48 protein-coding genes and 1 pseudogene (2 of these 49 cut by a window edge) are annotated in these 57,671 nt (G+C 54.0%); 20 read left to right on the forward strand and 29 right to left on the reverse strand.

The annotated features are described in order from the left end of the window. On the reverse strand, positions 1 to 1,352 hold the 5' portion of the coding sequence (locus ABLV17_RS24120; protein WP_015366329.1) for an aldehyde dehydrogenase family protein. 148 nt of this gene lie to the left of the window's left edge; the window shows 1,352 of its 1,500 coding nt (coding positions 1-1,352); the start codon lies at positions 1,350 to 1,352; the stop codon falls past the left edge of the window. A 235-nt stretch (positions 1,353 to 1,587) separates the two neighbouring features. Between ABLV17_RS24120 and feaR the strand changes: the two genes are divergently transcribed. Further along, the gene (feaR, locus tag ABLV17_RS24125; RefSeq protein ID WP_087859454.1) at positions 1,588 to 2,496 is read left to right on the forward strand and encodes a transcriptional regulator FeaR; all 909 of its coding nucleotides are present in this window, start codon (positions 1,588 to 1,590) and stop codon (positions 2,494 to 2,496) included. On the opposite strand, the gene ABLV17_RS24130 is transcribed toward feaR, so the two are convergent. From ABLV17_RS24130 to ABLV17_RS24140, 3 genes are read right to left on the reverse strand one after another with little or no spacing between them, the layout of a single operon-like run. Next, positions 2,497 to 2,820 carry a YdbL family protein gene (locus ABLV17_RS24130; protein WP_015366327.1) on the reverse strand — a complete coding sequence of 108 codons (324 nt, stop codon included), beginning with the start codon at positions 2,818 to 2,820 and terminating at the stop codon, positions 2,497 to 2,499. Positions 2,821 to 2,827: 7 nt separating this feature from the next. Further along, complete coding sequence (locus ABLV17_RS24135; RefSeq protein WP_015366326.1) at positions 2,828 to 3,013, reverse strand: YnbE family lipoprotein; 186 nt, start codon at positions 3,011 to 3,013, stop codon at positions 2,828 to 2,830. Further along, positions 3,010 to 5,643, reverse strand: coding sequence for a YdbH family protein (locus ABLV17_RS24140; RefSeq protein ID WP_271032665.1), 2,634 nt, complete (start codon positions 5,641 to 5,643; stop codon positions 3,010 to 3,012). The genes ABLV17_RS24135 and ABLV17_RS24140 overlap by 4 nt, the downstream gene beginning before the upstream one ends. A 186-nt stretch (positions 5,644 to 5,829) precedes the next feature. Between ABLV17_RS24140 and ABLV17_RS24145 the strand changes: the two genes are divergently transcribed. The 3 genes from ABLV17_RS24145 to hslJ all read left to right on the forward strand — a co-directional run bounded on the left by ABLV17_RS24145 (position 5,830) and on the right by hslJ (position 8,014). Further along, complete coding sequence (locus ABLV17_RS24145; RefSeq protein ID WP_087859452.1) at positions 5,830 to 6,330, forward strand: DedA family protein; 501 nt, start codon at positions 5,830 to 5,832, stop codon at positions 6,328 to 6,330. 146 nt (positions 6,331 to 6,476) lie between these two features. Then, positions 6,477 to 7,466, forward strand: coding sequence for a 2-hydroxyacid dehydrogenase (locus ABLV17_RS24150; RefSeq protein ID WP_015366323.1), 990 nt, complete (start codon positions 6,477 to 6,479; stop codon positions 7,464 to 7,466). 125 nt (positions 7,467 to 7,591) lie between these two features. Then, positions 7,592 to 8,014 carry a heat shock protein HslJ gene (gene hslJ, locus ABLV17_RS24155; RefSeq protein WP_087859451.1) on the forward strand — a complete coding sequence of 141 codons (423 nt, stop codon included), beginning with the start codon at positions 7,592 to 7,594 and terminating at the stop codon, positions 8,012 to 8,014. Between the two features lie 16 nt (positions 8,015 to 8,030). On the opposite strand, the gene ABLV17_RS24160 is transcribed toward hslJ, so the two are convergent. Beyond that, positions 8,031 to 8,297 carry a DUF333 domain-containing protein gene (locus ABLV17_RS24160; protein ID WP_032711780.1) on the reverse strand — a complete coding sequence of 89 codons (267 nt, stop codon included), beginning with the start codon at positions 8,295 to 8,297 and terminating at the stop codon, positions 8,031 to 8,033. Between the two features lie 655 nt (positions 8,298 to 8,952). Between ABLV17_RS24160 and nifJ the strand changes: the two genes are divergently transcribed. From nifJ to ttcA, 7 genes and pseudogenes are all read left to right on the forward strand, one after another. Next, the gene (gene nifJ, locus ABLV17_RS24165) at positions 8,953 to 12,480 is read left to right on the forward strand and encodes a pyruvate:ferredoxin (flavodoxin) oxidoreductase (protein WP_308958656.1); all 3,528 of its coding nucleotides are present in this window, start codon (positions 8,953 to 8,955) and stop codon (positions 12,478 to 12,480) included. Positions 12,481 to 12,840: 360 nt separating this feature from the next. Continuing rightward, the gene (gene ompC / locus ABLV17_RS24170; protein WP_087859449.1) at positions 12,841 to 13,983 is read left to right on the forward strand and encodes a porin OmpC; all 1,143 of its coding nucleotides are present in this window, start codon (positions 12,841 to 12,843) and stop codon (positions 13,981 to 13,983) included. 144 nt (positions 13,984 to 14,127) lie between these two features. After that, positions 14,128 to 14,562, forward strand: a complete 435-nt coding sequence (uspF, locus tag ABLV17_RS24175) for a universal stress protein UspF (RefSeq protein ID WP_015366316.1) — start codon at positions 14,128 to 14,130, stop codon at positions 14,560 to 14,562. Between the two features lie 235 nt (positions 14,563 to 14,797). Next, positions 14,798 to 15,094 carry a type II toxin-antitoxin system RelE/ParE family toxin gene (locus ABLV17_RS24180; protein WP_113373210.1) on the forward strand — a complete coding sequence of 99 codons (297 nt, stop codon included), beginning with the start codon at positions 14,798 to 14,800 and terminating at the stop codon, positions 15,092 to 15,094. Between the two features lie 58 nt (positions 15,095 to 15,152). Beyond that, the gene (locus ABLV17_RS24185) at positions 15,153 to 15,488 is read left to right on the forward strand and encodes a HigA family addiction module antitoxin (protein WP_113373209.1); all 336 of its coding nucleotides are present in this window, start codon (positions 15,153 to 15,155) and stop codon (positions 15,486 to 15,488) included. A gap of 35 nt (positions 15,489 to 15,523) precedes the next feature. Beyond that, a pseudogene (locus ABLV17_RS24190) lies at positions 15,524 to 15,793 on the forward strand (tyrosine-type recombinase/integrase); the annotation flags it as partial. Positions 15,794 to 15,841: 48 nt separating this feature from the next. After that, positions 15,842 to 16,777: a tRNA 2-thiocytidine(32) synthetase TtcA gene (gene ttcA, locus ABLV17_RS24195; RefSeq protein WP_032711785.1), complete on the forward strand. Its 936-nt coding sequence runs from the start codon at positions 15,842 to 15,844 to the stop codon at positions 16,775 to 16,777. Between the two features lie 47 nt (positions 16,778 to 16,824). On the opposite strand, the gene dbpA is transcribed toward ttcA, so the two are convergent. The 3 genes from dbpA to zntB all read right to left on the reverse strand — a co-directional run bounded on the left by dbpA (position 16,825) and on the right by zntB (position 19,666). Beyond that, positions 16,825 to 18,198: an ATP-dependent RNA helicase DbpA gene (dbpA, locus tag ABLV17_RS24200; RefSeq protein ID WP_087859635.1), complete on the reverse strand. Its 1,374-nt coding sequence runs from the start codon at positions 18,196 to 18,198 to the stop codon at positions 16,825 to 16,827. A gap of 14 nt (positions 18,199 to 18,212) precedes the next feature. Continuing rightward, positions 18,213 to 18,404 carry a hypothetical protein gene (locus ABLV17_RS24205; RefSeq protein WP_087859447.1) on the reverse strand — a complete coding sequence of 64 codons (192 nt, stop codon included), beginning with the start codon at positions 18,402 to 18,404 and terminating at the stop codon, positions 18,213 to 18,215. 278 nt (positions 18,405 to 18,682) lie between these two features. Further along, positions 18,683 to 19,666 carry a zinc transporter ZntB gene (zntB, locus tag ABLV17_RS24210; RefSeq protein ID WP_045397470.1) on the reverse strand — a complete coding sequence of 328 codons (984 nt, stop codon included), beginning with the start codon at positions 19,664 to 19,666 and terminating at the stop codon, positions 18,683 to 18,685. Between the two features lie 180 nt (positions 19,667 to 19,846). Between zntB and ABLV17_RS24215 the strand changes: the two genes are divergently transcribed. Continuing rightward, positions 19,847 to 20,290 carry a GNAT family N-acetyltransferase gene (locus ABLV17_RS24215; RefSeq protein WP_045397472.1) on the forward strand — a complete coding sequence of 148 codons (444 nt, stop codon included), beginning with the start codon at positions 19,847 to 19,849 and terminating at the stop codon, positions 20,288 to 20,290. Between the two features lie 403 nt (positions 20,291 to 20,693). Here ABLV17_RS24215 and ABLV17_RS24220 read toward each other — a convergent pair whose 3' ends face one another. Genes ABLV17_RS24220 through ABLV17_RS24235 form a run of 4 tightly spaced genes read right to left on the reverse strand, consistent with a single transcriptional unit; the run spans position 20,694 to position 24,947 of the window. Beyond that, complete coding sequence (locus ABLV17_RS24220) at positions 20,694 to 21,611, reverse strand: ROK family protein (RefSeq protein ID WP_308958655.1); 918 nt, start codon at positions 21,609 to 21,611, stop codon at positions 20,694 to 20,696. Next, positions 21,608 to 22,468 (reverse strand): ABC transporter permease, encoded by an 861-nt coding sequence (locus tag ABLV17_RS24225; protein WP_087859443.1) that lies wholly within the window; start codon positions 22,466 to 22,468, stop codon positions 21,608 to 21,610. The genes ABLV17_RS24220 and ABLV17_RS24225 overlap by 4 nt, the downstream gene beginning before the upstream one ends. Before the next feature lies 1 nt (position 22,469). Beyond that, entirely contained in the window at positions 22,470 to 23,390 is a 921-nt protein-coding gene (locus tag ABLV17_RS24230) for an ABC transporter permease (RefSeq protein ID WP_308958654.1), read from the reverse strand. A gap of 24 nt (positions 23,391 to 23,414) precedes the next feature. Continuing rightward, entirely contained in the window at positions 23,415 to 24,947 is a 1,533-nt protein-coding gene (locus ABLV17_RS24235; RefSeq protein ID WP_308958653.1) for an ABC transporter substrate-binding protein, read from the reverse strand. Positions 24,948 to 25,179: 232 nt separating this feature from the next. On the opposite strand from ABLV17_RS24235, the gene ABLV17_RS24240 reads away from it, so the two are divergent. The 5 genes from ABLV17_RS24240 to ABLV17_RS24260 all read left to right on the forward strand — a co-directional run bounded on the left by ABLV17_RS24240 (position 25,180) and on the right by ABLV17_RS24260 (position 31,629). Next, positions 25,180 to 26,313 carry an ROK family transcriptional regulator gene (locus ABLV17_RS24240; RefSeq protein WP_348854735.1) on the forward strand — a complete coding sequence of 378 codons (1,134 nt, stop codon included), beginning with the start codon at positions 25,180 to 25,182 and terminating at the stop codon, positions 26,311 to 26,313. Between the two features lie 13 nt (positions 26,314 to 26,326). Continuing rightward, entirely contained in the window at positions 26,327 to 27,778 is a 1,452-nt protein-coding gene (locus tag ABLV17_RS24245; RefSeq protein WP_308959199.1) for a M81 family metallopeptidase, read from the forward strand. A 3-nt stretch (positions 27,779 to 27,781) separates the two neighbouring features. After that, positions 27,782 to 29,599 (forward strand): ABC transporter ATP-binding protein, encoded by a 1,818-nt coding sequence (locus tag ABLV17_RS24250; RefSeq protein ID WP_348854736.1) that lies wholly within the window; start codon positions 27,782 to 27,784, stop codon positions 29,597 to 29,599. Between the two features lie 187 nt (positions 29,600 to 29,786). Continuing rightward, complete coding sequence (locus ABLV17_RS24255) at positions 29,787 to 30,533, forward strand: DeoR/GlpR family DNA-binding transcription regulator (protein ID WP_271032671.1); 747 nt, start codon at positions 29,787 to 29,789, stop codon at positions 30,531 to 30,533. Positions 30,534 to 30,546: 13 nt separating this feature from the next. Continuing rightward, complete coding sequence (locus tag ABLV17_RS24260; protein WP_308958922.1) at positions 30,547 to 31,629, forward strand: oxidoreductase; 1,083 nt, start codon at positions 30,547 to 30,549, stop codon at positions 31,627 to 31,629. Between the two features lie 39 nt (positions 31,630 to 31,668). Here ABLV17_RS24260 and ABLV17_RS24265 read toward each other — a convergent pair whose 3' ends face one another. Together ABLV17_RS24265 and ABLV17_RS24270 are read right to left on the reverse strand one after the other, a co-directional pair. Beyond that, positions 31,669 to 32,301: a helix-turn-helix transcriptional regulator gene (locus tag ABLV17_RS24265; protein ID WP_213316225.1), complete on the reverse strand. Its 633-nt coding sequence runs from the start codon at positions 32,299 to 32,301 to the stop codon at positions 31,669 to 31,671. Next, positions 32,298 to 33,275 carry a threo-3-hydroxy-L-aspartate ammonia-lyase gene (locus ABLV17_RS24270; protein WP_213316226.1) on the reverse strand — a complete coding sequence of 326 codons (978 nt, stop codon included), beginning with the start codon at positions 33,273 to 33,275 and terminating at the stop codon, positions 32,298 to 32,300. Before ABLV17_RS24270 ends, ABLV17_RS24265 begins: the two co-directional genes overlap by 4 nt. 248 nt (positions 33,276 to 33,523) lie before the next feature. On the opposite strand from ABLV17_RS24270, the gene ABLV17_RS24275 reads away from it, so the two are divergent. Beyond that, the gene (locus tag ABLV17_RS24275; protein ID WP_015366303.1) at positions 33,524 to 33,718 is read left to right on the forward strand and encodes a hypothetical protein; all 195 of its coding nucleotides are present in this window, start codon (positions 33,524 to 33,526) and stop codon (positions 33,716 to 33,718) included. An 80-nt stretch (positions 33,719 to 33,798) separates the two neighbouring features. Here the strand turns inward: ABLV17_RS24275 and ABLV17_RS24280 are convergent, their stop codons facing one another. Then, positions 33,799 to 34,557 (reverse strand): hypothetical protein, encoded by a 759-nt coding sequence (locus ABLV17_RS24280; RefSeq protein ID WP_308958923.1) that lies wholly within the window; start codon positions 34,555 to 34,557, stop codon positions 33,799 to 33,801. A 462-nt stretch (positions 34,558 to 35,019) separates the two neighbouring features. Between ABLV17_RS24280 and ABLV17_RS24285 the strand changes: the two genes are divergently transcribed. Continuing rightward, entirely contained in the window at positions 35,020 to 35,586 is a 567-nt protein-coding gene (locus ABLV17_RS24285) for a DJ-1/PfpI family protein (RefSeq protein WP_113373199.1), read from the forward strand. A gap of 162 nt (positions 35,587 to 35,748) precedes the next feature. Next, a complete protein-coding gene (gene bdcA, locus ABLV17_RS24290; RefSeq protein ID WP_213316229.1) occupies positions 35,749 to 36,462 on the forward strand; it encodes an SDR family oxidoreductase in 714 nt (237 codons plus the stop codon). A gap of 50 nt (positions 36,463 to 36,512) precedes the next feature. On the opposite strand, the gene ABLV17_RS24295 is transcribed toward bdcA, so the two are convergent. From ABLV17_RS24295 to hcp, 14 genes are all read right to left on the reverse strand, one after another. Next, entirely contained in the window at positions 36,513 to 37,859 is a 1,347-nt protein-coding gene (locus tag ABLV17_RS24295; RefSeq protein WP_308958924.1) for a VasL domain-containing protein, read from the reverse strand. A 21-nt stretch (positions 37,860 to 37,880) separates the two neighbouring features. Then, on the reverse strand, positions 37,881 to 38,324 hold the full coding sequence (gene tssE / locus ABLV17_RS24300) for a type VI secretion system baseplate subunit TssE (RefSeq protein WP_308958925.1): 444 nt from the start codon (positions 38,322 to 38,324) through the stop codon (positions 37,881 to 37,883). Between the two features lies 1 nt (position 38,325). Beyond that, the gene (gene tssJ / locus ABLV17_RS24305; protein ID WP_183269068.1) at positions 38,326 to 38,862 is read right to left on the reverse strand and encodes a type VI secretion system lipoprotein TssJ; all 537 of its coding nucleotides are present in this window, start codon (positions 38,860 to 38,862) and stop codon (positions 38,326 to 38,328) included. Next, positions 38,843 to 39,898 carry a type VI secretion system baseplate subunit TssG gene (gene tssG, locus ABLV17_RS24310; RefSeq protein ID WP_348854788.1) on the reverse strand — a complete coding sequence of 352 codons (1,056 nt, stop codon included), beginning with the start codon at positions 39,896 to 39,898 and terminating at the stop codon, positions 38,843 to 38,845. Before tssG ends, tssJ begins: the two co-directional genes overlap by 20 nt. Beyond that, positions 39,898 to 41,661: a type VI secretion system baseplate subunit TssF gene (gene tssF, locus ABLV17_RS24315; RefSeq protein ID WP_271032678.1), complete on the reverse strand. Its 1,764-nt coding sequence runs from the start codon at positions 41,659 to 41,661 to the stop codon at positions 39,898 to 39,900. The genes tssG and tssF overlap by 1 nt, the downstream gene beginning before the upstream one ends. Before the next feature lie 38 nt (positions 41,662 to 41,699). Continuing rightward, the gene (tssA, locus tag ABLV17_RS24320; RefSeq protein ID WP_348854737.1) at positions 41,700 to 43,271 is read right to left on the reverse strand and encodes a type VI secretion system protein TssA; all 1,572 of its coding nucleotides are present in this window, start codon (positions 43,269 to 43,271) and stop codon (positions 41,700 to 41,702) included. After that, positions 43,271 to 46,717, reverse strand: a complete 3,447-nt coding sequence (locus ABLV17_RS24325; RefSeq protein ID WP_271032679.1) for an ImcF-related family protein — start codon at positions 46,715 to 46,717, stop codon at positions 43,271 to 43,273. Before ABLV17_RS24325 ends, tssA begins: the two co-directional genes overlap by 1 nt. Continuing rightward, the gene (locus ABLV17_RS24330) at positions 46,704 to 47,873 is read right to left on the reverse strand and encodes a hypothetical protein (RefSeq protein ID WP_271032680.1); all 1,170 of its coding nucleotides are present in this window, start codon (positions 47,871 to 47,873) and stop codon (positions 46,704 to 46,706) included. Before ABLV17_RS24330 ends, ABLV17_RS24325 begins: the two co-directional genes overlap by 14 nt. Positions 47,874 to 47,877: 4 nt before the next feature. Then, a complete protein-coding gene (locus ABLV17_RS24335) occupies positions 47,878 to 48,144 on the reverse strand; it encodes a PAAR domain-containing protein (RefSeq protein ID WP_087859424.1) in 267 nt (88 codons plus the stop codon). 167 nt (positions 48,145 to 48,311) lie between these two features. After that, the gene (locus ABLV17_RS24340; protein WP_308958875.1) at positions 48,312 to 51,200 is read right to left on the reverse strand and encodes a T6SS effector BTH_I2691 family protein; all 2,889 of its coding nucleotides are present in this window, start codon (positions 51,198 to 51,200) and stop codon (positions 48,312 to 48,314) included. Between the two features lie 13 nt (positions 51,201 to 51,213). Continuing rightward, a complete protein-coding gene (locus tag ABLV17_RS24345; protein WP_308958874.1) occupies positions 51,214 to 52,209 on the reverse strand; it encodes a DUF4123 domain-containing protein in 996 nt (331 codons plus the stop codon). 10 nt (positions 52,210 to 52,219) lie between these two features. Continuing rightward, positions 52,220 to 54,598, reverse strand: coding sequence for a type VI secretion system tip protein VgrG (vgrG, locus tag ABLV17_RS24350; RefSeq protein WP_308958873.1), 2,379 nt, complete (start codon positions 54,596 to 54,598; stop codon positions 52,220 to 52,222). A 104-nt stretch (positions 54,599 to 54,702) separates the two neighbouring features. After that, positions 54,703 to 57,333: a type VI secretion system ATPase TssH gene (gene tssH / locus ABLV17_RS24355; protein ID WP_308958872.1), complete on the reverse strand. Its 2,631-nt coding sequence runs from the start codon at positions 57,331 to 57,333 to the stop codon at positions 54,703 to 54,705. 171 nt (positions 57,334 to 57,504) lie between these two features. Continuing rightward, positions 57,505 to 57,671, reverse strand: partial view of a type VI secretion system effector Hcp gene (hcp, locus tag ABLV17_RS24360; protein ID WP_047067878.1) — the 3' portion only. It continues 325 nt past the right edge of the window; only the last 167 of its 492 coding nucleotides appear in the window; its start codon lies beyond the right edge, outside the window; it ends in the stop codon at positions 57,505 to 57,507.

Genomic DNA, 57,671 nt, shown 5'->3' on the forward strand with positions numbered 1-57,671 from the left:
TGCAGGCGATCGGTATAGTTCAGCGCCTGAGTCAGGTCGCGGGTCCAGACGCTAGCGGTAAGACCGAAATCGCTGTCGTTGGCTAAACGTAGCGCCTCTTCGCCATCGGCGACGCGCACCAGGTTTACCACCGGGCCGAACACCTCTTCGCGATTCAGGCGCAGCCCGGCATCCGGATTAATCACCAGCGTCGGCGCAATATAAAAACCGTTGCCATTTGGCCCAACGTTACCGCTAATCAGCTCGGCGTTTTGTTGACGCGCTTCATCCAGATAAGCGGCCACTTTAGCGCAGTGCGCCTGCGACACCACCGGGTTAATCTGCGTCGTTTCAACCATTCCCGGCCCCACCTGCAGCGACTTAACCGCCTGCTCAAAGCCTGCCACCAGGTTATCAAACAGCGGCGCTTCGATATAAATCCGCGAACTGGCGGCGCATACCTGCCCCTGATTGAGGAAACTTCCGGTCATCAACCCTTCAATCACCCACTGCGGATCGGCATCTTTCAGTACGATGGCCGGGTTTTTGCCGCCGAGTTCAAGGGTTACGCGGGTCAGACGGTCAGCTGCCGCGCGGGCAATATGCTTGCCGGTGGCGGTCGAACCGGTGAAGCTCACTTTCGCCACCTGCGGATGGGTGGTTAAGGCGGCGCCGCACTCGCCGCCGCTGCCGGTGACAACGTTAAAGACGCCATCCGGGATCCCGGCTTCCGTTGCCAGCTCCGCTACCCGTAGCAACGTTAACGGCGTCGTCTCGGAGGGTTTAATCACAATGGAACAGCCGGAAGCCAGCGCCGGCATCACTTTCCACATGCCGATCATCAGCGGGAAGTTCCACGGAACAATCCCCGCCACTACCCCAACCGGCTCTTTACGGGTCCACGCCTGATAGCGCGCGCCTTCCGGGAACGGAATGGAAACGTCCAGCGTACGGCCGCTGATTTTGGTGGTCAGCCCGGCGGTGTAGCGCATCCAGTTGAGGGTGCAACCGACTTCAAACGCGCGCGAAATATTGATCGACTTCCCCTGTTCAAGGGTTTCGAGCTGCGCCAGCTCTTCACCATGCTGTTCCACCAGATCGGCGAAACGCAGCAGGATCCGCTCGCGGTCGGCCGGCGTGCGCCCGGCCCAGCTACGGGCGACAAAAGCGCGCCAGGCGGACATCACCGCGCGGTCAACGTCGGCGGCATTAGCATCTGCCGTAGTGGCAATCGCCTGGCCGGTGGCCGGGTCCCAGACGGTTAAGCGTTTTTCACTCTGCGCCGCCTGCTGGTTGCCATCAATATATAAGCCATGCTGTCTATCGAGAAACTGCTGTACGCTGGCGAGCAGCGCGACCTGTGATGTGGACATGCGACTTCCTTATTGTTCGCGGATAGTGAACACAGTCTAGGATGGGTCAGCCATTTGCGCTTTTTTCTCTGTGACAATCGTTGTTGCCGCTGTGACAGGTCCCGCAATTAAGCACCCAGAAAGGCGGTGAAATGTGCCGCAGGTAATAGTTCTTTCATATACTCCACGCTGCGCTCTTGCCACTCACGGCATAAATGCAACAATGCAGAAACATTATTTTTACAAGGTGCAGACGATGGCGACGGTAGAAAGCGGGCAGGACTATCAGCGTTGGTTAGCAAAGATTAATCAAGTGTGCGGCCATTTTGCCGCTCGTCCGCTGGGCGACGAATTCCATGGCGAGATTGATGCAAGCTATACCGGTAGTCTCAAAGTCAGTACCGTCACCGCCCGCGGCGTCAATCTTTACCGCACCCGTAACGAAATCAAACGCGACAACGACGCCTGGTTCTATACCGTTTTTCAGCTCGACGGCCAGGCGGCAATCGAGCAGGACGAGCGCCAGGTGGTGCTCGAGGCCGGCGATATCACGCTCATTGATGCTTCTCGTCCCTGCTCTATCTTCTGGCAACACACGTCAAAACAGGCTTCGCTGCTGCTGCCTCGCCAGCTCGTGGAAAGCCAGCTGCACGGCAGCGACATCAGCATCGCCACCCGGCTGAATAAAACGCTGCCGATGGTCCAACTTAGCCAGCGGCTGCTGCAAGAAAGCATGCGCAGCCCGGCGCTCTCAGAAAGCGAAGGCGAAGCGGCGCTGGAGGCCATCGTCTGTCTGCTGCGACCGATGCTACAGCAGCAAGAAGCGCCGCCGACGCGCCGCGACAAGCAATTTCAAAAAATTATGGCGTTGATTGATGAGTCGATACAGTCGGAACAGCTGCGTCCGGAGTGGTTGGCCGGGGAAACCGGCATGTCGGTACGCAGCCTGTACCGCCTGTTTGCCGATAAGGGTCTGGTGGTCGCGCAGTATATTAAAAACCGGCGTCTTGACCTGTGCGCCCGGGCGTTACAAAACGCGCACGATGAAGAGAAACTGGCGGGAATTGGCTACAGTTGGGGATTTAGCGACCATAGCCATTTTTCAACGGCGTTTAAGCAGCGCTTCGGCGTGTCGCCCGGCGAATACCGCAAGCGCTATCGTTAACTATTTGCGCAGCCATTTGCCGTTAATACCCTGCACATATTCCCCCGGCTGCGCCCGGGCGACCAGCTTCTGCCCGGCCATTTTCGCTACTTCATCCACCGGCAGGTTATTGTCATCCGCCAGTTGCTGATAACTTTCGCTGCGCGCGGCATTAATCTGTTTAACTAACGCCAACGTCTGCGCATCCTGTTTCAGCGGCGCCAGATAGCCGTTCAGCGTTTCTCCTACTCGCCCCTGCGCCCGCGCCTCATTCAAGGTCAGCGCCAGCGCCGGGCTACTCAACAGCATTAACGCCAGGGTGGCAGTCAGCAGTCGTTTTCTCATCATCGCCTCAGAACAGATCGCTACGCGACTTCAGCAAATTTTCGACATCCTTATCCACCTTAATATGAATCTCATGCTCAATTTTGACATTCATATTGATGGTGATTGGCTCCTTGGACGCGGCGATTTCAATACGCGGCGTACAGCCTGCCAGCAGCAGGGTCGCCAGCGCCGCGGCGAACAGTTTTATCATTTTGGTTCCTTACATGTATCCGTACAGCGCGGGGCGGGCAGTTTCGCATTCTGCTCAAGCCATGCCTGCAAATTATCGCCGAAGCGCAAACTGCGCCACAGATCGAAAATATTCTCTTCATGGGTATAGTTTAAATGCACGGTGCTGCTTTTTCCGTCCACTCGACTGGTGCCGCTAATCGCCGCGCTCATCGTCAGCTTGCCAAGATTATCAAGGTTGATACGCGTCCAGGATTTCGAGACCTCCATATAGCGCAGCCAGTTAATCGCCGCGCCCGCGGAGACATTATCGGCCACCAGCGCATCGGCGGTGTCTTTATCCAGACGCATGGTCATCGGGCCGGGGTTGCTAAACCAGCCGTCTTTAATGATCCATTTCTCGTTGTTCAGCCATAGCGGTAACGCGCCGTTAAACGCGCCAGAGACCGCAAATTGTTTTACCTTGATGGCGCTGATTAATTCACTACTGGAGATATTCTGCAGACGCAGCAGCGCCGGCTGGTGCTGCGGCATCCTTAGCTGCTGCATGGTCAGCTTGCCGCCAAGGATATCAACATTGACGTTGCTCAACTCCAGCGGATCCTGCTCGCTCCAGGGCCATGTTCCCTGGAGATCGGCGCTCAGGTTTTTGGCGGTAAACTGGTTGACGATTTCGCCAATGCGCAGCGAAACCGGGCGGCGGGTACCGAGCTGCCAGCTCCCGCCGCTGAAGCGGAACGGCAGAACAAAGTCGACGCCGTTGATCTGGTTGTCCGGCATCCAGGCGCTACCGCCTTTTAAGACCCCGTGCCCACCGGCCTCAAAGCCCTGCCCGGCGGCCGCGGAAAATGCTACCTGCGCATACATATCACCTTCACGCAGGGTCATTTTCCAGTCCGGCGGGATCAGCGGCTGGAATACGCTTAGCGCCTGTTTCGGCCACCATGCCTGGCCACGCAGGCGTTCGCCGTCCCAGCGCCCGGTCAGACGAATCGGGCCGATTTTCTCCGCGTGTAATGAGCCGTTGAACAGGAACCAGGTCGGATCGCGGCCATCAATATTAAATTTGAGCGTTGACGGCGGCAACACGCTGCCGCCGCTGAAGGTGGTTTTACCGGCATCCAGCGACAACGCGCCGCTAAATTTCGGATGCTGCTCATTACGCAGCCAGTGAATGGGTTTATCGAGGGTCAGGCGCGGCGTGCTGACCAGCATGGTGCCGTACTGTAGCTTATCGAACCCGGTCGACAGGCTGTTAAGGATAATGGCGCTGTCCCGCCACTCACCGGCGCCTTTCACATCCCAGCGCGCCTGCATCGGCGTAAAGTGACCATCGCCCCAATAACGCCACGACCAGCGACCGCGGTCGGGCATAAAGTTGTCGGCCTGCCCATCCAGATGCAGAGTAAAATCGCCCATTTCCTGTTCATGGGCGCGCAGTATCGCCTGCAGGCGGCCATCCACTCCCTGCTGAGTCACTTTCACCCCCGCCAACGGCAGGCGGATCTCATCGATATTCAGCGAGTCGATCACCCTCCCGCGCGAGCGCAGCAGCGCCCCGGGATGAAAAGCCAGCTCTGGCGTCATCAGCGGGCCGCTCAGTTTAGCGGGCAGCACAGCGTAAAAAATCATGTCGTCGAGCTTGGCTTCGCCGGTCAGGCTAAGCGGCATGTCGCTGTGGTCCATACTCAGCTTACCAGGGCCAATATTCAACACGGCGTTCCCCTTACCCGCTTCGCCGTGCGTTAACACGTTGAGCCGGCCGCTGATTTCCATCTCTTCGGTGCCTTTCTGCCAGTCGCCAACCGATAGCGCAACCCGCCCGCTAAGCGGATAGCCGGCATACACCGCGTTCCAACGCCCATCGCTGATGGTGATACGTTCAGGGGTTATCTCCCACGGCAGGTCGAGCATCGGTTCAACCTCGCCGCGCGGCGTGACCAGCAGCTGACCGCGGTTTTTCTGCCATTCCAGTTCCGCATCCACCAGACCCGGCGTTTGCGGGAATTCGAAGGTGCTGACCAGATGGCCATCGACCGGTAGGCCATCCGGCACCAGCGGCATTTCGAATTCACCGACCAGCTTAACCGGCGCCTGATCTTCCACCAGCCGCGCGCTGAAATTGCTGACCGTTAAGGTCTGGCCGCGCAGTTTCGCCTGTAGCGTAACCTCTTTGCCGGAATAGCCGATATCCTGCTGCCCAGGCGTCAACGACATCACCAGTTTCCCTTGCCATTTTTCCCACGGCGACAGGCGCAGATTGTCGATAGTTAACCAGCTATACGGCAGCATCGATTGCCACTCGGCGAGGGTTCGCGGCGCGCCGGAGAGCGGCTCGCTGGCGGGGATCTTAGCCAGGCATGCGCTATTGATATCCAGTTCACTCAGGTGTAGCCGCCAACGGCTGGGACGGGTAAGGCGCGCATTGCTGACGCGAGCAATTTCGCAATCGCCCACCAGGTAGCGTAGATCGGGGATGACCAGCGAGGAGCGCGTCAGGCGCGGACTTTCACCAAGCGAGATACGCGTCCCGACCGGCAGCCAGATACCCGCCAGCGTCGGAACCCAATGCGTTAATGTGGCCAACAGGGCCAGCGGCAGCAAAATAAGTGCTAATAACAGCGCAAGAGCGGCTTTATATTTACCCTTCATGGGCAGTCAAATCCTGATTCTAAGTATAAGCCGATAGGCGCCTATTGTGGCACGTTCGACCCGCGAGTGAAAGTTAACGTTCTGATTAAGGATAGTCGCACTCATTTCTGCTGAATAACTATTTAGTCTTCGTTTAAATTGTGCCTGCGACACTTGGAAAAACAGGTAATAAGGAGCCGTTATTTCGTGGAGCTCATTATCTCGCTGATCGAACGCGCGCAGAGCCACTATTCATTGGTATTACTGATTGTTTTTCTACTGACGTTCAGTAAATCCTGCGCCCTCATCTCTTTTGTGATCCCCGGCACCTCCGGTTTGCTGGTGCTCGGGGCGCTGGCGTCAACCAGCATCGGTCATTTCCTGCTAATGTGGCTAAGCGCCAGCCTGGGCGCAATCGGCGGATTCTGGCTCTCATGGCAAATTGGCCGTCGCTATCAGCATCATCTGCCGCGTCTGCGCTGGCTCAGTGCCGAGCGAGTACTGCGCAGCCAGCTATTCCTGCGCCGTCACGGCGGTTGGGCAGTATTCTTTGGCCGCTTTCTGTCGCCGCTGCGCGCAACGTTACCGCTGGTCACCGGCGCCAGCGGTACATCGCTATGGCGTTTCCAGATTGCCAATGTGGCATCGGGTTTACTCTGGCCATTTATCCTGCTGGCGCCGGGGGCATTCAGCCTCAGTTTTTGGTGAAACGTATTGTCTTTTAAAGAGATTTCTTAAGACTGCGATATGCTCTAGAATTAATATCATAACCTGATGATTAAACTAATTTTTAATATTTGTAAGATTATTTTAATTATGCTACCGTGACGGTATTATCACTAGAGGAAAGCCTTATGAAAATCGCTGTTTATAGTACCAAGCAGTACGATAAAAAGTATCTGCAGCATGTTAACGACGCATACGGCTTTGAACTGGAATTTTTTGACTTCCTGCTGACCGAAAAGACCGCGAAAACGGCCAACGGTTGTGAAGCGGTATGTATCTTCGTTAACGACGACGGCAGCCGCCCGGTGCTGGAAGAGCTGAAAGCCCACGGCGTGAAATACATCGCGCTGCGCTGCGCCGGGTTTAACAACGTCGATCTTGACGCGGCTAAAGAGCTGGGCCTGCGCGTCGTGCGCGTTCCGGCCTACTCGCCGGAAGCCGTTGCTGAACACGCCATCGGTATGATGATGTCGCTAAACCGTCGCATCCACCGCGCCTATCAACGTACCCGCGATGCCAACTTCTCGCTAGAAGGGCTGACCGGCTTCACCATGTACGGTAAAACCGCAGGGGTGATCGGCACTGGCAAAATTGGCGTCGCAACGCTGCGGATCCTCAAAGGTTTCGGTATGCGCCTGCTGGCGTTTGATCCCTATCCGAGCGCGGCGGCGCTGGATCTTGGCGTTGAATATGTCGACCTGCCGACCCTGTACGCGCAGTCCGACGTCATCTCTCTGCACTGCCCGCTTACCAACGAAAACTATCACCTGCTCAATCAGGCGGCATTCGATCAGATGAAAGACGGCGTGATGGTCATTAATACCAGCCGCGGCGCGCTTATCGATTCACAAGCGGCTATCGACGCGCTGAAACATCAGAAAATCGGCGCGCTGGGAATGGACGTGTATGAAAATGAACGCGATCTGTTCTTTGAAGATAAATCGAATGATGTCATCCAGGATGACGTGTTCCGCCGGCTCTCCGCCTGCCACAACGTGTTGTTTACCGGTCACCAGGCGTTCCTGACCGCTGAAGCGCTGATCGGTATTTCCGAAACAACGTTGGGTAATCTGCAACAGGTTGCTAAAGGCGAAACCTGCCCGAACGCGCTGGTCTAAGTATCTTTCCCCTTTTGTGCTCCCCGCTAGCGGGGGGCACATTCAGACAATCCCCACAGATCCTGCCTGCATTACAGTTACACTGTTTTTCGTTTTATTGATATGACAAATGTTTTGGAGTACGAATGAATAAGTTTGCTGCACTGCTGGCGGCGGGCATGCTGCTATCGGGCTGCGTATACAACAGCAAAGTTTCTACCAACGCCGAACAACTACAACATCATCGTTTTGTGCTGACCAGCGTTAACGGCCAGGCGCTACCGGCAAGCCAGACGCCGCCGCCGGAAATTAGCTTCGGCGAAAAAATGTATGTGTCAGGCACGATGTGCAACGGCTTCAGCGGCCAGGGCAAACTGTCAGACGGCGAGCTAAAAGTTGAACAGCTGGCGATGACGCGTAAGTTGTGCGCGGATCCACAGCGGAACGCGCTGGATAATACCCTCAGCAAAATGCTGCGCGATGGCGCGCAGGTCGATCTGACGGAGAATCAGCTCACGCTGGCGACCGCCGACCAATCGCTGGTGTATAAACTCGCCGATTTAATGTAGCGAGACGCCTTGCGTACTAGTAGTTTCCGCAGCTTCCGCCCGCTAATGCCTGCTCGCTGCAGCGTTTACCATTCGGTAGCGCGCACATACCAATAGCGCTGCCATCAAGCTGGCGGGCAACGGATAATGAACCGCCAACCATCGCGCAATTCGCCTGGCCGCTGTCGCTCATCGCCGCGCGCATGCCGGGCGGTACGTGTGCCGCAGTGGCTTGTTGCACCGGCTCGTTGCTACAAGCCGACAGTAATAACGCAGCGCACCCCACTAAAAACGCAGCTCGCATTCTCTCCCCCTTTCAGAAACATCTTAGAATAAACAAACTCAAGAATAATAGGCAGCGCAGCGCCTGCCGTCGAGAGGCGAAATACGTATTTATGCGCCTCATTAACATTTTCTAGCAAATTTTCCGCTTAAAGCTTGATCTCGTCAGGCAAAGCGCAGCCCCCGCGCGGCTTTTATCCCAGCCCGAAATATTTTCCCGACGAAAAAATCACGCTTGCAGCGACCGGGCGGCATAGTTTGCGGGTGGTGATTGCGGTGCCGGGTGCCTCCCGGTGAATTAGCCAGTTCGAACTAATTCGCGTGCTAATTTTCGCCAACAGGAGACTGAACTGAACGCTCCGCCGCAGAGGGGAATTCACCGCAGCAAATAAATATCATGCGATTGCCGGTTGGCTAAAAGCTATTAAATTTAAAAATATATTTTGCTTTATTTAAGTGGTGCATCGCCGGTATCCGTCACTACCTTTTGAGCCCTCTGGCCAGACACTTTTCTGTTTTTCCGCCAAAAAATTGATCCAAACATAGATAAGGACATTCCCAAGGACACAAATGCGAAAATGGTCGCGGCGGGCGTTTGCTAAAATATGGAGATAACAACAGGACTCGTCGCCGTTTCACGAGTCCCTTCTTTTTGCGCAATGTAAGGGTGTCTTCTTATGATTACGATTGACGGTAATGGCGCGGTCGCTTCAGTCGCGTTTCGCACGAGTGAAGTTATCGCCATCTACCCGATTACGCCCAGTTCAACGATGGCGGAGCAGGCCGATGCCTGGTCTGGCGATGGGCTGAAAAACGTCTGGGGCGACGTCCCCCGCGTGGTCGAAATGCAGTCGGAAGCCGGGGCTATCGGCGCCGTGCACGGCGCGCTGCAGACCGGCGCCCTTTCCACTTCCTTTACGTCATCGCAGGGCCTGCTGCTGATGATCCCAACGCTATACAAGCTGGCCGGCCAGTTGATGCCCTTTGTCCTGCACGTCGCCGCCCGTACCGTCGCCACTCACGCACTATCAATTTTCGGCGATCATTCCGACGTGATGGCCGTGCGCCAGACCGGCTGCGCGATGCTGTGCGCCAGCAGCGTCCAGGAAGCGCAGGACTTCGCGCTGATTTCCCATATCGCCACGCTGCAAAGCCGGGTGCCGTTTATTCATTTCTTCGATGGTTTCCGCACCTCGCACGAAATCAACAAAATCGCGCCGCTGGCGGATGACACCATTCGCTCCCTGCTGCCGCAGGATAAAATCGCCGAGCATCGCCAACGCGCCCTTAACCCGGAGCATCCGGTCATTCGCGGTACATCAGCCAACCCGGACACTTATTTCCAGTCCCGTGAAGCGACCAACCCTTGGTACGACGCGGTATATGAGCACGTAGAAACGGCGATGAATGATTTCGCCGCCGCAACCGGTCGTCAGTACAAACCGTTCGAATTTTACGGCCACCCGCAGGCGGAACGGGTTATTGTCATCATGGGGTCCGCTATCGGTACCTGTGAAGAGGTTGTTGATGAACTGCTGAGCCGTGGGGAAAAAGTCGGCGTGCTGAAAGTTCGCCTCTATCGGCCGTTCTCCGCCGCGCATCTGCTGCAGGCCTTGCCGGAGAGCGCCCGCGCGGTTGCCGTACTGGATCGCACCAAAGAACCCGGCGCGCTTGCCGAACCGCTGTACCTCGACGTGATGACCGCGCTGGCGGAAGCCTTCAACCGCGGCGAGCGCGAAACGCTACCGCGTACTATTGGCGGCCGCTATGGCCTCTCCTCCAAAGAGTTTGGCCCGGAATGCGTGCTGGCTATCTTTAATGAATTACAGGCCGCACAGCCAAAACCCCGCTTTACCGTTGGCATTTACGATGATGTGACGAACCTTTCGCTGCCGCTGGCGGAAAATACGCTACCGGCAGAAGCGAAGCTGGAAGCGCTGTTTTACGGCCTCGGCAGCGACGGTAGCGTCTCTGCGACCAAAAACAATATCAAGATTATTGGCAATTCCACGCCGTGGTTCTCACAGGGCTATTTTGTCTATGACTCGAAGAAGGCCGGCGGCCTGACCGTCTCGCATCTACGCGTCAGTGAAAAACCGATCCGTTCGTCGTACCTTATCTCGCAGGCCGATTTCGTCGGCTGCCACCAGCTGCAATTTATCGACAAATATCAGATGGTCGAACGGTTGAAGCCCGGCGGCATTTTCTTGCTCAATACGCCCTACAGCGCTGATGAGGTATGGTCGCGCCTGCCACAGGAAGTACAGGCCGCGCTGAATCAAAAGCAAGCACGTTTTTATGTGGTCAACGCGGCGAAAATCGCCCGCGAGTGCAGCCTTGGCGCGCGCATCAACACCGTTATGCAGATGGCTTTTTTCCATTTAACCCAAATCCTGCCGGGCGACAGCGCGCTGGCCGAGCTACAGGGCGCGATTGCCAAAAGCTACAGTAGCAAAGGCCAGGAGCTGGTGGAACGCAACTGGCAGGCGCTGGCTCTGGCCCGCGAATCGCTGGCGGAAGTGCCGCTGCAGCCGGTTAACGCCAGTAGCCCCAACCGTCCGCCAGTGGTCTCCGATGCCGCGCCGGACTTTGTCAAAACCGTCACCGCAGCGATGCTTGCCGGTCTTGGCGATGCGCTGCCGGTCTCCGCGCTGCCGCCAGATGGTACCTGGCCCATGGGCACCACCCGTTGGGAAAAACGCAACATTGCCGAAGAGATCCCAATCTGGAAGGAAGAGCTGTGTACCCAGTGCAACCACTGCGTCGCCGCCTGTCCGCATTCGGCGATCCGCGCCAAAGTGGTCGCTCCGCAAGAAATGGAAAACGCGCCATCCAGCCTGCACTCGCTGGATGTGAAATCCCGCGATATGCGCGGGCAGAAATACGTTCTGCAGGTCGCGCCGGAAGATTGCACCGGCTGCAACCTGTGCGTTGAAGTGTGTCCGGCGAAAGATCGCCAGAATCCGGACATCAAGGCCATCAATATGATGTCGCGCCTTGAGCACGTTGAAGAAGAGAAAGTCAATTACGATTACTTCCTCAACCTGCCGGAAATCGATCGCACGAAACTTGAGCGCATTGATATTCGTACCTCGCAGCTGATTAGTCCGCTGTTTGAATACTCCGGCGCCTGCTCGGGCTGCGGCGAAACGCCGTATATCAAACTGTTGACCCAGCTGTATGGCGATCGGATGTTGATTGCCAACGCCACCGGTTGTTCGTCCATTTACGGCGGCAACCTCCCCTCAACGCCTTATACCACTGATGCTAACGGTCGCGGTCCGGCGTGGGCCAACTCGTTGTTTGAAGATAACGCTGAATTCGGTCTGGGCTTCCGCTTAACCGTCGACCAACACCGCCAGCGTGTGATGCGGTTGTTGAGCGAATTTGCCGATAAACTCCCGGCTGAACTAAATACCGCGCTACATGCGCAAGCGACGCCGGAAGCGCGCCGCGAACAGGTAGCCGAGCTGCGTCAGGCGCTGACGGGCGTCGCCGGGGCCGAAGAGCTGCTCATCGATGCGGATGCGTTAGTCGAGAAGTCGGTCTGGCTTATCGGCGGTGATGGCTGGGCCTATGATATTGGCTTTGGCGGCCTTGACCACGTGCTGAGCCTGACGGAAAACGTCAATATCCTGGTACTCGATACCCAGTGTTACTCCAACACCGGCGGGCAGGCATCGAAGGCGACGCCGCTCGGCGCGGTCACCAAATTTGGCGAGCACGGCAAACGTAAGGCACGCAAAGATCTCGGCGTGAGCATGATGATGTACGGTCATGTCTATGTGGCGCAAATTTCGCTCGGCGCGCAGCTTAACCAAACGGTGAAAGCCATTCAGGAAGCGGAAGCCTATCCGGGTCCTTCGTTGATTATCGCCTATAGCCCGTGCGAGGAGCACGGTTACGACCTGGCGCTAAGCCACGACCAGATGCGTCAGCTAACGGCCACCGGCTTCTGGCCGCTGTATCGCTTCGACCCGCGCCGCGCCGATGAAGGCAAGCTGCCGTTGGCGCTGGACTCACGCCCGCCATCAGACGCGCTGGCTGAGACGCTGCTCAACGAGCAACGCTTCCGCCGCCTTAACGCCCAGCAGCCGGAAGTAGCCGAGCAGTTGTGGAAAGACGCGGCCGCCGATCTACAAAAACGCTATGACTTCCTGGCCCAGTTGGCAGGTAAAGCGGAGAAACCGACAACCGAAAGCTAAACCGGCTGACGGAAATCTGGCGCTATAAAAAAAGCCCGAATAGTAAATCTATTCGGGCTTGTCATTTTCCGACAAATTAATCATTCAATATGAATGAGACGGCAATAATATAAATTCTCAATGACAATAAAGGCATATAACGCAGGCAGAATACGATATTCAACCTATATTGTATAATTTTTATTTTATATATATCAACCCCAAACATTCACGCTGGAAATTATCATTACTGTATATTTATTTGCTTTAGAATTTACTTATATTGTAACAATTGATACTTATCATATCAGAATGCGCTCCTTTAGCATGGCCGTACTTCCACCCAGGAAGTTAAAACAAAAAAGTTAAAGGAATATCCAAATGAAAAGAAAAGTACTGGCATTGGTTATCCCGGCATTATTGGCTGCCGGCGCTGCTCACGCGGCAGAAATTTATAATAAAGATGGCAACAAATTAGATCTCTACGGCAAGGTAGACGGTTTACATTATTTCTCCAGCGACTCCAGTAAAGACGGCGATCAGACCTACCTGCGCTTCGGCTTTAAAGGTGAAACGCAAATTAACGATATGCTCACCGGCTATGGTCAGTGGGAATACAACGTTCAGGCTAACAACACCGAAAGCTCTGGCGATCAGGCGTGGACTCGTCTGGCGTTCGCCGGGATCAAAGCGGGTGACTACGGTTCATTCGACTATGGCCGTAACTACGGCGTCCTGTACGACGTAGAAGCCTGGACCGATATGCTGCCAGAGTTCGGCGGCGACTCTTATACCCAGTCCGACAACTTTATGACCGGCCGCGCCAACGGTGTCGCAACTTACCGTAATAGCGATTTCTTCGGCCTGGTTAACGGACTGAACTTCGCGCTCCAGTATCAGGGTAAAAACGAAAACCAAGCCAGCCATGAATTTAATTCTTCCGCCAGCCAGGAAGGAACCGCTAACGGCGATGGCCGCAGCGTGAAAAACTCCAACGGCGACGGTTTCGGTATCTCCTCTACCTATGATTTAGGTATGGGTGTCAGCCTCGGCGCGGCCTACAGTTCTTCTGACCGCACCAACGAACAGACCCATCAGTCTACCGCGGGCGGCGATAAAGCCGATGCCTGGACCGCAGGCGTGAAATATGATGCGAACAACATCTATCTGGCGACCATGTATTCAGAAACCCGTAACATGACGCCGTACGGCAATCAGAACGGCACCATTGCTAATAAAACGCAGAACTTTGAAGTAACCGCACAGTATCAGTTCGATTTCGGCCTGCGTCCGGCAATTTCCTACCTGCAATCCAAAGGTAAAGATCTGGTTTACAAAGGTCAGTATGCCGATCAAGATCTGGTTAAATATATGGATGTCGGCGCGACCTATTACTTCAACCGTAATATGTCCACCTACGTTGATTACAAAATCAACCTGCTCGACGGCAATGACGACTTCTATAAAGACAACGGTATTTCTACCGACAATATCGTAGCACTGGGTCTGGTATATCAGTTCTAATGCTTGCGCCCGCCGTTCACGGCGGGCGCTTCACTTAAACCAACAATAAATTGCCAGTTGTCGTACCAATTTGTGATTCACGCTGTAGTAGAACCTCAATCCTGATGGCATACTGTTTTGGTGGTTATTAAAACAGGAGGTTTTATGAGTAGAATGATTCTGGTACCCATCGATATTTCTGATAAAGAATTTACTCAACGTGTGATCCGCCACGTTGAATCCGAAGCACGCGTCGATGACGCGCAGGTGCATTTCCTCACCGTTATCCCTTCGCTACCCTACTACGCCTCTCTGGGTATGGCCTATACCGCTGAACTGCCGGCTATGGATGAACTGCGCGCCGAATCGGAAGCACAGTTGCGTGAGCTGGCAAAAGGCTTCGCCATTCCGGAAGACAGAATGCATTTCCATGTTGCCGAGGGCTCGCCAAAAGATAAGATTCTGGCGCTGGCTAAATCGCTGCCCGCCGACCTGGTCATTATCGCTTCACATCGCCCGGACATCACCACTTATCTGCTCGGTTCTAACGCCGCGGCGGTGGTGCGCCATGCCGAGTGCTCGGTGCTGGTCGTCAGGTAATCGCAAGCCCGCCGCCCGGCGGGCTTTACGCATTCTACCTCTCGAGTGACATATTCAGTATGTCGGAGGTGCATGGTTCTTTTGCAGGAATACCTACAACCCCACCAGCAAACGCTCCTTCACAATAAGTGATCTGCTTTTCAACCTGTAATCTGAAGAAGATTAAAACGCACTTGCGCACTGTGCGTGAGTGCATTACAATATCCACATAAAGGATCAGGGAGGCTTAAATGGAATGCAGAATCACATAGGTAGCTTCCGTGATGTATGGTTGGAAGAATTTTTTTTACACTCGGCGCCACATAAGAAAGTTCCTCCAGACATACATACCACGCTAGCCCGCAAGCTCGATATCATCAATGCTGCCACTACCTATCTGGATTTACGATCGCCACCTGGCAATAGATATGAAGAGCTAAACGGCAAATTGGAAGGTTATTCGTCAATCAGAATTAACCAGCAGTACCGCTTAATATTTAAGTGGGTGGATGGTAAAGCGGAAGACCTTTACCTGGATCCACACAAGTACTAAATAAGGATGCCAGTTGCAGCTGGCTCCTTTTGAAACTCAAAAACCTCAAGGGAATACTATGAAACAGGCAACCAGAAAACCAACTACCGTAGGTGACATCCTGCTGTATGAATACCTGGAGCCGCTAGATTTGAAAATCAACCAACTTGCGGAAATGATACATGTGCATCGTAATAGTGTAAGTGCATTAGTTAACAACAACCGCAAACTCACTACTGATATGGCATTTCGCTTGTCTAAAGCCTTCGATACCACCGTTGATTTCTGGCTTAACCTTCAGGCGGCGGTGGATTTGTGGGAGGTTGAAAATGACACCCGCGCGCAGGAAGAATTTAGCCGCATTGTTCCCGTCTCCAAATTTATCGCCAGCAAAGCTGATAAGAAAGTCGCCTGATTCCACGCGAGCCCGCTTAATTGCGGGCAGTTCATAATGGCGAGCAAAAACCGCACTACTCAAACAACAGTCCAGGAAGCCGTTGGCAGTCTGCAGTAAAACGCGCTGGTATTCGCCGCAAGAATCCGTACCATACGCGGCATACTTTCGCTTGCTGGCTCCTGTCGGCTGGCGCTAACCCGTCTTTTATAGCCAATCAGATGGGGCATGAAAACACGCAGATGGTGTACGAAGTTTACAGTACATGGATTGAAGAGATGAACGGCGACCAGGTTTCAATGCTGAAATCCCGGCTTGGGCTTTAAATCATTTTGCCCTCTATATGCCCCTTTTAGTTTCAGAGAACGTTAATAATGCAAGATAATCAGCAAGTTACAAAGAAAGAAAAATACAATATCGACAAACTGCAGAAACGTCTTCGCCGCAATGTCGGTGAGGCGATCGCCGACTTCAACATGATTGAAGATGGCGACCGCATTATGGTCTGTCTTTCCGGCGGCAAAGACAGCTATACCATGCTGGAAATTCTGCGTAGCCTGCAGAAAAGCGCGCCTATTTCTTTCTCGCTGGTGGCCGTTAACCTCGATCAGAAACAGCCGGGCTTCCCGGAACACATTCTGCCGGCCTATCTGGAACAGCTGGGCGTTGAGTACAAGATCGTCGAAGAGAACACTTACGGCATCGTTAAAGAGAAAATCCCGGAAGGCAAAACCACTTGCTCACTGTGTTCTCGTCTGCGTCGCGGCATTCTCTACCGTACGGCGACCGAACTGGGCGCAACCAAAATCGCGCTCGGCCATCACCGCGACGATATTCTGCAGACGCTGTTCCTCAACATGTTCTACGGCGGCAAAATGAAAGGTATGCCGCCGAAACTGATGAGCGATGACGGCAAACATATCGTTATCCGCCCGCTGGCCTACTGTCGCGAAAAAGATATCGAACGCTTCTCGCAGGCCAAAGGCTTCCCGATTATTCCTTGTAACCTGTGCGGCTCCCAGCCTAACCTGCAGCGTCAGGTGATCGCCGATATGCTGCGCGATTGGGATAAACGCTATCCTGGCCGTATCGAAACCATGTTTAGCGCAATGCAGAACGTGGTGCCGTCGCACCTGAGCGACGTCAATCTGTTTGATTTTAAATCCATCACACACGGTTCTGCGGTAGTTGACGGCGGCGATCTGGCCTTTGACCGCGAAGAGATTCCGCTGCAGCCTGCGGGCTGGCAGCCGGAAGAAGAAGACGCTCAGTTAGATGAACTGCGTCTGAATGTGGTTGAAGTAAAATAATACGCAACGCGTCTCCGGCAACCGCCGGAGACCGTCACTTGCCGTCCTTACTTCAGCAAACGTACGCGGCAGGACTTGCCTTTGATCTTGCCGTTTTGCAGCTGCTTATAGGCCTTTTGCGCCACGCCCTGACGAATAGCGACATAAACATGCGCGGGATGAACGTTGATCTTACCGATATCGGCGCCATCAAACCCCATATCGCCAGTTAATGCCCCCAGCACATCGCCCGGACGCATTTTCGCCTTCTTACCACCATCAATACACAGGGTCGCCATCTCCGCCTGCAGCGGCGCAATATTATTACCCGCCGGCGCGTTAACCCAGTTGAGTTTGATCTGCAGCATTTCAGCAAGAATGTTAGCGCGCTGCGCCTCTTCCGGCGCGCAGAAACTAATCGCCAGGCCGCTTTCACCTGCGCGAGCGGTTCGCCCGATACGGTGAACGTGAACTTCAGGATCCCACGCCAGTTCAAAGTTAACCACCAGCTCCAGCGATTTGATATCCAGGCCGCGCGCCGCAACGTCGGTCGCCACCAGTACGCGCGCGCTACCGTTGGCAAAACGCACCAACGTCTGATCGCGGTCACGCTGCTCCAGGTCGCCATGCAGCGACAGCGCGCTCTGGCCGGCAGCATTCAACGCATCGCATACCGCCTGACAGTCGCGCTTAGTATTACAAAATACCACGCAGGAAGCCGGCTGATGCTGGCTGAGCAATTTTTGCAGCAGCTTGATTTTACCGCTTTGCGAAACGTCGAAGAACTGCTGTTCAATAGACGGCAGCGCATCAACGCTATCGATTTCAATCGTCTGCGGATCCCGCTGCACCCGACCGCTGATGGCGGCGATAGCTTCCGGCCAGGTCGCGGAGAACAGTAAGGTCTGGCGCGAAGCTGGCGCATAACGAATCACTTCATCAATAGCATCGCTGAAGCCCATATCGAGCATACGATCGGCTTCATCCATAACCAGCGTCTGCAGCGCATCCAGCGATACGGTCCCCTTCTGCAGGTGGTCAAGCAGGCGGCCAGGCGTGGCGACAATAATATGCGGCGCGTGCTGTAAGGAATCGCGCTGGGCGCCGAAAGGCTGGCCGCCGCAGAGGGTTAATACTTTAATATTTGGCAAAAAGCGCGCCAGGCGACGCAGTTCGCCAGCGACCTGATCCGCCAGTTCGCGGGTCGGGCACAGCACCAGTGATTGGGTCTGGAACAGACCGGCGTCAACGTGCTGTAGCAATCCCAGACCAAAGGCCGCCGTTTTACCGCTGCCAGTTTTCGCCTGTACGCGCACATCCTTCCCGGCCAGGATAGCCGGCAATGCGGCGGCCTGCACCGGCGTCATCGCGTGGTATCCCAGTTCGTTAAGGTTGTTCAGTTGAGCTTCGGGCAAAAGGTTCAGTGTTGAAAAAGCGGTCACAATGTTTTCTCGCATTAAAGGGCGGACAATCTGCAGGCGCGTATCCTCGCAGATCTCCGCTCTTGATGCGACAATTTAATCGGATCATCGTCCGGCGGCGGGTCGGGAAGCGGGTGCGGACGGGGCCGCGGATCGGGTACGGGCACCGGGTCGTTGGGCTCAGGGCCGATGGGTATCGACTGCAAGGAAAGCGCCAGGTTACGCATAGTTTATCCCCTCTATTTACAGGACTATTCTTTAAGCGTAGAAGTTAGCTGGCAGAGGGCAAAAAAAAAGCCGACTCAATGAAGTCGGCGTCGTACGAATCAATTGTGCTATGCAGTAATTCAAAAAAGGAAGTAAGACAATATGGAGCGCAACGCCCATCGCTTGACGTTGCATTCACCTGCGAGAGAGATATTGCCCTGAATGGGTAGATGGTTTATTGATTTCGCTCAAATATTGCCGGGGTTTCAGCGGCAAAATCGCCTGAAAAGACAATTTCTTACAACCATTTACTACGATGTAACCACCAGGTAACACCACCGATTAGAACGACTAACATTACGCAAAATATCGAAAAACCAAGATGCCAGCTGTTACCCGGGATACCGCCAAGGTTGACGCCAAACAGCCCGGTCAGGAAGGTGCTGGGCAAAAAAACCATCGCCATCAACGACATCGTGTAAGTCCGTCGCGACAGCGACTCCTGCATAATCTGCGCGATTTCATCGCTCATGATTGCCGTACGGGCAATACAGCTGTCAATCTCATCAAGGCCGCGGCCAAGGCGGTCGGCAATATCCTGCATCCGGCGACGGTGATCGTCACTCATCCACGGCAAGCGCTCACTGGCAAGACGGGCGTAGACATCGCGCTGGGGAGCCATATAGCGGCGCATCACGATGAGCTGCTTACGCAGCAGCGCCAGAAATCCGCGCGGCGGCACCTGCTGGTCGAGCAGGTCATCTTCAAGGTCGATAATCCGGTCATGCAGCTGTTCGATAAACTCGCTGGCGTGATCGGTCAACGCATCGCAGATTTCCACCAGCCAGCTGCCGCAATCCGTCGGCCCGTTGCCCTCCTGCAGATCGCCCAGCACGTCATCCAGCGCCAGCACCTTGCGCTGACGGGTAGAGACAATCAGCCGCTCGTCCATATACAGACGCATCGCCACCAGTTGATCGGGGCGTTCATCGGTGCTGCCGTTGATACAACGCAGGGTAATCAGCGCGCCATCGCCGATGCGCGTCACCCGCGGACGAGTGCTTTCCCCGGCCAGCGCGTCACGAACGTTATTCGGCAACAGCGGCGTGGCGGCTAACCAGTCGGCGCTGTCGGTATGGGTATAATTGAGATGTAGCCAGCAGGGATTGCTCTTATCGATATTATCGTTATCAGCCAGCGGCTTTACGCCGCCCTGCCCGTCGAGCACCCATGCAAAGATGGCGTCCGGCACTTTCAGCTCCGAGCCCTTAATCGCGTCCACTGAACCTCCATTAATGCATGCCTGTAAAAAGCGTGAATAATCCATAAGGTACGCTATTCGGCTGAATTTCGCCTCCTGCAATCGTCGCAATCGCCTAACAAGTAGGCAGCATAGCGCGTTTGGCGACAGCTGATCATATTTGTATTACAATTACATCCGTAATTGTAATGAGGTTTTAGTATGAATATTTATCAAGCCCAGCCCCAGGATGTCGATACCGTCCTGCCGCTGTATCTCGCCTATCGTCGTTTCTATCAGGTCGAAGAAAATCTCGTTCAGGCGCGGGAGTTCATCCTTAAGCGCCTGCAACTGAATGAGTCGGTCATTTTCTTCGCAGAAGTGGACGGCAAAGCGGTGGGCTTTACCCAGCTCTATCCCCTGTTCTGCTCGCTGGAAATGAAGCGCATCTGGTTGCTTTACGATCTGTACGTTGATGAGTCTGCCCGCCAGCACGGCGTAGCGCAGCAGCTGATTGCCCGTGCCGAACAACTGGCAAAAGAGAGTGATTCCGCATTTATTATGCTCAGCACGGCAACCGATAATACTAAAGCGCAGGCGTTATACGAGCGTAGCGGCTTCGTACGTGATACGGATTTTTACGTCTATAACAAAATGTTGAAGTAAGTTGTTCAGGCCGTCAGAAAGGGAGAACCCGCCATTGGCGGGTTCTTATTAGTTCGTATCAGTCGTCGGCTAATCCACAGTATTAACCCTTGCCATCGTCTGGGCGGGCGCAGGGCAGGATTAGCAGGAAGCGTTCATTTTTTCTCTTCCGCATAGCGGCGGGCGTTATCGTGTAAATTGGTGCACATGGTTATTACTCCATTTTTATAAGCAGACTAAGAGCCTATCCCATTAGGGCTATTTTACTTGCCATTTTGAACCAGGGCAGTGCTCGAAATCCTCACGTACTACGTGTACGCTCCGGTTTCTGCGCGCTGTCCGTGTTCAAACTGGCTGCGCCAATTACGCCTACTGGGATAGGCTCTAATCCTAGAAGCTTCCGTCAAATTCGCCACATTTCTGGCTAAAATTTTTCCCAGCCCAGCACCGATGCCCCCAGTAATCCCCCTTCGCGACTAAATTGCCCGGCGACCAGTAGTGGCTCAGCGCTCTTCAGCAGAATCTTTGCCCGCAACGCTGTATCAAGGCGCGCCAGCAACGCCGTTTCACCCGCCAGCCCGCCGCCAGCGACGATTTTATGCGGCCCGAGAATGTTCACCGTATGGGCCAACGGTTCGCTCACCAGATCAAGCCATACTTCAAGGGTGAACGCCGCAGTCTCTTCCCCCGCCAAGCCTCGCGTTACGATCTCGACGCTGCTCAGCGCCTGGCCGTTGAGCAGTTGATGCAGCCGCTGCATCCCTTTTGCCCCGCCGAGCGTATCGAGGCAGCCCTGCTGTCCGCAGCCGCAGGTTAACCGCGGTAACTCAATTCCCCGTAGATGAGTACGCGTAATGGGTCCGTGCCCCCACTCGGCGCCGATTCCCTGATTGCCGTAGAGGATGTTACCGTTGATGGCAATCCCACCGCCGATCCCGCTGCCGAGGATCACGCCCAACACCACCGGCAGATCTTTTGCCGCGCCGAAACGCGCCTCGGCTAAGGTAAAACAGTCCGCATCGTTGGCCATCGTCACCGGACGCCCAAACTCAGCCTGCAGCGATTGGGTAATATCAATACCGGCGAACGGCGGAATGTTGCTCGACAGAATACGGTCATTGGCGACATCCACCACTCCGGCGCAGGAGAGCGCCAGTGGACTCTGTTCACTAATCGCATCGTCATATTGCGCGATAATCTCCTGCACGGCGCAAACGAAGTCGGGCCAGGAGCTTAGCGGCATCGCCCGCTGGCGCGGCATAACCAGTTTCCCCGGCGCTGGAGAAACCGCGCTTTTAATAAAGGAGCCGCCAATATCCAGACACAGCACGCTGTTACTCATAGGCGCGAATCCATTAAATCACGCAGGCCATCTCCCAACAGGTTGAAGCCCAATACCGAAAAGACAATAGCCAGTCCCGGCCATAGCGAAATTCCCAGGCTGATGCCAAGGAAGTTACGCCCGTCGCTCATCATTGTCCCCCACTCCGGCATCGGCGGTTGCACGCCCATGCCGAGGAAGGAGAGCGAAGCCGCGGCGAGGATCACCGAGCCGCCGGTCAATGTCGCCTGCACGGTAATCGGCCCCAGGGTATTACGCAGAATGTAGTGAATTATCTGTCGGCGGTAGCCAATCCCCAGCGCCCGCGCCGCTTCCATGTACTCCATATTCTTGATGCCCAAGGTAAGGTTACGGCTGAGACGCGCGTAAACCGGCACCGAGAAGATAGCGATCGCCAACAGCATATTCATCAACCCTGCGCCGAGGACGCTGACCAGCAGGATAGCCAGCACGATGCCGGGAAAAGCGAAAATGACATCCATCACCCACATAATCAGGTGGTCGACACTTTTACCGCACAGGGCGGCGATAATGCCCAGAGGCAGCCCCATCAGTAGCGACAGCGCCACGCTGACCACCACTTCAATCAGCGAGATCCTGGCGCCGTAAATGGTGCGGGAAAAGATATCGCGGCCATAGTCATCGGTGCCCAGCCAGTGGTCGGCCGACGGCGCGGAGAGAATATTCAGCAGGTCCTGCGCATAGGGATCGTAGTGGCTTAACCACGGCGCGAAGAGCGCACATACCAGGATTAAGGCGACGATGATGCCGCCAAGGGTCAGCGAGGGATGCTCCATCCCCCAACGCAGGCCGCTGAGAACGCCGCTGCGCGATTTGGCGAGTGAAATTTCCGACATATCAGTCAAACCTTATTTTCGGATTGATTCTGGCGATAATCATCTCGCCAACCAGGTTCGTCACCACCACGCTTGCCACCGTAATCATCGTCACTCCCTGGATGACGGGGTAATCGCGATAGCGTACCGAATCCACCAGATAGCGGCCTATCCCAGGCCAGTTAAACACCGACTCGGTCACCACCGCGCCGCCGATCAGGCTGCCGAAGTTCAGTGCGATAATCGTCACGATGGGGATCAGCGCATTGCGCAGCGCATGCTTGAAATAGACCTGAAACGGCGCCAGCCCTTTGGCCCGCGCGGTGCGGATGTAATCCTCTCCTAATACGTCAACCATACTCGAGCGGGTCATCCGCGACATCACCGCCATCGGGAAAATCCCCAGGCAAACCGACGGCAGGATATAGCTTTTCCAGCCTTCGGCGCCCAGTAGCGGCAGCCAACCCAGCTTCACGGAAAAGGTATCCATGGCGATCAGCGCTAGCCAGAAATTGGCTATCGACGCGCCGGCAATCGCCACCAGCATCAGCACATGGTCGGCCACATGATTGCGGTAAATCGCCGCGCACATTCCCATTGGAATGCCGAGGATCACCGCCATCATCCACGCCAGCAGCGCCAGGCCTAAAGTATAAGGAACCCGCTCGCTCATTTCGGCGGAGACCGGCTGGCCGGACTTCAGCGAAGTGCCAAAATCACCCTTCAGCATTCCGCTAACGAAATGGCCATACTGCACCGCCAGCGGATCGTCCAGACCGAGGCGCGTATGCATACGGCTGACATCATCCTGGGTGGCCTGCGGCCCGGCCATCAGGCGGGCCGGGTCACCGGGGAGCATTCTGATCGCCATAAAGACAATCAGCGATGCCCCCAGTAGGATCAGCGGCAAAGAAAGCAGTTTTTTAATCACATAAGCTTTCATAACAACTCCACGCTGGCCCTAGCGTTATGGTTTTTGCGCTTCGGTAACGATAATTTCGCCGCCCGGTTCCATTCGCACGCCTTTAATGGTGGCGCGGGTGGCGTACAAATCGTCCTGGAAGTAGAGCATCACATGCGGCGCGTCCTGCATAATGGCCTTTTGCGCCGCCACATATTCGGCGATACGCGCGTTGTCATCCATGGTGGTCGCCGCTTTGTCTAACAGCTCATCCACCTGCGGGTTGCGGTAGAATCCAAGGTTGGCCCCAGCCGGCGCGGCGCTCTGTGAATAGTAAAGCGGGCGCAACTGCAAATCAGATCCATTAAGCCCGGAAGACCAGGAAGCCAGCACCGCATCGGTACGGTTGGCCAACTTTTCCGCCGCCGGGGCAAACGCCGCTTTGCTCCAGACGCCGCTCTCCATCTGCTGGATATTGAGCTTGACGCCAACTTTGGCCCACATCGCCTGCAGGATTTGCGCGGTACGCGCATCTGGTCCCTGCACGGCGATGTTCATCTCAAAACCCTGCGGATAACCGGCCTCTTTTAATAGCGCTTTCGCTTTATTGAGATCCCACGGATAATCGTTGAGGGTTTTATCATATCCTTCGTTCACCGGGGCCAGCGGTGAGTTGGCGGCAGAAGCAAACCCAAACATCACCGCCTTCAGCAGCGCTTCTTTGTCGGTCGCCAGGTTCAGCGCCTGACGCACGCGGACATCATTTAGCGGTTTTTGCTCAACGTTGAGCGCCACCCAGAATACGGATGCACCCTGCCCCTGCTCCAGCTTCACCTGCGGGTTGCTTTTCAACTGCCGACCAAACTGCGGCGGTACCGGGTTAATCACATCGACCTGACCGGAAAGCAGCGCCATGTTCATCACCGACGGCTCCGCGCTCCAGGTCCACTTAATCTCATCCGGGCCGTGATTCTCGCCCCAGTATTTCGGGTTTTTCCTCTCCAGCACGTATTCACCGGTTTTATACTCCTGCAGCATATATGGGCCGGTACCGTCCGCTTTCCGGCCAATGGTGCCAGCTTTCGCCGCCGCAGGGCTCACCATCTTCGCCGAGCCGCCGGTCAACAGATTGAGGAAAGAGGGATAGACCTTTTTCAGCGTAATCTCGACGTTGTCATCATCGAGCTTCTTCACGGATGCGATCACGTTGCGCATCCGCGAACTGGCTGCCAGTCCGCCTTTCGGGTCGATATGTCGTTCGATATTGGCGACTACCGCATCGGCATTGAACGGCGAGCCGTCATGGAAAGTGACGTTTTTACGCAGGGTAAAAGTCCAGACTTTACCGTCATCGCTGACCTTCCAGGCGGTAGCCAGCGCCGGGGCGATTTTGAAATCCGGCGACAAATCCACCAGACCTTCATACATCGGTTTTAATACGGTATCGGTAAAGGTCGCGGTTTGGTCGCCCGGATCCATGCTACGCGGAGGTTCGTTTTGCATCACGTTCAGCGTTGCCGCCTGCAGCGCCGTCGCTCCGCCGGCTGCCAGTAAGCCTGCCAGAATGGCAAGTCGATATTTATTCATAATTGCCTTCATCCGTTAACCCCTACCTGTCTGTTATGTCGCCAGTTGTGGCTGTTATGTTGCGATTAGGTTTTCTTTTTACCCAAAACAGAGTCCCATAAATGTGATATTAGCCATGATTAACGCTTAATTAGGTAATAAATTTAACTTATATGTGATGGTTTAGTTATTTTTGAAAATAAACTGATTGCTAAAGCGCCAGTCCGCGATTATGTTCAGAAAAAAGCGTTATGGCTGAGTAACTATGCTGAACAAACTCCACCAACAATTGATTCATCTGGTCTGCAGCGAGGAAGGCGCTAGCCGCGCAGATCTCGCCCGCCTGACGGGTATGAGTAAGGCGGCCATTGGCGCACTGGTAAAAGAGATGCTGGCTGATGGTCTGCTACAGGAGAGCGATATGGCCGCTTCCGGCGGTCAGGGACGCCCCTCCGTCACCCTTTCGCTGGCGCCGGACGCCGCTTACGCCATCGGCATCTCGCTGATTGATAACCAGTTGGTGTTGGTGCTGATGAATGCCAGCGGTGAGAAAATCGCCGAGCGCCTGCTCACGCCGCAGCTTGAAATTCCCGACGTAATCCAGCAACTGGCGGGTGAAATCCGCAGTTTGTTAAACGATACGCTCATTGAGAGCCAACGGCTGGTCGGCATCGGTTTTGCCCTGTCTGCCTTTGTCGACGCTGCGCAATCGGTCTGCGTACAGTCGGCGTTGCTCGGCTGGCATCAGGTGCCGCTGGCTGAACTGTTAAGCCGCGCGACCGGCGGGATCCCGGTATTTATTGAAAACGACACCCGGGCGCTGGCGAACTGGGAGAAAACGTTTGGCCATCTACGCAAGCTGGAGAGCGCAGTGGTGATATCGCACGGCAGCGGCATCGGCAGCGCGGCGGTTATCTATAACCGAATCTGGCGCGGCGCCCACGGCGGCGCAGGCGAAATAGCCCACTGCACCATCGTGCCGGCGGGCACGCCTTGTCGCTGCGGGAAGCGTGGCTGTCTCGACACCATCGCGTCTCTCACCGCCATCTTTGAACAGGCGCGCATGGCTGGTATCGACACCGACCACCTGGATGAACTGGAGGCCATGGCGCGTAAGGGCCACACCGCCGCCATCCAGATCCTGCATCGGGCCGGCGACGCCTTAGGATTGGCTATTTCACATCAGATCCAGACCCACGATCCGGCGGCGATCATGCTTGCCCACCAGCCGGATAGCTTTAACGGTTTACTGAATACCGTGATGCAACAAGCCATTGAAACCAACCTGCTGCCGGGGATGGCGGGGAAAACGCCGCTTATCTATCGCCCGCTGGCTCCAGATAGCTGGGCGCTCGCCGCGGCGAGCGTCGCTCTGACTCACGTTCTCTTTCCAGGATAATTTCGAGGTCCCTATGCGCATTGCCGTTGGTGGAATACATATTGAATGCAGCACGTTTAACCCGGTACTGACTCATGAAGCAGAGTTTCGCACCGTCAGAGGCGATGCCCTGCTGCAGGCGCCCCACTTTCAGTTTTTACGTGATTATCCGGCGACGTTTCTGCCGACGCTGCACACCCGGGCGATTCCCGGCGGCCCGGTAGCACGGGAAACTTACGAACAGTTCAAGGCCGAATTCTTAAGCCGTCTGCAGGCGCAACTGCCGATCGACGGCCTGTACCTCGCGATGCACGGCGCAATGTACGTTGAAGGTATGGAAGACGCTGAAGGCGATTGGATCGCTGCTGCCCGCGCCTGCGTCGGCGATGACTGCCCGATTGCCGTCAGCTACGATCTACACGGTAACGTGACCCAGCGCATTATCGACGCCATCGACATGTTCTCAACCTATCGCACCGCGCCGCATATTGATATTGAAGAGACCATGCGCCGTTCGGTCAGTATGCTGGTAGATAGTCTGCAAAGCGGCGTGCGCCCGGGCATAGTGTGGGCTCCCATCCCGGTATTACTCCCTGGCGAGCGGACCAGTACGGAAGATGAGCCAGCGAAAAGCCTCTATGCCATGCTGCCAAACAGCGACCAGATAGACGGCGTACTCGATAGCTCATTAATGGTCGGCTACGTGTGGGCCGACGAACCGCGCGCCACCGCCGCGGCCATTTTTACCGGCACCGATCGCGCGGTGCTGGAGCAACAAGCCGCGAAACTGGCGCAGGCCTATTGGGACGTGCGGGAAGATTTTGTTTTCGGCTGCCGGACGGGCAGCGTCGCCGAATGCGTCGCTCAGGCTATCGCCAGCGCCACGGGCCCGGTTATCCTGGCGGATTCGGGCGATAATCCCACCGGCGGCGGCGTCGGCGATCGCGGCGACGTGCTCGCTGAACTGCTACGTCAGCAGGCGCAAAATACCCTTGTCGCCGGCATTACCGACGCGCCGGTAACACGTTCGGCGTTTGAAGCCGGCATCGGCGCAGAACTGCAGTTAACGGTCGGCGCCAGCCTCGATCCGACGGGCGTCAGCGCGAGCGCGCGTTTTACCGTCACTGGTCTGCTGGCGGCGGATCCGCAGCGCCAGGCCAATCAGGCGGTGCTACAGACAGATGGGATTACCGTAGTGGTGGCCGACCGTCGTCGTCCTTATCACGATATCGCTGACTTTAGCGCGCTGGGACTCGACCCGCGGCAGGTGAAAATTCTGGTGGTCAAATCCGGCTATTTATCGCCGGAACTGGCGCCGCTGGCCAATCCGAATCTGATGGCGCTCTCGGAAGGGGTGGTCGATCAGGATATTGAACGGGTGGCGCGTCTGCGAATGCTGACCCCCACCTGGCCGTTTAAGCGTGACCTCGAATTCACTCCACTGGTGCGGGTTTCCGCCCGCGCGCCCTTTGCCAGGGAGTCCTGAGTCATGAACCGTGAAACGCCTGCGCCAGTGCTGGCCGTCGACAATCTGAGCGTCTCATTCCGCCACGGCGAGAGCTGGCAGAAGGTGGTGCGTAATATTAGTTTTAGCCTTTATCCTGGTAAGACGCTGGCGATTGTCGGCGAATCCGGCTCAGGCAAAAGCGTGACGGCGATGGCCATTATGCGCCTGCTTTCTACCCGCCATAGCCGTACCGAGGGACAGGTGCTGCTCGGCGGTAAATCACTGCTCGAGCTTCCTGAAGAGGAAATGCGTCGCGTACGCGGCGCCGAGGTAGCGATGATTTTTCAGGAGCCGATGACCAGTCTCAATCCGGCATTTACCATTGGCAACCAAATAGCGGAAGTCTTTATTCGCCATCAAGGTTTATCGGCGCGCCAGGCGAAGCAGGAGGCCATCGCCCTGCTGGAAAAAGTCCGCATTCCGCATGCCGCACAGCGTTTCGATGAATATCCGCATCAGTTTTCCGGCGGTATGCGCCAGCGCGCGATGATCGCGATGGCGCTGGCCCTGAAGCCTAAACTGCTGATCGCCGATGAACCCACGACCGCGCTGGACGTCACTATCCAGGGGCAAATCCTTGATCTGATCAAAACCCTGCAGGCAGAAAACAATACCGCGGTGCTGTTTATTACCCATGATATGGGCGTAGTCGCGGAAACCGCCGACGATACGCTGGTGATGTTCCGCGGCGATGCCATCGAATGCGAGCGCACGCCGACGCTATTCGCCGCCCCGCAGCAGCCCTATACCCGCGCGCTGCTGGCCTCGGTACCCGCGGCAGGTGAAATGGATATGAGCTCGACACCCTGTAAGTTCCCATCGGTGAACCTACAAACGGGGGACATTCGTCGTTTTCCGCCAGAGCCAGACCTTAGCCTGACCAGCAACGAACCGGTGTTATCCGTCAAAAACCTGGTCACCCGGTTTCCGGTTAAAAAAGGTTTTTTTAATCAGTTAGCCGGGCATATTCACGCCGTAGAAAACGTCAGCTTTGATTTATGGCCCGGCGAAACGCTATCACTGGTGGGCGAATCAGGTTGCGGTAAATCGACCACCGGTCGCAGTCTCATTCGTCTGGTCCAGGCGCAATCCGGTCATGTTCGCCTGAATGGCTATGACGTCCTGCAAGCCGGGCGCCAGCAGCAAAAGCGGATGCGCCAGGATATCCAGATGATTTTTCAGGATCCGTTCGCCAGTCTGAATCCACGGCTGAAAATCCAGGAAACGCTGATTGAACCGCTGCTGGAAAATGGCCTTGCCACCCGCCAGCAGGCGCTGGCGCGCGCCCATGAATTAATTGAGAAAGTGGGTCTCAGCGTCGCGGTGCTTAACCGCTATCCACATGAATTCTCCGGTGGTCAGCGCCAGCGCATCTGCATTGCTCGCGCGCTGGCGATGAATCCCAAGGTGATTATCGCCGACGAGTCGGTGTCGGCGCTGGATGTATCGGTCAAGGCGCAGGTGGTCAATCTGATTATCGAACTGCAGCGAACGATGAAAATCGCTTTTCTGTTCATCTCGCATGATATGGCGGTGATTGAACGCATCAGCCACCGGGTGGCGGTGATGTATCTTGGTGAAATCGTCGAAATTGGCCCACGGCAGGCCATTTTCGCTAATCCGCAGCACCCGTATACGCAAAAGCTGATTGCGGCGATCCCGAAAACCGATCCGTCTCGTCGCCATCTGTTGCGTGAAGTCAATAACGATGAACTGCCCTCGCCGTTTCGCGATAAAGACTGGCAGCCGCCGACCCGCCGCTACGAACAAGTCGGTAATCAGCACTGGGTAATGCGCTGAGCGCATTATATTTAAATAGACCGGTTGAACGCGCCTCAGGCTGCGCTAAGCCGGTCCCCCTTCCCAAAAAGCGATGCACAATCACCCTGTTAACTGGTAACGCATTTTTTGCTGTTTATTGCGATTCACATTCCCACATCATGCTGTATTATGCAGGTTATTGCAGTATTTTGCAGGAAAAGCGATTATGCATAAAACCGCACGACAACAGTTTTTGCTCGAACTACTGAGCGAAAACGGTCAAATTAGCATCAGTGAACTGGTAGAACGATTGCAGGTCTCGCCCGATACCGTCCGCCGCGATCTTGGTGACCTGGAAAAACGCGGACTGGTACAGAAAAACCATGGCGGCGCTATCGCTCTCGATCTTCCGGCCATGAATCGTCAGGGGCGCAATGCGCTGCTGCCCGAGACTAAACAGCGCCTCGGCGCGCTGGTCGCCCGTGAGGTTCCTCCGGGTGCAACGCTATTTTTAGACGCCGGCAGCACGGTACTCGCCGTCGCCGCGCATCTAAAAGGACCGCTGACGGTCATCACCCCTTCGCTGGATATTGCCCAACTATTTAGCGAACGGCCCGATATCGAGTTGGTTTTACTCGGCGGTAAATGGGATATGCGGCAGCGGTTGTTTGCCGGTAGCGCTACGCTTACGCTGCTTTCCCGTTACCGCGCGGATATCGCCATTCTGGGCGCCTGCGCGATCCATGCACGGCAAGGGCTTAGCGCCAGCCAGGAAGCAGATGCGGAAGTAAAACGCGCCATGCTGGCAGCCAGCATCGAGCACTGGCTGGTGGCTGACCATCTAAAACTTGATCGCTGCGAGCCTTACCTGGTCGCCGAACTGAAACACATCGATCGTCTGTTCCTCGACAAGCCGTGGCACGCGCTTGGCGAAGACAATTCAATGCAGGTCAGCATTGCTGACGCTGAATAACGTGGAGAAAGTCATGCATAAAGTTATCACCGGCGCAGGTAAACCCATTAATATTGCGCTGATCGGCTATGGATTTGTCGGCAAAACGTTTCACGCGCCGCTCATTAACTCGGTCGAAGGGTTAAAGCTTGCCGTCGTCGCCTCCCGCGATGAAGCCAAAGTGAAGCAGGACCTGCCGGATGTCACGGTAATCGCTTCGCCGGAAGAGGCCATTCAGCATCCGGATGTTGACCTGGTGGTACTCGCTTCGCCGAACGCCACCCACGCCCCGCTGGCTCGACTGGCGTTGAACGCCGGAAAACACGTGGTGGTGGATAAGCCCTTCACTCTCGATATGCAGGAAGCGCGCGAGCTGATCGCGCTGGCTGAAGAAAAGCAACGCCTGCTTTCAGTATTCCATAACCGCCGTTGGGATAGCGATTATCTTGGCATTAAGCAAACCATCGAGCAGGGGCTAATCGGCAAGGTTAAGCATTTCGAGTCGCATATCGATCGCTTCCGCCCGGAAGTACGCGTCCGCTGGCGCGAGCAGAACGTGCCCGGCAGCGGCCTGTGGTTTGATATTGGCCCCCATCTGATCGACCAGACGCTACAACTTTTCGGCCTGCCGCAAACTGTACAGGGCAATATCGCCACCCTGCGACAGGGTGCGGAGATCAACGATTGGGCGCACGTGGTACTGAACTATCCGCAGCACAAAGTGATTCTGCACTGTAGTATGCTGGTTGCCGGCGGCGTCTCGCGTTTTACGGTCCACGGCGATAGCGGCAGCGTTGTGAAACTGAAAGCAGACCAGCAGGAGAGCCAGTTGCTGGCTGGGGTCATCCCAGGGAGCGAAAGCTGGGGCCAGGATGACGACAGCATGACGCTGTACGATGCCAGCCTGCAGACGCACACGCTCGCCACGCCGAAAGGCGATCAGCGCCAGTACTATATTCAGGTTCGCGATGCCCTGCTGGGCAAAATCGCCAACCCGGTGCCGCCGCTACAGGCGCTGGCGGTAATGGCGGTGCTGGAAGCCGCCGTTGCCTCATCAGAAAGCGGCAGCGTGCAAAAGCTGGCGTTAACCGCCGACGAACTGGCCGGGCTTCAGTAAATATCCAGATGGAATAGCGGCTGCACCTCCTCGCGGCCGCTAGGTTTCTCTCTCCTGCCGGGCGTATAAATAAGCTGTCGCCCGCGAAATACCAAGATGCTGCGCAACCATTTCCATCGACTTGCGCAGATCTAATAGCCCCTCTTTACGCAACTGTTGAATGACCATTTTACGATCCGCTGCGCTCAGCGCCCTGGCTGTCGTCGCCCGCTCGGCGGCAAATGCATCAATTCGTTGGCGAATGGCCGCCGCGCCGCCGGGTTCAAGATGTTCGGTCACCGCGGCGCTTTCCGTAGCGGTAAAACGCGTTAACGCGCTTTGCATACCGCGAAACAACGTGATATCGACGTTAAGACAAAGCGCGGCTACATATTCACCACTCTCCCCTTTAATACCGATAGAGGTACTTTTCACCGCACGACCGTCAGCAAACTGATTAGCATAGTTGGCGACAACGGCCGGGAACTCGGCGCTGGCAATCCGCGCTAACCCCATCTCGGTCGCCGCTTGACCAACCTCTCTGCCCGAGAGGTTATTGTGAATTGATAAAATGGCGTGCTGAGGATGCGTGAGGTCATGCACGACCACTTCGCAAAACGGCGCAAAGGTTTCGCTTAACCCCTGAGCGAGGATATCAAGCTGCGCCAGCAAGGGTGACATCTCACTACTCATAAGCCGTTCCCGGTGCCTAATAAGGCGCTATAACGGCTCATATCCACATTACCGCCGCTGATGATAATGCCGACTTTTTTACCCCGCAGCTGCGCCATAGCGTTCCGGGCGGCAGCAAAACCCAGACAACCTGTCGGTTCAACCACCATTTTCATTCGCTCAGCGAGAAATGTCATCGACGCGACTAATTCATCGTCACTCACGGTCAGGATATCGTCGACGTGTTGCTGTATTAGCGGAAAAGTATATTGCCCCAGATGCTGGGTTTGCGCGCCGTCGGCGATGGTTTTCGGCGTCTCAATGTGCACAATGCTTCCGCAACGAAACGACTGCTGGCCGTCATTGCCAGCTTCAGGCTCTACGCCATAGACTTTACACCCCGGAGACAGATGACGTGCCGCCAGCGCCGAGCCTGACAGCAGACCGCCGCCGCCGAGGCAGACAAACAGCGCATCGAGCGGACCGGCCTCTTCTATTAACTCTTTCGCCGCTGTCCCCTGCCCGGCAATAACGTGCGGATGATCGTAAGGAGGGATAAGCGTAAACCCATGCTGCTGCGACAGGTCACGTCCGATCTGTTCGCGATCCTCCGTGTAACGGTCATAAAAAACCACTTTGCCGCCGTAGTCCCGGGTGGCGGCGACTTTCGCCGCAGGCGCATCATGTGGCATCACGATGGTTGCCGGAATGCCCAGCAGTTTGGCCGCCAGCGCGATGGCCTGCGCATGATTGCCAGAAGAAAACGCCACTACCCCGGCCCGTTTTTGCGCTGGGCTAAACTGTTGCAACGCGTTCATTGCGCCGCGAAATTTAAACGCCCCCATGCGCTGAAAGTTTTCACACTTTAAAAACAGCTGCGCTGAGTATCGTTCATCCAGGGTACGCGAGGTCATCACAGGCGTTCGGTTGGCGTAGTCGGCAATGCGCTGGGCGGCTGCCGCCACGTCGCGATAATCGGGGAGTTGTAGAGTCATTGTTTCACCTTGTTGATCAATGGATAGCCATCTTTAATACATTTAGTCTAATTAAATACATTATGTATGATCAACAATCAATCGCAAATGGTATAGATCGCAACCAGAGGAAAATGTGCCCCGCCGGGCTATTGCCTGCTGGAAATTTCCCACATTTGGGAGCAGGATATAATCAAATACCTGATTATTGTGGTAACGCCCCATTAGCTTCTGCGGACGCAGCCCGACACACTGGACAGGAGAATGTCATGTATTACACGTTAGGAGAAAAGACCCTCCACTTTTATCGCTATCAGTGCCGTTACTACGTCGCCCATTGGGACGGCGGCCACGTGATGACCGAGCAGTTCAAGCCTTTTATCGCCGGGATCAGCGAAAAGACCGGCCTGGAAGCAAAGCGTGTGGAAGCGGTCGCTCGCGATTACTTTACCAACGTGGATTAACGCAACGCTTCAGTATCACCAGAAAATACTAAAACGGCACCTTAAAGGTGCCGTTCTACATTCACTTCACTGATAAATAATTACGCTACGGGGATTTTTGAAATAATATATTCTAATGATTCATCAATATTCTCACCTGCCAGCATTTTCTTGCGCACGTCAAACGCCCGTCCGGTACGTAAGAACTTTAAAGAAACCTTATCATTATTCACCCCTTTATCGGTTAATACGACTTCACTCAACGGAACGATAAAGGTGTCTGAGTACAACTTTGGTTTAACTATCAATTTATCGCCAGAAAGACCGATTATAACGCGCTCCTTGAGGCGTACCCCATTCCAGATATTGAGAACTCCTACTGCGACCAATAGGTAGCCAATTCCCTGTCCCATCACCAGCACAATAACCCCCATGCATAAAGCAATAGCTCCGGTAGGAACAAATCGGGATGTATCGCATGTTAATTTATAACTTTTGTCTTCAGGCTTTGATATATCAACCGCAGTTTTAGTGCTGTAAATATCAAGACCTGCATTGCAGTATCGTTCGTAGCTAAAAAGATAACCGATTAAAAATACCAAACCAATCGGCACCATAGTAATTCCACCGAGATAAGCAAACACAATACCAACACGCGGAGCTTTCGGTAATAACAGAACGCTTACAACCTGAGCAACTATAGCAAGAGGAATTAGTGTTGTGACCAAATCTTTAATCAAACGCAGCGTTCGATCGTAGCCATAATAATCTGAAAGCGAGTTGACCTCATTGAGCACCAAAAGAAACATGGCTAAGTTAATAATAATACCAATCAATGTCAGACGGTGAATTTTATTCATTCATACTCCATTATGCTTACTCATCGTAAAATATTACTTTAGATAATAAATTTACACTATACCGGCAATATTAAAAGCCATTATCAACGCCCACCAACGCTCAACCACTCGAGATACCGAATATATTCACAGGTGTGAAAAATGGAAAGCATATATACGGCAGACAGTATATCCCAACGGACTACCCCCCAATTAAATAGAGAGCAAGCCGATATTAACAAATACATTGTATCCGTCAACAAAAAAGGAAAAACTTAGAAAATAGAAGTTATTTATTTATCGATAAATTTTTTGCCACTCCATTTAATTCATATTTTAAATTTATTAGCCATTATCCAATACACCCAAACTATATTTTATCGCTATTGTCGCTATCCTGTCTTATTCATACGTTAACTGTTGGCATTGTTCATTTTACCAGGCTATACCTTAGGCATCATTATTCATCAAGGAGCTGTCGCAATGGGCAAGAAAATATTGATGCTGGTGGGCGATTACGCCGAAGATTACGAAACCATGGTACCGTTTCAGGCGCTACAGATGATCGGCTATCAGGTTGATGCCGTTTGTCCTGATAAAAGCAAAGGCGACTATATTTTGACGGCGATTCATGATTTTGACGGTGCGCAAACCTACAGCGAAAAACCTGGGCATCGCTTCGTGCTGAACGCCGACTTCGAAAGCGCAGAAGAGCAAGACTACGACGCGCTGCTCATCCCCGGCGGCCGTGCGCCCGAATATTTACGCCTGAATGAGCAGGTAATTAAGCTGGTACAGGCTTTTGACGCTGCGCAAAAGCCGATTGCCGCCGTCTGCCACGGCCCGCAAATTCTCGCCGCGGCGGGGATTCTCAAAGGCCGTACCTGTAGCGCTTATCCGGCTTGTGCCCCGGAAGTGCGGCTGAGCGGAGGCCAGTATGCGGATATCGGCATCGACCAGGCGCACGTTGACGGTAATCTGGTCACCGCCCCCGCCTGGCCCGCGCACCCACAGTGGCTGGCTAAATTCATCGAATTACTCCCGCAGTAAGGTTCTGGTCTTATCAGGGACTGGCATTCATTATCGCGTATCTGCTGTAGTGCCAGTCCTGCTAATCACGGACATTTTGTATCACTCACTATATTATTTCTTGACAGCTTTCACCGCTGAACAATATTGTATCGATCACTACAATATAGTGAGGCAAAGGTCATGGCTGTATTTGATAACAAATCGGTACTGGTATTGGGCGGGAGTCGCGGCATTGGCGCGGCGATTGTACGGCGCTTTCGTGCCGACGGCGCGTCGGTGGCTTTCAGCTACGCGGGTTCAGAGCAAGCGGCACAGCAGCTGGCTGGCGAAACCGGCAGTACCGCGGTATTTACCGATAGCGCCGATCGCGATGAAGTGATCAAGCTAGTTCGCGATAGCGGGCCGTTGGATGTACTGGTCGTTAATGCTGGTATAGCCCTCTTTGGCGATGCGCTGGAGCAAGATAGCGATGCGATCGACCGTCTGTTCCGCATCAACATTCATGCCCCCTACCATGCGGCCGTCGAGGCGGCGCGCACGATGCCGGAAGGCGGTAGAATTATCATAATTGGTTCGGTGAATGGGGATCGCATGCCGATGCCTGGCATGGCGGCTTACGCGTTAAGCAAGTCCGCGTTGCAGGGACTGGCGCGCGGGCTGGCGCGAGATTTTGGCCCCCGCGGTATTACGGTGAATATCGTGCAGCCGGGCCCTATTGATACCGATGCCAACCCGGAGAACGGCCCTATGAAAGAACTGATGCACAGTTTTATGGCGATTAAGCGGCATGGCCGCCCGGAAGAAGTTGCGGCAATGGTTGCCTGGCTGGCAGGCCCGGAATCATCGTTTGTGACGGGGGCAATGCACACCATAGATGGCGCATTTGGCGCCTGATATACAGGAGGGCTAGATTAGCTAGCCCTTTATCGCAGCAACCATAACGACTATTCCTTCATGTCTAATTTCAGCAAGGCATAACGAGTAATCAACTGCTGCAAATGCTGTTCTGCCTGATGTTGCTGCGCTGAACTTTGGGCCTGCTCTTGCGGCATCTCCGCCAGCTGACGCAGTTGTTCTTCGACCGGAACAGTACGATTAAACGACTGGGTCATTGCGAACACCGCTGATTTCAGCTCGCTTACGGTTAGATATTTTCCCTTTTGTTCATCCAGCGCATCAAGGCGCTGGGCCAATTGCTGCAACTGCTTCATTCCTTGATGCCATCCATTGAGGTTTTCAACCGGCAGCGCGGCGGCGGCGAGCTGTTGCCGCCACTGCCGGGAGAGCGTTTGAGCCTGCTCAGGCCACAGCGTTAACGCCTGCTGCACCAATCGCTCTCCATCATCGATAGCCCAATCCGGATTGAGCTCAGCCAGCCGCGCCAGCTGCTGCTGGGTCTGTAGTATCCCCTTATCAGCTGACGGCGAGCGCGGCTGAAAGGAACGCAGCTGCTCAGCCGAAAGCGCCACGGGCAATGGCGCCAGGCTGGCGGCGAATTGCACTTGCTCCTGGTCTGATGAATAGAGAACCCGCCATCCCCATATCGTCGCCACCGTTAACAACAGCATGGTGATCATACCGGCAGCAAAGGGGCGCCAGCGCTGTACCGCCGACGGAAGGTCACAACCTGTCGCCATCTCCGCAGTGGTATCCGCGGGGGCAATGTACACCCGTTTTATCCGTTCAACCGACTCATCAACCTCAATAATTGCGTTCCCCGGCACGGTCACGCCGGCGTGCTGCGAATTATCGGCGCGGGCTATGCCATCGCTGTTTTCCAGCCGCACGGCGGCGTTATGTATCAGAGCGACCAGGACATCCAACTGACCGGCATGCTTTAGCTCGAGCCGTTGCAGGGCTGCATCGAGCGCTTTTAGATGTGTTTCCGCTTGATATAATTCGCTGAGGTCGGCATATGCCAGGGTTAACGTGCGCAGCGCCTGCTGTAACCGCTTGCTCAACCCGCAGACGATTTCCATCCGCGCATGCACCGGCTGCGGCCACAAAGCGCCCCATTGACGTGTAATCAATGTTTCAAGAATAGCGAGACCTTCATTGAGGCCAAATAATCCAGCCAACTGCGTGCGGGCCAGCGTGTACCAGGCTGCTGTCTGAAGATCCACACCGTTGCGATCAAACAGCGACAGGCATAACTGTTCCGCATATCGCCAGTTAACGTCCGGGCGCGCCGGGTGGCTGAGCTTTTGCATTTCTTCACGCAGCTTTGCGTAGTCCGCCTGCGTGCGCGGGTCCCCCCCGGTAGTTAGGCGGCGTTCAGAATATGTCGTCATAAGGATTAACCAAAGTGAGTACTAAATGGCGGTACGGGCGTCCAGGTACTGTTGCTGTTTGAGATGGCGAATTAGCACCCTGCCCTCAGGCATAAACTCCGTGCCGTAACGTACCAGACCAATGTCCTTCAGTTCCGCGTCAATGGCATAACGCAGTTCGCCAGGCTGTGTCTGTTCCAACATCTCAACACGGATGCTGCTTAGACGCGGCTCGTATTTGAGTAGTACTGCAGACAGCGTGGTCATAAGCTGGTGCGCGGTGCCCGGCATCCCCTGGAGGATTTTTGTCATATCCGGCAGCCCGTAGTCCGGGAGATGCGCCAATGCTCCCGCCCGGCAATTAAGAATACGCTGCATGTTATCGAGCACCGAAAGAATGACCTGATTTTCTTCGCTGACCTGATGCAGGTCGAGACCGCCGGAAAAATTACCGAACAACGTGTCGTAAAGCGAGGGGCGCGGCATCTTAGTTATCCTTCAACGGTTGCAAGGTTAAACGGTTATGGCCGGCCTCAATAACCCGCGGTTTGTCCGCGTCAAGATCGTCGCGAGTCAACACCAGCCGCCAGCTGTTCCCAGCCAGGTCAGGCGCCATAAACATCCCCGCGATCGCGACGTATTGCGTTGCCGCCTCCAGCGGCATATCAACAGCCACGGATTCTCCGGGGCGCAGACGAATATCTTTCTCGGCAAGCCAATCGCCTTGGATCGCCTGGCTATCCTCAGCAAACAGCGAAGGATAATCTGTATCATCAAACACCTTACGATCTTTGAGCTGGTATATACGTACTACGGTCGCCAGCGATGCCCCTTGCGCGTTATTATTCACCCCTTCCCGGGCGCGAATATCCAGATGCAGTGTTTTCACCTGCTTATAAAAAATAGACCTGGTCACTGAGACCGCCCCGTCCTTCACACTCTGCGTCAAGCCGCAACCGGCCAAGGCCGTCGAGAAAATCATCGCCAATAACGCAGCGGAATATTTACCAGCGATAGTCGCCATCTTCATCGTGCTCCCTTCGGTGAATATTTTCCTGGACGCGCTGATAACGCCCTGGATGAATGGTGATAATGTCATTCGAACTGCGATGTGGATTTAGCGGGCGCAGCACTGCAGTACGCCCTAACCGCACCGCTTTTGTTAACTGGCAGGTAAGCTGCGCTTCCGGCAATAAATGACGGGCGACGCATAGTTGAATGCGCACATCCAGGTGTGTGCCGAGCCAAACATGCAGCAACGCCATGAGGTCCTGGAGTCGTTCCCCCCCGGGCAACCATCCCTGCGCTTCCTCATGGTTGCTGGTCGTTAAACGTAACAACACCTGACCATTAACATCCGTGCCGTGGGTTCCCATGACCGGCCTGGCCGCCAGGCTAACGGGATGCCGCACGCTCATGGTCAGCGCCTTTTTCAGCGGAATACGACAGCGGTCGTGATGAAAGATCTCGGCACGAGTTTCCGGCGCCAGCAGTTCAACCAACGCCCTCATTCCTTCCTCCGTTCGTCCCGGAAGAAGCATCAATGGCAGCAGCGCCAAAAAGCGTGATAACGGTATATCCACCGCGGCCGCGCACCCCGTAATCCCCAACCCGGCTAATCCCAATAGGTACTGCGAGGTATTGTCTGTGCCGCCAGCCTGAAATGTCGCCGGGTATGAATATTTACGCCAGATGCGGTAATACTGGCTAATCAACCGATGGTTGAAAATATCCAGAAAATCCGCTGCGGCGGCATACCCCTCGCGGCGCTGCGCGATATCATCAATATAGTGCGTCGGCAGCGGCGACTCGACTCCGTACAATCCCATAAACGTGACGCGAAGCGAGGGCGGTAAGTGCGAAACATCCGCTTCAGGCATTTCAAGTTGCCGAATTTCACTGGCCGGGAATCCCATTCCCGGATGTGGTCGAAAGCGTATCGGTTCATGCCGTATTTGCCAGCCTCCACCGGTCAACGGCGCCTCTGGCTGGCTCTGTTCAAGCAACTGACTGAAGCGATAAAAATTCATGTACGGCAACCGCTCCCGAGCCTTCGCTATCAACCGGGCAGGCGCGGATTGTGATTCTCTTTCCACCGAATATATTTCCCTTCTGGCTGAACAATAAGCGTAAGCTGGTTGAATTGATTCATATCGGCATAGAGGGCAAAAAAGCGATTCAGCATTTCGCCGAACAGATGAATATCCCCTTCGCCGGTGAACCCTCGGCTGTCGAGGGTCACTTCAATTTCCAACCCTCGTAACAGAAACCCATCTTCAAAACGCTGAAGACGATGATGCTTGACCGACTGGATCGCCTCAAGACGGCGGTAATTCAGCTCATCGTCACGCCAGTTATAGAGTGACAGTGTGCCGCGAAGTACCTCGGCGTTACTCATCATGTTTAAAAAACGAGTACCCAGATGGCTCATAACCCGCCAGTGAAAGCGATCCTCTGCGGGCGGATAAGCAGGCAACGTCGGCTTACACAGATTCCGCACGCTCAGCTGCGTTTCTGAAACCTGGTCACAGCGGTCAAGCACGGTGCTTTGCAACGCCCGGCGCGGTAATTGCCCGTTGGTGCCAGTGATACGTAGCGATACGGTTTCTCTTTCAAAACCCCGATCGGCTTCCCAGCGCTGGCCGCCCAGGATTAACCAGGTGTCGTGCATTCCGCTGACGCCGCGCTTCACGCGTGTATGGTAATACCGCTCCGGCGCATGGCGGCGCATCATTCCTCCCCGATGTCGGAAACTGGTAAAAGGGACATATCGCGCCTCGCCCGATCGCCCTGAGCCGGTGACGCTATCAACGGAATAAATCTCAGTATGTCCGTCCTGCAAACGTTTCGGCCGCAGCAGGTATTCGCTCTCCAGGCCGCTGATAGTTAAAGGATCCGCTTCCAGAGTGAACAGGTTAATCACCGGTACGCAGTGCAGGCGTAGGCAGTCTTCGGTTATGGGTAAATCGCTTTGCCAAAGTTGGTTGAACACCACCTCGATATCAAAATGAGTTATCCCAGCAGGAAAGGTGTAATTGTCCAGACCCTGCAGATGGACAAACATAAATTTTTCGCGGAAGGAAAAATATTCCAGCAATAGCTGATAACCGCTAAAAGCACTCTCTCCCTTCGGCCACAGGCCGTCCTCCTCGCCGAATCCACCCGGTGAGAAATAGCCGTTAATCTTTATCCGCTCAGCTTGCGTTGGCAGGCGCAGATACATCGCGGCCTGGCGTTTAGTAAGCCACAAATGCAGGGCGCTGCCGGTTACAGCGTCTTCTCCGAGATAAAGCGGCAGGCGGCGCAGATCGGCGTGGGACCAGTCAGCCTGGCCACTGCAGGCAAAACGAATTCTCAGGAGCGAACGCCCGTCCGACTCGCTGACCATGGCAATTTTCGCCACCGTTATCGGATTCAGCGTCACATCGCGAGTGGTACGGTAGCGGCAAAGGGTATTTTTCGGCCCCACCGGGCGGGACGTTATCTCCAGACCAGCAGGTACCGTTTCCGCCATTTTCATCGCCGTAAGTTCCGGCATGAGAGCCACTATCGATAATGACGGAATAGTGCGCAGGTAATGTGGCCACAGCATACTGACCAACCCTTCGGTGAGCTCCGGTAGATCATCGTCGATCTTTTCACGCAGGCGGCCCATCGAAAACGCAAAGCCTTCAAGCAGCCGCTCCACGTAGGGATCCGGCGTACCGGCTTTGTCGAGATCCAACATTGCCGCCCGATCGGGGTGCGTTTGGGCGAACTCTTTTGCCGCTTCGCGTAGATAACGCATTTCAGCGTCAAAATAGCGTAGGGTTAAATCTTCCATCGTAGGTTTTCCGTTATTCATCCATGACGATCGGGCTTTTAAACACAGAGTACCGCCGCTCGGGCGGGATTAGTGGCGATCAAATCCGCCAGTAAGCGGTCCATCAGCGGCTGCAAACGATTTTTGTCCGTTTCACTGCGCCCGGCCTTACCCCGCAAAAGTCGAAGATGGCGGGCCCAGACCTCAAACAGCAGCTCTGGTTCCCATTGCGCCAGAGAAAGTGTGGCGGCCTGCGCGTCCAGATCCGCCAACAAATGCTGCGCCAGTTCATTTTTTCCAGTCTGTTCGGCAACCCTCGCCATCAATAATCGCAGCAGCCAACGGCTTCGCGGAGTCGTTATTCCTGGACGATGCTGTAACCAGGACAGCGCCGCATCGGCTCCCTCGCTGTCGGCTAGCGCCAGCGCTTCGGGCTCCAGTTGAAGGATAGGGTCATCGCCGGAAGCCGTTACAGCGCCAGACACGGCATCGTCCCGGAAGGCGGCATTATCCAGCACCAGTTGCTGAATCCAGTTTTGGGTCACCTCATCGGCAAACGGCGTGCCGTCGTTGAACGCCAGCTCCTCCAGGCCAATTAAGCGAGCCAGAAGTCCTTGTAGGTCATGTTGAATAATATTGGCTTCCGCCTCGCGCCCGGATTTCAGCAACGCCTGGTGAACATACCACTGCAAATCCAGCCACAGATGATTCGCTGCGCGGGAAAACATCTCGCTGGCCTGCTCCAGCAGCTCCAGCCAGCTCTGCTGCAGATACAAGCGCTTCAGCAACGCCCGCTGATCCGGTTTTGGCGGATCGATACGGGTCCTGCCGTCCGCCAACAGAGGGGGTAATTGGTGCAGCGTGTCATGGCGGATACTTCGTATCAGGTGATAGGCAGAGAGCCAACCGTCCGGTCGATCGCTGAGATATTTTGCCAGCACCCGCGCCTGTGTCAGAAGTTCCTGACCAGACGTAATCGTACCTGTCTGCGGCGCACTACTGACTGCTGCCGTTAGCGGTGTATCGCTGATATTCTGCGGTACTACGGCCTCCGGGCCGCCGGATTTCATCAACCGGGTTTCGAGGACGCCGCACAGCGCGCCGGGGACGGCCCCCTCCTCTGCCTGCTCGATAAGCAACAAGGCTCCGGTAATGCGCATCGCGACGCTATTATTCACTTCGGGGAATAGCGAGAGGCTGTCGAGCATTCGCTGGCTGGCCAGCCAGTCAAGAGCCGCTTTTCTGCTGCGCTCACGCTGCGGGTGCAGATGAAGGCCAAAACGCTGCATTAACCCCGCCAGCAATTCCAGCCCATCGGCCAGGCCGGCTTCGCCATCGCGATGCAGGCGAGCCCAGGCGTAGTAGGAAGCGACGCGGATATCACGAGTCACGGTCGTTAACAGTTTTTCCGCAAGCTGGCAAATGAGATCGGTATCCGCTCCCGAAAGCTTATTCACCTCTTCGCGCATCAGCTGGAAATCATCGTTATAGCCAGGGTCGTTACCGGTCGGCGAATCGGCTGCGACTGGCTGCAGCCAGCTTTCCCATAGCAGCAGACGTTGCTGCGTTTGGGCAACCAGCGTTTCAGGCACGGCCTGGCAAGCATTAATCAATGTAAGAACCGATGCCATTAATAAATATCCTCCCCTCGGCTTTCACTCTCCAGGTCACTGTCTGTCGTTTCTGCGCTGACCATAAAAATGGTCTCTGGCAGGGTAAAGTTGCGCAGAGCCAACAGCGCCATCGGCCCCTCGCCGGCTTCGGTACGGAGCGTATAGTTCAGCATCAGTCCATCCGGCGCTTTCCAGCTCAGGCTCCAGCTACTGCCTGTGCCCGGATAAGCTCTCACCGCGGCTTTATCCAGTAACCGGATCCAGCCCCACGCCCCGGTCAGGTCAGCGTACTGGCGGGTTCCCGCCCGGGTGCTGATCCAACTTAAACTGGCCCCCGGCGCTTCGGTGTCCGCCGGCCAGCTAAAGCGACGCCAGGTCGGCATCTGGTTCATGTAATTCAGTTTTTGACGATCGACCTCCAGCATTGTTTGCATCACGCCTTCCGCGGTTCCCGGACGCAGTTCGAAGTGCATTCCAGCCTCGCCGTTGGTAAATGCCACATCCGCAATATGGCTCAGGGTATTCATCGCGCGCAGGAAGGCTGGGTTAAATGTCAGCCCCTGGGCATTGATGCTGTCCGCCACCCAACGGCTTCCCTCTTTATGCAGCACCCCATTAAGCCGGGTCTGCAGGAAATGACTGATGCGGCCACTCTCTGCGTTGAGATACTTCGCCAGCAGAGGTAAAGAGACCTCGCTGCTCACATTTTTGAAGGGATAGCGCCCGCCGAATGCCCGGTTCCAGTCATCAAACACCGCGCTACGCCAGCGGGCATTGAGGCTTTCTGCCGCCGGAGTCAGTACCTGCTGCCAGGCTTGCTCCATCGGGCGGACAAACACCGTTTGGCCGAAGCCACGCCACTCCTGCCCTAGCCCTGCCGCCACCAGGCTACCGTAGTCTCGGGTGTCGGTAAGATCCACCGCCCGACCTTCAAAAACCGTCTGCGCCAGCGCCAGCGTCATCGCCTGCGGATCGGCCGCATTAGTCACCTGCTGCAGACGCAAACGAACCTGTGTCACGCGGGTCAGAAACGTTTGTAGATTCAAACGACTACCAGACATGCTGCCATCGCGATTATCCATCAGGGCGAGCACCGGGCCGAAAGTCGCATCCAGTGGCCCCCGCAGGCCGCCTTGCTGATCGATAAGAGGCTGATCTTCACGGTTAAACAAATTTTTCGCTGATTTGACCAGCGAATCGGTTATCGCCTCGCCGCGCTGTCCGGTTCGTCCCTGTACATTCAAGGTATTCATCAACGCAATCAGCGGCGACTGACGCACATCCGCCATCAGAGTCAGCTGATCGATGGCATCCGACAGCGTGGCGGCGCGCTGCCAACGTAGACTATTGAGAAAGTTCAGCCAGGCGCCGCTGAAATCGGCAAAATAGCGTTCCGCCAGGCGTTCGCGAAGCGCTTCCGGCGTCGCCGCCTGCGCTACCGGAAGCTGGTTATCGCTGAGCACCCAGTCGATTTCATCGCGGCGCGCGTTAACCACTTTTTCAATAGCCGGCTGCACGGCATGCTCCCAGGCGTTGCGGGTGAACATACCCGGGACTACCGCATCGGTGGTATACAGGCGTGAGGCGTCGGTGTCACCGGTCATATCCGCCAGATGCATATCAGCATACTGGTTCGCCACCTGCGCCAACATTTGCTGATAGAGGGTGGATTCGCTATTACGTTTACCTAACTGGCGAATTAACAGCGTACGGGCCTGGCTGACCAGCGTGGGATCGGCCGGCAACCGCCACTGCGGATGTAACGCCAGGCTGGCTGCGTAAAATCTCAGTAGAGACGTTCCGCGGCCCTGCCAGAAGCCGTCCGTCACGCCATCCCGCTGCGGCCAGTTGCGCATCAACTCGCGAGCAAACCAGCCTGCATCCATTTTTTCCGGGCGGGCGAGCATGAGATAGAGCTTCAATTGGTTATAGGCGGTTTTAGCCAGCCGTTCACGTAGCGGACTTTCCGGCGGCAATTGCACGAAAGCCTGTAACAGCTGCTGAAGATGTTCCGCCGCCGCATCACGAACCAGCGGTAGCGCCATGACGCCGTAGCGTGGGTAGAGCGCCGCCAGCAAATCATCATTCTGGCTTAATCCGGCGCGCGCGTACCAAGGCGCCCCGTGCGCTTTGCGGTATGTCAGTTGAGCCAGCGTTTTTTGCACGGCGGCCAGCGCATGCAGGCGTTCGGCAAGTGGCTGTTTTTGCGCTGCGGCTCGTTGCACCTGCTCCTGCGCTGTGACCAGCAAATGGCGGTTGGCCGCAAAAGAGACGAACATAGCGCCTCCCCACAACAACATCAGCACCGCGCTGATAACGGTCATGATTTTTGCTAGAGAATAACCCGTTTTATGGGCTTTCAGTCCCGCGGGTAACGTCGCAAGCGACTCTAGCAGAACATCCCAGCGGTTATCCTTCCGCCAGTAATGATCCGCGCCATGGGAGAGCTCCTGGACCTGAGATCCGAACATGATACCGGCCAACGGCAAAGGCCGCGCGGGTGACAAGAATGCGGATAAGGGACCAACAATAGATTCAGGAAACCGGGTCAATTGATCGGCAAGGCGCAATAAAAATGCGTCTTCATGGCTGTCACTTACTGAGTGTATTCCACGAGCGATCAGCTGCCCGGCCAGATTATCCACCAACTGACGGAATTGCTCTGGCGTGCAATTGGCAGGCAACAGGCAACCTATTGATTGTGTTATTTGTCCTCGTCGTTCCCCAGCTCGCGGGTGTAAGGACCAGACGTATAGCGGTAGACGCCTGCGCTGCTGAACATAACGGGCATTCAGGGTATGGGCGATGCTGTCTATATCCATAGTGGATAAAGCCGGAGTTATTGCATCCCCACTCAGCACGGTCAGCTGGTCGAAGGCCGATGTTATCCATATGACGCCATCGGGTTGGCGGCGAAGCTTACAAACCGCATTACGCTTGGTGCGATCGCCCTGTTTTGTCAACTCAGCGTCCCACAGCAAAACGGTTCCATTCGCCTCAAGCCAGTATTGATCGATCAGGCCAGGAATAGCTTGCTCCACATCAGCGCTTTTACCCGTCACCATCAGGATACGAACTTTCGACGGCCAGAAATAACCATACTGCTGTTTCAGGTAGTCGTTTAATTCCGCGTAATACCTATTTTCTTCGCCATTGGTTTCATCATTTTCAGGCGTGCGGTAGGTATGTAGCGCTGAAAAGCGTTTCGCCAGGTATGATGTCGATGGATTTGCTTTGGTTGCATAAGCGTAGCGTTTGAATACTGAAAAATAGGAATTTAATCTAAGGAGTTTAAATGCGCATAAAAAAACAAACATAAAAGCAAACCAGCAAGATACTTTCCCCGCCTTACCTGTCAGTCCAAAATCATCTCCCCATAAATGTATTGCTATTGCAGCCAAAATGCCAATCACGCCGACCAATATGGCAACACCCAGTAATCTTAGTAAACTATATTTTTGCATCGCGCTTCCCCAGGATCTTTATTTTAGATAGCACGATCCCAGCCTCATCCTCTGACACAATAAGATTTACAGAACCGTTATCACCTGATGATGCCAGTGATAGAGATAACGCTGCCCACATATTATTTCTTCCCTGCCTACCCAGTATAAATTCCGTGAAATGATGTCTGACTTTTTCTTCACCATTATTAGCATTGAGAATTTTAATAGCTTGACCTAATGCTGCTTGATTCTTAAGTTTACCAATCCATATTTTTTCGATAATACCCGTAGACGATTGAAAGTTGAGAACATCTGCCAGGTCTTGAGTTAACTCAGCGGAATTTGTCGCCATCGCACGATAAATTCTGATTTTTTCCTTTAGCTGTTCATTCTTATCTGTTGCAGGAGGCGCGCAAAGCCACGCGCAAACACCATCGCTGGCACTATTTGCCCCATTACCGACAAGCGAAACCAGGGGGGCAAAAGTGATAATTAAGCGAAAGTTATTATCGGTATAATTAAGCCATTCATCAATTTGCTCAGCATAGTGAGTCATCATCCACGCAGGTGTTTGAATGCTCTGCTCCTGCATCCCTAATTTTCGCCATGCCAGCGTGAAGGATTGCCATGCTGCAGTATCAAGAGGCATACCCATAGGAAAGACAATTTTCAATTTATTCTTTTTTGCTAATGTAATTAAAACAGAACGTAGTGGTGAAAGCAGTTCGTAAAATAATGTATTATAATCAACGTTAACAGGAAACATCACCGGTTGTTGCCCGATAATGTGTATCTCACCGCCTTGTTTCAGGTTCTCAACTTGCGCCTGCTCCGGGAACATGAAGTGATAATCTACAATACTGATATATTCCGACGCCCACGCAGAGTAAATCTTGTCCAATGCAGCATTCTCTGCCTTAATTACTGCATTTTTTTCAAGACAAATACCAAGCTGAAATGAACGCCATCCGGCGAACAGCAAAAGTATCGCCAGACTGCTTGCACATAATATAAGCGCATACAGGACAGAATTCGCATCATGCGTAAAATAATACCATGAGACACATGCAACCGCGATCGAAATTAGAGAGACAATGAAGAATAGTGTCATTTTTCCCCATGCGACTGGTGACACATCAATTAATTTTTGTTTCTCCGGTATATTCCAGGCCATTATATTATCCTATTCCCGTATCAGAAAGACTAGAGATAACATAACAACCGCACAGGCATGCACAGCGATCAACGGCAACGGGTTTGTTATCGGATATCCACTGAAGACAACCCTCAATAATATAATTCTCACCATGGCCATCTAGCGGACATATTACTTTATCACCCAACAAAGCAACTGGTTGTCCGTCAACGATCGTTGTTGACGATGCCGAAATGACACGGCCACCACTATTTAGCCGATCATTTAACCTCACAACACCTGTTAACATAAGCTTTCAATAATCCTTTACAAACAGTTTCCGTTAATATTACTCAATTACTGCGTAAGGTCGCCACAATAAGCTGAAGAGAGATAGATGGTTGAATAGTTCAGGTTTATACGCTCTGTTACTTCATCAATCCATCAATCAATACCTGTTGCCAGTACAGAAACAACTTAACCCTTATAAATAGGGTATGGTGATCTCTTTTTCCATTCATCCTGTTTGGTTTTTTCCTCTAGTTTAGAAACTAGCGGATCTTTATAAAGTGGATAAGATGACTCCTGAATTATTACATCTTGTTTAATCTCTTCTTGCGGTTCCGCCATTTTACTTAGCGCATATTCTAATGACTGCTGGCAGCGAGCTATTTCAGTACTGATGTCCTCTGCAGTAAAATCATCGGTGTTTTTTTCACACTCATTGCCAAAGATGCCTTGTTCAAACCACTTTTGCAGCTCATCGCGAGAATAGTATTGCGTCGCGACATAATCAACGAGCATGATCAGCAGCGACACTTGCCAGGAGGAAAGTAATCCTACCCATTCGATAGCTATTAGTGGACTGAGTGCCGGCTTTACCAGTCTTCCCAGCCATGTTCCGCGCGAAGCAACGGCGGTTTCCCAGCCAAAGCGGGCAATCAGCGCTTCCAGCAGCTTACCATTCGCTTTAAATATCGCTGCGAGATCGCTCAGGACTTTTACACTATAAAGACCAAGGAATAATTCTCGTTGTTCTGTATTATATTCTTGATACACCTTAGCTACATCCAGGCCAAGCAAAATGGCCGACGCAATCATCGTGCAACCGGCGCCCGACATTTTCAGATACTGCAAACCATTTTTCCCCTGCCAGGCCTTTTCCATTGCAGGCATAGCTACATCGATGATTCCGCTGGTCGTCACAAGGGCGGAGCTGGCGATTTTCGCCTGGCTGGCGGCATCGCCCTTGCTGTGACGATACAGATTGCCAAGTTCATAAATATTCAAGAAAGTTACCAGGATTCTGATACTGGTCGTCTTGAATACCGCTGCGCCTTCCTGTTCCTGGCCATATTCGGCAAAAGTTTCATTCAGTTTGTCAAAACGACCTTTGGCCAAATTAACATTAGCCTTCGCGAGTGGTTTATCCGGATTATAAAAAACGTTGCCGGAAATATAGGTATGGCGCTCATACATCCAGCCGAAATACCGGCTGGCAAAGGCTTTGGTTTGCGCTACGGATTTTCCTGCAGAAAGAGAAAATATCGCATGGATAATAACGCCGCGAATATTATCCAGTATGCGGCCGATTCCCGTGGCCGAAAAAATTCGTGCGCCGACGGTCGCCATATATTGGTCCATACTGTAAAGCACTTTTTGCGATAGTACGGAATTCTTAGCTAAATTACTTTTCAGGGCATCCGTGGCTTTTTCAAAGCCTTTAAAAATCTTAATCAATCTAACACTATTGGCGTCAAAGAATTCAAGAACCTGCTCCGGCAGTACCACGTCAGTTTCCGCCTGCCGGGCAAGGGTAAGTAATGCCTCTGCTTCTGCCATGATTTCCGGGTTATTATAAAAGTGCGTTCGCCAGACCAAATTCTCCGCATTAGCGGTACTATATTCAGCAATCCAGCGATCCAACAGTAGTTGGCCGTGGGGATGGATATCAATACCCGAAATCGCGAAGGCGACTATTTCACGGTAGCTAAGATTATCGACCGGATCGTTTGAATTGAAATCCTGCGTCTCGGCAATAAATAAGGGGGTTTGTAACCACTCAATACGGAACTCAATTAACCAGGTCAGCAGGTTACTCACTCGCGTAGTCAGTAAATCGACGGTTTCATTAAACGAACCCAACCGCGTTGGATTCAACATCCAGTCGTATTTCTCAAGTTCGTCAGCGGCGATACTGAATGCCATGGAGTCTATATAACCACGCGTATTCCAGGTTTCAAAATCCTCACGACTACGAATATCGCGTACATCAGTACCATCCTTTTTTTTATCCTCAAGATACCGTCGATATGTCTCATCCATTGCGGCTTGACCCAGCTGCGTTTTTTCAAGGCGTTCGGTTAACCGTGGATAATTACTATTGATAATAAGCTGTCTTACACCATTAATAAGATTCAGGGTAGATAATTCAACTTGCCGCTCGTCGGAAAATTTCTGCTGTAACGCTAAAATACCGTTAGACCAGCCGGTGAGTTCATGGATTATCCCCGTGGCATCATGTAATGCCATCATCAAAGGCTTAATCGGCGTACCCTCAGCGCTGACCCCTCGTTGCTGCATTTGCTGCAGCGTACTTCCTACCCCGCGATTAGGCCGCCAGGGGTATAAGGTCCACTGCGGCTTTATCGCAGAGCCCGCTTTTATCTCCTCTCCCCATAACGAGGCTCGCCAGCGCCGCCATTGCGGCAGCGTTTCATCGCACAGATGATATTCATATTTGGAAAAATAACTCACTTGATCAACAACCCCTTCATAAGGAAGTAGTTGGGCCGGACTTAATTGATTTCCCCGCATAGGGATATAATCAAGCACCGCCGATAAACTGTCTTCCGTCGCTTCCGTTACTGGTGCTGTTGATGTTGGCCTATCCCAGTGCGATTGGCTCAGGCATTGCATTCTGGCCTCGCGGCGATCGCTGTTGTTTTGATAACTATCCAGCGTTGTCTTGCTCCATTGACGCTGGCTGAACGCTATCCAGATATCATTTTCCAGCACATGCGCAGGCAGGGTTATGAAATCTTTGCCGCCCTGATTGTAGGACCCTTTAATACAATCAGGTTGCGATTTCGGCTGCACGTTTTCAGCGGAAAGTTGTTTCCATAAGCTGCCATCATCGCTTACCGACCAGGCCTCCCATGAAGGTATATGCGGGTAGTAGATATAAATAAATCCCCGGCGCATAGCACGTAACGCATAATGATAGCCGTCGTGATGCGGATAATCACTCGTCGCCGGCCGCGCCCACTGTGGTAATTCCCCTTCGATACTGTCTGGCACCACAGCATAACGTACCGGTAATAATGCCGGCCCCTGCGCCTTACAATCGCATTGATGATTAGACATCCCTGTACTCCTCTTATTGTTCGCCCTGGTATTGATATTGCGTGCACTCTTCCTTTATTCGCTGCCATTGGCGCTCACTGAAATTTGCCACCCTTGCACGATATGTTTGATTGCTTTCTATTGGGCCTTTCTGAAGCGCCTGCAATAAATCTATATGGCGATCAAAATCGGGAGATATGGTTAAAGCATGCGTGCCATAAAGGGTCAAATCTTGTGGGTGATGAAATGGAAATTCCCATGCACGGCGGAGCGCCGGAATAATCCGGGTAAATACCTGCTGCTCGGAAAATCTCAACTCATTAATATATGAACAGCGATATTGGCACATAATGCGATTTACAATGCCGATAAACTGAATATCGCGCCAATTATCTTCACTCAATGACAGAGAATAAGATAATCTAATATTCTGTTGTTCCGCCCCCTTCCTTTGAACCCATTGACCATCTCCATCAATAGAAAACCAGGCTGCTAATGGTCCAAATAAACGTTGCTGCTGCCAGTTATCTAATAATGACCATAACGGCAGCGCGACGGCAGGATCATAAAAGCGTAGCAGCGTATCCTGCCCTTCACGCTCCTGAAGCGCGCTTTTCGCTAAATGAAGTGCTAATGCCTCCGGCGAAGTCGAACAAGAAAGCCAGCCACATATTAACCGGCCATATCCTTGAGTGATACGTTGCGGATGAATTTCATTACAAGCCAGCTCTGCGCTCATCTCCAGCAACAGCACATCATCAGCAATGGATAAATCGAGGGGAATTAAACGTGGTTCGAACTCCGCTGACAGATAACGAGGCGCAACAGGAACTCTGATATATTCTCTTGCCAGTAGAGGCGTATATAGCGAATGTTCTTGCTGACGAAATCTGGCGATCGCGGCGTCGATCATTAAAACACACAACTGATTTTTGGTGACAAAGCTATTATGAAGTTGCTGCTTGGTATTTTTAATCTTCAAGCGCAAGACGTCTTCAGCATAATTATAATTTACTGACGCTTTCATCATTTATTGTTCTTTAATTAAAGGTTACCGTTGGACTTTGAGTTCCGCCAGCGGTATCCATGGCTGAAGCACAGGGTGCAGGGAGATCTATACTGGAATGCAAGGACGCAGCCGCCATTTTTTGCAGGTTTGTACATTTCAGGCGAAGACTACCTGGAGCGCCGATTTCAACATCGCCATTTTTCAAGCGAATATAGGCGCCGCCGCAGTTCAGCAACAGTTCTGTCGCCGCCGAAATAATCACTTGTTCGTCTTTGCTGGCAATAGTGAGCGTTTTTTGGGCCAGAAGATCCAGTGCATCATTTTGAGCCTGAATGTCGACTTTACCTTTACCGGCATAAATTTTTATTCCCATCAATTGCGCAAATAAACTAATCGTTTCTTTCACCCCGAGACGGAATTTCTTGCCAATGCTGATATCCGCATTCGAGCCGGAAGTAACAATTAAATTATCGCCTGATGACAGCTGCATAGTGGCGGGAGTAACCTGCGCAATCCCGGCAGGGGCTGACAGTAACAGCGCCTGTTGTTTTAATTCCGCTAATGTTTCGGTCAGTAGTTGTTTTTGCTTTTCAATATCCGCCAGTTCAGCTTTTGCTTTCTCGGCGGCAGCACGAATACCTTCCACGTCCTGAAGCGCAGCCTGCAACGCATCCTTCGCAGCCTGCATATCCAGCTGTAACCCTCCGGCTTTTGGTTGCAGATCGGCGCTAATAAACAGGCCTTTCCCCGCACGTATCGCCCCCCACGAATCGGTACGTAGTTCAAAGCCTTCCCCGCGTAGCGCGCGCTCGGCATTCACCTGATGCCCCAGATTCAGCTGTGTTTTACCGCCATATTCGGTACTGAGTTTGATATGCTCTTCACCGCGCTTATCCTCCATCCGCAGCTTGTTGTTGGTCGGCGTGCGGATCACGTTGCGCGTACTGTTCTTTTCCGTCACCAGATCAACATGGCGGGAATCGTGTAAGGCATGAGCGATATATGGGCGGTCCGGGTCGCCTTCATGGAAGGCGATTGCCACTTCCGTTCCCTGGATCAGCGGAAAATGAAAACCATACTCGTCACCACCGTAAGGTTTGGCGAGCCGCACCAGCATACTTTCCCGTCCCGGCGACTTTCCGTCCCGATCGGCGTCAAATTTCACCCGATACAATCCGCAGGCGTCCTGCCAGGCATAGATATCACCGGTTTTAGCGCTGGTCACTCGTGCCGTCATCGTGCCGGTCACCAATGGACGCGGTAGCAGCGGCGGACGCCAACAGATTGTCTCACGGTATGGTACCGCCTGCAGGCTGACCTGCAGCGCGTCTTTGCGGCTGGCGCTTAGCGCAACGCCGGTGATCAACAGAGGATCTTGCAATAATGCAGGTAAAGCCGGCGGCAGATTATCAATGAGAGTCAGGACTTGTGCCGGCGCTAGCCATGGCGCCGTGCTAACGCCAGTGACTAACGTTTGACTGGCCAGAAAACGCTCATGGTCGAGACGCGCGTAAAAGTTGGCGGTTTCCACCTGCGGCTCGATTTTGTCTCCGCGCGCCAGATGACGCGGCTGGTAGTGATACACTTCGCCATACGTGTTGCCTTCGCCATCCCCGCGAGTCATGTCCGCAGGCGCTGACTGAAGGATGCTCTGCGCGTCTCGGTGGTTATAATCTCGGGTGATAACACTCGCTTCAACCACGTTATGCGTCGAACTCAGTCCCCAAATCGATTCTTCTCCGCTGTCGCTCATCCCTGATGGGCTATTAACCGGAAGTGTTTTACCAAAGATCAACGCGCGCTGCGCATCAGCAAAATGCACAACTTCGCTCTGCGCCTCCTGCTGCAAAGTGAAGTAATAAAATATGCCTACTTCGGCCAGCAAGCGCTGAATGAATGCCAGATCGCTTTCCTGATATTGGTTTATCTGCTCACGTTTTGGATAATTATGTTTGAGATTAAACTCATACTCCCAGCCGTGTAGGTTATGTTCCTGCAGGATCTGCACGACCACTTCCGGCACCGACTGGTTAACGAAAAACCGGTGGCTGCGAAATTGTTTATCGAGCAGGGATAAATACGGTTCCAGGGTGATCTGATAGGCAGCCTGATCGGCAGAGCTGCTGATGCGGCTGAAAGCGGTGATAACGCCGTGAACCCGCCGACTTTGCGCCAGGCTTCGTAGAATACCTCCCCCCATAGTCAGCGAGGCGGGTTTGCTCAGCATATGCGCGACATCAATATCTTTATCCGCGCTGGTAAAGCTGATGCTGTAATGATAAAGCTGGCTTAACATTTCTGTGCCGCTAAACGATTCCACATCAAGCGGCGATGGGCATGAGGGTATATCCAACTGATAGCGATTCAGGGCAATTGTACGTTCACCGATCAGCGCATCCATCAAACTCATTCTCTTCTCTCCATGAAGGCCTCAACGCCCTGCAAGTTTAGTTTTGCTTTCTCATTTCCCGCGCCATAACGTTTATTACCGTCACTGGCGCGGCAAAATAACCATCAGGCCTCGCGGAACTCTATAACCACTCCGCTGTCTTCATCGACCCCCAGGAACAGATGCTGAGGTTTTTGACCTGCCGCTATATGGCTTAACAGTTGCTGACTCAGGATCGGAAGGATTTGCTGATTAAGCAGACTATCTACGTTCCGTGCGCCGGTATCAGGCAGCAGGCAGGCATCCGTCAATGCGTCATAGAGGCCTTCAGCTACCTCAGTTGTCATACCGTAATGACGATGCAAACGCTGACAGACCTGCTCGAGCTTCATGCCGACAATCCTGCGCATTGCTGGCTGGCTGAGCGGCTGATATATCACCGTCTGAAAACGAGCGAGTAAGGCGGGCTGAAAATGATCGCGCAACACGGGTCGCAACAGCTCATGCAATTCGGGACCCGTCGCTTGCGGCGCCTCCTCCAGCATTTGCATTAGCAGATCGCTACCGAGGTTTGAAGTCATCAGGATCACCGTATTGCGAAAGTCGATTTCCCGGCCTTCGCCGTCGCGCATAAAGCCGCGGTCAAACACCTGATAGAATAGATTCATCACATCTCGGTGGGCTTTTTCGACTTCATCAAGCAGCACCACGCTGTACGGCCGCTTACGTACCGCCTCGGTGAGAATACCGCCCTGCCCGTAACCGACATATCCCGGAGGGGAGCCCTTCAACTGAGAAACGGTGTGCGGTTCCTGGTACTCGGAAAGATTGATGGTAATAAGCGATTTCTCACCGCCGAAAAGCTCATCAGCCAGGGCCAGCGCGGTTTCCGTTTTGCCGGTGCCGCTCGGCCCCACCAGCAGAAATACGCCCTGCGGACCGTGTTCAGACGCGAGCCCGGTTTTGGCGGCCCGCAGTCTCTGGGCGATGGCGCTCAGCGCATTATCCTGCCCCACAACCCGTTTACCAAGATTCAACTCGAGGCTTAAAAGTTCGCTCTGTTCGTCCTTCAGTAATGAAGAGAGCGGAACCCCCGTCCAGTCGGCAATTACCGTCGCCACGGTGCGTACATCCACATCCAGTCCCAGCAGCGGGCTATTACGTTGTACATCGGCGAGCTGGCGCTGTAATTCGCCGATCTCTCCCCGGCGTGAGGGGTCGGCCCGGCAAACCAGCAATTGCTCTGTCAGCTTCAATTCCTGGCCGTACTGTGTTTCCAGTTCGTCGAGCTGCAAAATGATGCGCACTTCTTCCTGCTCAATTGTCGCCAGCCGTCCATTGTCGCTATCGTTACCGAGTATGGCATCTTCCAACAGCGCCTGTTTTTCCAGTTCCAGCGCCGTGATTTGCCCCTTCATCCGCGTCAGCGGTTCCGGTACGGTATCGATACCCATGCGAATACGGGCGGATGCGGTATCCAGCAGATCCACCGCCTTATCTGGTAACTGTCGGCCGGTAAGGTAACGGCGGGAGAGCGTAACGGCCGCGCATATCGCTTCATCAGTGATATGCACACCATGGTGTTCGGCGTAGCGGGATTTCAGCCCGCGCAACATCAGGCAGGCGGTATCGTCGTCCGGTTCATCGACTTTGACCATTTGGAAACGACGCTCCAGCGCAGCGTCGCGCTCGAAGTACTGCTTATATTCACTCCAGGTTGTCGCAGCGATAGTGCGCAGTTCGCCACGGGCCAGCGCGGGCTTCAGCAGATTGGCGGCATCCGCGCCTCCAGCCTGGTTACCTGCGCCGATAATGGTATGGGCTTCATCGATGAACAGCAGCACCGGTACGGGCGACTGCTGTACCGCTGCGATAATATTCTTCAGCCGCTGTTCGAACTCGCCTTTAACGCCCGCCCCGGCCTGCAACAAGCCAAGATCCAGCGTGCGTACCGTAACTGGCTTCAGGCTGTCCGGAACGTTACCCTCCGCGATACGTAACGCCAGCCCTTCCACCAGCGCGGTCTTGCCGACGCCCGGCTCGCCTACCAGTATTGGATTGTTTTTTCTCCTGCGTGACAGGATGTCTACCATTTGGCGAATTTCACTGTCGCGGCCAAATACCGGGTCGATCTTGCCCTCACGAGCACGGGTGGTGACATCAAGAGTGAATTTATCCAGCGCGTTCTGTAGCGCAGGATTCAGCTCGCCGGCTTTTTCAACGGTTTCTGCCGGGCGGCCGACAAACTCGACGTCGCCAGCATGATTCAGTTCTTCTGATTGTAATTCCGGACGTTCATCTGATTGCGTATCCAGTAGCGGGCGCAGATGCTCAAGCTGCTTTTGTCCCAGAGTTAATAGCGGCCATAGACTATCGCAACGCACCCGGGCAGGATTATTGACCAGCGCCATCAGCAGATGAACGCTGCGAATAGACGTTTCTCCCGCCAGCGAAGCTCTCAGCCACGCCTCCTGCATCAAACTCTGAATGCTGCCGGATAGTTGCGGCCGACTATGCACCGAACGCGGTAGTTTTTCCAAAAAAGAGAGCAGGTCTTGCCAGATAGCATCCATATCCCACTCATAACGCCGCGCCAGCACCGTCAGGTCGCCCTCGCCCTGCTCTAACAGTTTCAACAGCCAGTGTTCGGGAAGAATTTGTGCATGCGCGCGGGCCTGACACAGCGAGGCTGCGCCTTCCAACGCACGGGCGCAGTAAGGATTTAAACGGCGTAACAGGATGGCTGGATTTTCCATGAGACTCTCTCTTTATCGATTCCGGACACGCTACCGCCCATCGCTGTTTCCCGTTATACAGGAGACCAAAGCGCACGAGGTCGAGCAGGCAAATTGTGTTTTCTTTGCTAAGCACCTGCGATAACAGAGGCTTAGCAAAGAAAAGCAGACGGAAACCGTCTGCTTACGGGATTAGGCAGTCGTACGTTCATTCCATGAATCGGAATGAATGATGTTGCCGTCTTTATAGGTCCAGGTGATTTTTTCGTAGCGCAGTTCAATCTGCTCCAGATGATTGTGCTTCTCGTAGGCTGGATTCTTAATGTCGTGCATCATTGGATTAACTTTCACCACCTTCA

The sequence above is a fragment of the Klebsiella sp. CN_Kp091 genome, assembly GCF_040065095.1.
Lineage (GTDB): Bacteria > Pseudomonadota > Gammaproteobacteria > Enterobacterales > Enterobacteriaceae > Klebsiella > Klebsiella aerogenes.

Coding starts and splice junctions, on each gene's coding strand:
- feaR (WP_087859454.1), top strand. CDS start 1,588: ATGGCGACGGTAGAAAGCGGGCAGGACTATCAGCGTTGGTTAGCAAAG.
- ABLV17_RS24185 (WP_113373209.1), top strand. CDS start 15,153: ATGAAACAGGCAACCAGAAAACCAACTACCGTAGGTGACATCCTGCTG.
- ABLV17_RS24260 (WP_308958922.1), top strand. CDS start 30,547: ATGCATAAAGTTATCACCGGCGCAGGTAAACCCATTAATATTGCGCTG.
- ABLV17_RS24205 (WP_087859447.1), bottom strand. CDS start 18,404: ATGCGTAACCTGGCGCTTTCCTTGCAGTCGATACCCATCGGCCCTGAG.
- ABLV17_RS24285 (WP_113373199.1), top strand. CDS start 35,020: ATGGGCAAGAAAATATTGATGCTGGTGGGCGATTACGCCGAAGATTAC.
- ABLV17_RS24335 (WP_087859424.1), bottom strand. CDS start 48,144: ATGTTAACAGGTGTTGTGAGGTTAAATGATCGGCTAAATAGTGGTGGC.
- uspF (WP_015366316.1), top strand. CDS start 14,128: ATGAGTAGAATGATTCTGGTACCCATCGATATTTCTGATAAAGAATTT.
- ABLV17_RS24225 (WP_087859443.1), bottom strand. CDS start 22,468: ATGTCGGAAATTTCACTCGCCAAATCGCGCAGCGGCGTTCTCAGCGGC.
- ABLV17_RS24270 (WP_213316226.1), bottom strand. CDS start 33,275: ATGACTCTACAACTCCCCGATTATCGCGACGTGGCGGCAGCCGCCCAG.
- tssJ (WP_183269068.1), bottom strand. CDS start 38,862: ATGGCGACTATCGCTGGTAAATATTCCGCTGCGTTATTGGCGATGATT.
- ABLV17_RS24215 (WP_045397472.1), top strand. CDS start 19,847: ATGAATATTTATCAAGCCCAGCCCCAGGATGTCGATACCGTCCTGCCG.
- ABLV17_RS24245 (WP_308959199.1), top strand. CDS start 26,327: ATGCGCATTGCCGTTGGTGGAATACATATTGAATGCAGCACGTTTAAC.
- ABLV17_RS24240 (WP_348854735.1), top strand. CDS start 25,180: ATGCTGAACAAACTCCACCAACAATTGATTCATCTGGTCTGCAGCGAG.
- ttcA (WP_032711785.1), top strand. CDS start 15,842: ATGCAAGATAATCAGCAAGTTACAAAGAAAGAAAAATACAATATCGAC.
- ABLV17_RS24330 (WP_271032680.1), bottom strand. CDS start 47,873: ATGGCCTGGAATATACCGGAGAAACAAAAATTAATTGATGTGTCACCA.
- bdcA (WP_213316229.1), top strand. CDS start 35,749: ATGGCTGTATTTGATAACAAATCGGTACTGGTATTGGGCGGGAGTCGC.
- vgrG (WP_308958873.1), bottom strand. CDS start 54,598: ATGAGTTTGATGGATGCGCTGATCGGTGAACGTACAATTGCCCTGAAT.
- ABLV17_RS24180 (WP_113373210.1), top strand. CDS start 14,798: ATGCAGAATCACATAGGTAGCTTCCGTGATGTATGGTTGGAAGAATTT.
- tssF (WP_271032678.1), bottom strand. CDS start 41,661: ATGGAAGATTTAACCCTACGCTATTTTGACGCTGAAATGCGTTATCTA.
- ABLV17_RS24235 (WP_308958653.1), bottom strand. CDS start 24,947: ATGAAGGCAATTATGAATAAATATCGACTTGCCATTCTGGCAGGCTTA.
- ABLV17_RS24130 (WP_015366327.1), bottom strand. CDS start 2,820: ATGAGAAAACGACTGCTGACTGCCACCCTGGCGTTAATGCTGTTGAGT.
- ABLV17_RS24325 (WP_271032679.1), bottom strand. CDS start 46,717: ATGCAAAAATATAGTTTACTAAGATTACTGGGTGTTGCCATATTGGTC.
- ABLV17_RS24140 (WP_271032665.1), bottom strand. CDS start 5,643: ATGAAGGGTAAATATAAAGCCGCTCTTGCGCTGTTATTAGCACTTATT.
- nifJ (WP_308958656.1), top strand. CDS start 8,953: ATGATTACGATTGACGGTAATGGCGCGGTCGCTTCAGTCGCGTTTCGC.
- ABLV17_RS24265 (WP_213316225.1), bottom strand. CDS start 32,301: ATGAGTAGTGAGATGTCACCCTTGCTGGCGCAGCTTGATATCCTCGCT.
- ABLV17_RS24345 (WP_308958874.1), bottom strand. CDS start 52,209: ATGATGAAAGCGTCAGTAAATTATAATTATGCTGAAGACGTCTTGCGC.
- ABLV17_RS24275 (WP_015366303.1), top strand. CDS start 33,524: ATGTATTACACGTTAGGAGAAAAGACCCTCCACTTTTATCGCTATCAG.
- ABLV17_RS24135 (WP_015366326.1), bottom strand. CDS start 3,013: ATGATAAAACTGTTCGCCGCGGCGCTGGCGACCCTGCTGCTGGCAGGC.
- ABLV17_RS24340 (WP_308958875.1), bottom strand. CDS start 51,200: ATGTCTAATCATCAATGCGATTGTAAGGCGCAGGGGCCGGCATTATTA.
- ABLV17_RS24280 (WP_308958923.1), bottom strand. CDS start 34,557: ATGAATAAAATTCACCGTCTGACATTGATTGGTATTATTATTAACTTA.
- ABLV17_RS24160 (WP_032711780.1), bottom strand. CDS start 8,297: ATGCGAGCTGCGTTTTTAGTGGGGTGCGCTGCGTTATTACTGTCGGCT.
- tssH (WP_308958872.1), bottom strand. CDS start 57,333: ATGGAAAATCCAGCCATCCTGTTACGCCGTTTAAATCCTTACTGCGCC.
- ABLV17_RS24255 (WP_271032671.1), top strand. CDS start 29,787: ATGCATAAAACCGCACGACAACAGTTTTTGCTCGAACTACTGAGCGAA.
- ABLV17_RS24230 (WP_308958654.1), bottom strand. CDS start 23,390: ATGAAAGCTTATGTGATTAAAAAACTGCTTTCTTTGCCGCTGATCCTA.
- tssE (WP_308958925.1), bottom strand. CDS start 38,324: ATGCCGCGCCCCTCGCTTTACGACACGTTGTTCGGTAATTTTTCCGGC.
- tssA (WP_348854737.1), bottom strand. CDS start 43,271: ATGGCATCGGTTCTTACATTGATTAATGCTTGCCAGGCCGTGCCTGAA.
- ABLV17_RS24150 (WP_015366323.1), top strand. CDS start 6,477: ATGAAAATCGCTGTTTATAGTACCAAGCAGTACGATAAAAAGTATCTG.
- ompC (WP_087859449.1), top strand. CDS start 12,841: ATGAAAAGAAAAGTACTGGCATTGGTTATCCCGGCATTATTGGCTGCC.
- ABLV17_RS24250 (WP_348854736.1), top strand. CDS start 27,782: ATGAACCGTGAAACGCCTGCGCCAGTGCTGGCCGTCGACAATCTGAGC.
- ABLV17_RS24295 (WP_308958924.1), bottom strand. CDS start 37,859: ATGACGACATATTCTGAACGCCGCCTAACTACCGGGGGGGACCCGCGC.
- hslJ (WP_087859451.1), top strand. CDS start 7,592: ATGAATAAGTTTGCTGCACTGCTGGCGGCGGGCATGCTGCTATCGGGC.
- ABLV17_RS24220 (WP_308958655.1), bottom strand. CDS start 21,611: ATGAGTAACAGCGTGCTGTGTCTGGATATTGGCGGCTCCTTTATTAAA.